The sequence below is a fragment of the Mycobacterium sp. 1081908.1 genome (assembly GCF_001673535.1).
GTDB lineage: Bacteria > Actinomycetota > Actinomycetes > Mycobacteriales > Mycobacteriaceae > Mycobacterium.
Genome location: NZ_LZLY01000127.1, coordinates 1 through 44,029, shown reverse-complemented (window position 1 = coordinate 44,029; position 44,029 = coordinate 1). Strand labels below are relative to the sequence as shown.

General features: G+C 70.1%; 41 protein-coding genes and 2 pseudogenes. 24 read left to right on the top strand and 19 right to left on the bottom strand.

The genetic code is table 11. From position 1 onward, the window contains the following. Window positions 1–1,383 (top strand): annotated as a pseudogene (locus A5655_RS28365) (PE family protein); the annotation flags it as partial. 8 nt (window positions 1,384–1,391) lie between these two features. Here A5655_RS28365 and A5655_RS20630 read toward each other — a convergent pair. After that, window positions 1,392–2,264, bottom strand: coding sequence for a MaoC family dehydratase (locus tag A5655_RS20630; RefSeq protein WP_067013199.1), 873 nt, complete (start codon window positions 2,262–2,264; stop codon window positions 1,392–1,394). Between the two features lie 83 nt (window positions 2,265–2,347). Between A5655_RS20630 and A5655_RS20625 the strand changes: the two genes are divergently transcribed. From A5655_RS20625 to A5655_RS20605, 5 genes are read left to right on the top strand one after another with little or no spacing between them, the layout of a single operon-like run. Next, window positions 2,348–3,052, top strand: coding sequence for a histidine phosphatase family protein (locus tag A5655_RS20625; protein WP_067013196.1), 705 nt, complete (start codon window positions 2,348–2,350; stop codon window positions 3,050–3,052). Window positions 3,053–3,068: 16 nt separating this feature from the next. Beyond that, window positions 3,069–5,030: an SDR family oxidoreductase gene (locus A5655_RS20620; RefSeq protein WP_067013194.1), complete on the top strand. Its 1,962-nt coding sequence runs from the start codon at window positions 3,069–3,071 to the stop codon at window positions 5,028–5,030. A 42-nt stretch (window positions 5,031–5,072) separates the two neighbouring features. After that, entirely contained in the window at window positions 5,073–5,810 is a 738-nt protein-coding gene (locus tag A5655_RS20615) for a 2OG-Fe dioxygenase family protein (RefSeq protein ID WP_067013192.1), read from the top strand. A 1-nt stretch (window position 5,811) separates the two neighbouring features. Next, on the top strand, window positions 5,812–6,771 hold the full coding sequence (locus tag A5655_RS20610; RefSeq protein ID WP_156764960.1) for a nucleoside hydrolase: 960 nt from the start codon (window positions 5,812–5,814) through the stop codon (window positions 6,769–6,771). A gap of 38 nt (window positions 6,772–6,809) precedes the next feature. After that, window positions 6,810–7,964 carry an alpha-hydroxy-acid oxidizing protein gene (locus A5655_RS20605; protein ID WP_067013190.1) on the top strand — a complete coding sequence of 385 codons (1,155 nt, stop codon included), beginning with the start codon at window positions 6,810–6,812 and terminating at the stop codon, window positions 7,962–7,964. A 6-nt stretch (window positions 7,965–7,970) separates the two neighbouring features. Here A5655_RS20605 and A5655_RS20600 read toward each other — a convergent pair whose 3' ends face one another. Together A5655_RS20600 and A5655_RS20595 are read right to left on the bottom strand one after the other, a co-directional pair. After that, entirely contained in the window at window positions 7,971–9,500 is a 1,530-nt protein-coding gene (locus A5655_RS20600; protein WP_067013202.1) for a DNA polymerase Y family protein, read from the bottom strand. Window positions 9,501–9,535: 35 nt separating this feature from the next. Beyond that, window positions 9,536–10,192 (bottom strand): hypothetical protein, encoded by a 657-nt coding sequence (locus A5655_RS20595; RefSeq protein ID WP_067013188.1) that lies wholly within the window; start codon window positions 10,190–10,192, stop codon window positions 9,536–9,538. 89 nt (window positions 10,193–10,281) lie between these two features. Here A5655_RS20595 and A5655_RS20590 point away from each other — a divergent pair, with 89 nt between their 5' ends. Next, window positions 10,282–10,869 (top strand): hypothetical protein, encoded by a 588-nt coding sequence (locus A5655_RS20590; RefSeq protein ID WP_231999217.1) that lies wholly within the window; start codon window positions 10,282–10,284, stop codon window positions 10,867–10,869. Window positions 10,870–10,951: 82 nt separating this feature from the next. Here the strand turns inward: A5655_RS20590 and guaA are convergent, their stop codons facing one another. The 4 genes from guaA to A5655_RS20570 are packed head-to-tail and all read right to left on the bottom strand — an operon-like array spanning window position 10,952 to window position 16,155. Further along, window positions 10,952–12,526, bottom strand: coding sequence for a glutamine-hydrolyzing GMP synthase (gene guaA / locus A5655_RS20585; protein ID WP_197508751.1), 1,575 nt, complete (start codon window positions 12,524–12,526; stop codon window positions 10,952–10,954). Window positions 12,527–12,530: 4 nt separating this feature from the next. Beyond that, the gene (locus tag A5655_RS20580; protein ID WP_067013184.1) at window positions 12,531–12,893 is read right to left on the bottom strand and encodes an SRPBCC domain-containing protein; all 363 of its coding nucleotides are present in this window, start codon (window positions 12,891–12,893) and stop codon (window positions 12,531–12,533) included. Next, window positions 12,890–15,748, bottom strand: a complete 2,859-nt coding sequence (locus A5655_RS20575; protein WP_197508750.1) for an MMPL family RND transporter — start codon at window positions 15,746–15,748, stop codon at window positions 12,890–12,892. Before A5655_RS20575 ends, A5655_RS20580 begins: the two co-directional genes overlap by 4 nt. Then, window positions 15,727–16,155, bottom strand: a complete 429-nt coding sequence (locus A5655_RS20570) for an MmpS family transport accessory protein (RefSeq protein ID WP_067013181.1) — start codon at window positions 16,153–16,155, stop codon at window positions 15,727–15,729. The genes A5655_RS20575 and A5655_RS20570 overlap by 22 nt, the downstream gene beginning before the upstream one ends. 194 nt (window positions 16,156–16,349) lie before the next feature. Here A5655_RS20570 and A5655_RS20565 point away from each other — a divergent pair, with 194 nt between their 5' ends. The 3 genes from A5655_RS20565 to A5655_RS20555 are packed head-to-tail and all read left to right on the top strand — an operon-like array spanning window position 16,350 to window position 18,585. Then, window positions 16,350–17,150 carry an SDR family oxidoreductase gene (locus tag A5655_RS20565; RefSeq protein WP_067013179.1) on the top strand — a complete coding sequence of 267 codons (801 nt, stop codon included), beginning with the start codon at window positions 16,350–16,352 and terminating at the stop codon, window positions 17,148–17,150. Next, window positions 17,143–17,979, top strand: a complete 837-nt coding sequence (locus A5655_RS20560; RefSeq protein WP_067013178.1) for an SDR family oxidoreductase — start codon at window positions 17,143–17,145, stop codon at window positions 17,977–17,979. The genes A5655_RS20565 and A5655_RS20560 overlap by 8 nt, the downstream gene beginning before the upstream one ends. A gap of 12 nt (window positions 17,980–17,991) precedes the next feature. After that, window positions 17,992–18,585 (top strand): TetR/AcrR family transcriptional regulator, encoded by a 594-nt coding sequence (locus A5655_RS20555; RefSeq protein WP_067013176.1) that lies wholly within the window; start codon window positions 17,992–17,994, stop codon window positions 18,583–18,585. Window positions 18,586–18,592: 7 nt separating this feature from the next. Here A5655_RS20555 and A5655_RS20550 read toward each other — a convergent pair whose 3' ends face one another. Beyond that, window positions 18,593–19,789 carry an acyl-CoA dehydrogenase family protein gene (locus A5655_RS20550; RefSeq protein ID WP_067013173.1) on the bottom strand — a complete coding sequence of 399 codons (1,197 nt, stop codon included), beginning with the start codon at window positions 19,787–19,789 and terminating at the stop codon, window positions 18,593–18,595. Between the two features lie 60 nt (window positions 19,790–19,849). Here A5655_RS20550 and A5655_RS20545 point away from each other — a divergent pair, with 60 nt between their 5' ends. Continuing rightward, window positions 19,850–20,494 (top strand): TetR/AcrR family transcriptional regulator, encoded by a 645-nt coding sequence (locus tag A5655_RS20545; RefSeq protein WP_067013171.1) that lies wholly within the window; start codon window positions 19,850–19,852, stop codon window positions 20,492–20,494. Here the strand turns inward: A5655_RS20545 and A5655_RS20540 are convergent. Then, window positions 20,491–21,063 (bottom strand): TetR/AcrR family transcriptional regulator, encoded by a 573-nt coding sequence (locus A5655_RS20540; protein ID WP_067013170.1) that lies wholly within the window; start codon window positions 21,061–21,063, stop codon window positions 20,491–20,493. The genes A5655_RS20545 and A5655_RS20540 overlap by 4 nt on opposite strands. Before the next feature lie 74 nt (window positions 21,064–21,137). Between A5655_RS20540 and A5655_RS20535 the strand changes: the two genes are divergently transcribed. Beyond that, window positions 21,138–22,241, top strand: coding sequence for a cytochrome P450 (locus A5655_RS20535; protein ID WP_067013168.1), 1,104 nt, complete (start codon window positions 21,138–21,140; stop codon window positions 22,239–22,241). Between the two features lie 285 nt (window positions 22,242–22,526). Here the strand turns inward: A5655_RS20535 and A5655_RS28885 are convergent. Together A5655_RS28885 and A5655_RS20525 are read right to left on the bottom strand one after the other, a co-directional pair. Further along, window positions 22,527–23,060 (bottom strand): annotated as a pseudogene (locus A5655_RS28885) (PPE family protein); the annotation flags it as partial. 149 nt (window positions 23,061–23,209) lie between these two features. Beyond that, window positions 23,210–23,854 carry a winged helix-turn-helix transcriptional regulator gene (locus A5655_RS20525; protein WP_067013164.1) on the bottom strand — a complete coding sequence of 215 codons (645 nt, stop codon included), beginning with the start codon at window positions 23,852–23,854 and terminating at the stop codon, window positions 23,210–23,212. 79 nt (window positions 23,855–23,933) lie between these two features. Here A5655_RS20525 and A5655_RS20520 point away from each other — a divergent pair, with 79 nt between their 5' ends. The 6 genes from A5655_RS20520 to A5655_RS20495 are packed head-to-tail and all read left to right on the top strand — an operon-like array spanning window position 23,934 to window position 29,102. After that, window positions 23,934–25,475, top strand: a complete 1,542-nt coding sequence (locus A5655_RS20520) for an MFS transporter (RefSeq protein WP_067013162.1) — start codon at window positions 23,934–23,936, stop codon at window positions 25,473–25,475. Between the two features lie 31 nt (window positions 25,476–25,506). Further along, the gene (locus A5655_RS20515) at window positions 25,507–26,331 is read left to right on the top strand and encodes a class I SAM-dependent methyltransferase (protein ID WP_067013160.1); all 825 of its coding nucleotides are present in this window, start codon (window positions 25,507–25,509) and stop codon (window positions 26,329–26,331) included. Next, on the top strand, window positions 26,328–27,131 hold the full coding sequence (locus A5655_RS20510) for a class I SAM-dependent methyltransferase (RefSeq protein WP_067013158.1): 804 nt from the start codon (window positions 26,328–26,330) through the stop codon (window positions 27,129–27,131). Before A5655_RS20515 ends, A5655_RS20510 begins: the two co-directional genes overlap by 4 nt. A gap of 4 nt (window positions 27,132–27,135) precedes the next feature. Next, window positions 27,136–28,017 carry an alpha/beta fold hydrolase gene (locus A5655_RS20505; RefSeq protein WP_067013156.1) on the top strand — a complete coding sequence of 294 codons (882 nt, stop codon included), beginning with the start codon at window positions 27,136–27,138 and terminating at the stop codon, window positions 28,015–28,017. After that, entirely contained in the window at window positions 28,014–28,433 is a 420-nt protein-coding gene (locus A5655_RS20500; protein ID WP_067013155.1) for a hypothetical protein, read from the top strand. Before A5655_RS20505 ends, A5655_RS20500 begins: the two co-directional genes overlap by 4 nt. 30 nt (window positions 28,434–28,463) lie before the next feature. Continuing rightward, window positions 28,464–29,102, top strand: coding sequence for an NAD(P)-dependent oxidoreductase (locus tag A5655_RS20495; protein WP_067013153.1), 639 nt, complete (start codon window positions 28,464–28,466; stop codon window positions 29,100–29,102). Here A5655_RS20495 and A5655_RS20490 read toward each other — a convergent pair. After that, window positions 29,086–30,180 (bottom strand): NmrA family NAD(P)-binding protein, encoded by a 1,095-nt coding sequence (locus tag A5655_RS20490; protein WP_067013151.1) that lies wholly within the window; start codon window positions 30,178–30,180, stop codon window positions 29,086–29,088. The genes A5655_RS20495 and A5655_RS20490 overlap by 17 nt on opposite strands. A gap of 109 nt (window positions 30,181–30,289) precedes the next feature. Here A5655_RS20490 and A5655_RS20485 point away from each other — a divergent pair, with 109 nt between their 5' ends. The 4 genes from A5655_RS20485 (at window position 30,290) to A5655_RS20470 (ending at window position 34,549) form a co-directional block, all read left to right on the top strand. Next, on the top strand, window positions 30,290–30,907 hold the full coding sequence (locus tag A5655_RS20485) for a TetR/AcrR family transcriptional regulator (protein WP_067013149.1): 618 nt from the start codon (window positions 30,290–30,292) through the stop codon (window positions 30,905–30,907). Window positions 30,908–30,941: 34 nt separating this feature from the next. Next, a complete protein-coding gene (locus tag A5655_RS20480; RefSeq protein WP_067013147.1) occupies window positions 30,942–31,361 on the top strand; it encodes a VOC family protein in 420 nt (139 codons plus the stop codon). Between the two features lie 84 nt (window positions 31,362–31,445). Continuing rightward, window positions 31,446–32,186 (top strand): beta-phosphoglucomutase family hydrolase, encoded by a 741-nt coding sequence (locus A5655_RS20475; protein ID WP_067013145.1) that lies wholly within the window; start codon window positions 31,446–31,448, stop codon window positions 32,184–32,186. Beyond that, window positions 32,183–34,549, top strand: a complete 2,367-nt coding sequence (locus A5655_RS20470; protein ID WP_067013143.1) for a glycoside hydrolase family 65 protein — start codon at window positions 32,183–32,185, stop codon at window positions 34,547–34,549. Before A5655_RS20475 ends, A5655_RS20470 begins: the two co-directional genes overlap by 4 nt. On the opposite strand, the gene A5655_RS20465 is transcribed toward A5655_RS20470, so the two are convergent. After that, complete coding sequence (locus tag A5655_RS20465; protein WP_067013141.1) at window positions 34,543–35,121, bottom strand: TetR/AcrR family transcriptional regulator; 579 nt, start codon at window positions 35,119–35,121, stop codon at window positions 34,543–34,545. The genes A5655_RS20470 and A5655_RS20465 overlap by 7 nt on opposite strands. 63 nt (window positions 35,122–35,184) lie before the next feature. On the opposite strand from A5655_RS20465, the gene A5655_RS20460 reads away from it, so the two are divergent. After that, window positions 35,185–36,102, top strand: a complete 918-nt coding sequence (locus tag A5655_RS20460) for a TauD/TfdA family dioxygenase (RefSeq protein WP_067013139.1) — start codon at window positions 35,185–35,187, stop codon at window positions 36,100–36,102. 8 nt (window positions 36,103–36,110) lie between these two features. Here the strand turns inward: A5655_RS20460 and A5655_RS20455 are convergent, their stop codons facing one another. From A5655_RS20455 to guaB, 5 genes are all read right to left on the bottom strand, one after another. Beyond that, entirely contained in the window at window positions 36,111–37,847 is a 1,737-nt protein-coding gene (locus A5655_RS20455) for a GMC oxidoreductase (protein WP_067013137.1), read from the bottom strand. Between the two features lie 55 nt (window positions 37,848–37,902). Then, on the bottom strand, window positions 37,903–38,721 hold the full coding sequence (locus A5655_RS20450) for a DedA family protein (RefSeq protein ID WP_067013135.1): 819 nt from the start codon (window positions 38,719–38,721) through the stop codon (window positions 37,903–37,905). Continuing rightward, on the bottom strand, window positions 38,718–39,611 hold the full coding sequence (locus A5655_RS20445) for a lysophospholipid acyltransferase family protein (RefSeq protein WP_067013133.1): 894 nt from the start codon (window positions 39,609–39,611) through the stop codon (window positions 38,718–38,720). Before A5655_RS20445 ends, A5655_RS20450 begins: the two co-directional genes overlap by 4 nt. A 174-nt stretch (window positions 39,612–39,785) precedes the next feature. Continuing rightward, window positions 39,786–40,913, bottom strand: a complete 1,128-nt coding sequence (locus A5655_RS20440) for a GuaB3 family IMP dehydrogenase-related protein (RefSeq protein ID WP_067013200.1) — start codon at window positions 40,911–40,913, stop codon at window positions 39,786–39,788. Between the two features lie 14 nt (window positions 40,914–40,927). After that, entirely contained in the window at window positions 40,928–42,541 is a 1,614-nt protein-coding gene (gene guaB / locus A5655_RS20435) for an IMP dehydrogenase (protein ID WP_067013131.1), read from the bottom strand. Window positions 42,542–42,692: 151 nt separating this feature from the next. Here guaB and A5655_RS20430 point away from each other — a divergent pair, with 151 nt between their 5' ends. Beyond that, window positions 42,693–43,103 (top strand): DUF5319 domain-containing protein, encoded by a 411-nt coding sequence (locus tag A5655_RS20430; RefSeq protein WP_066933952.1) that lies wholly within the window; start codon window positions 42,693–42,695, stop codon window positions 43,101–43,103. A gap of 306 nt (window positions 43,104–43,409) precedes the next feature. On the opposite strand, the gene A5655_RS20425 is transcribed toward A5655_RS20430, so the two are convergent. After that, on the bottom strand, window positions 43,410–44,029 hold a 620-nt coding region (locus A5655_RS20425; RefSeq protein ID WP_067005360.1), incomplete at its 5' end, for a transposase.

Here is a 44,029-nt window from a genome sequence, read left to right as displayed (position 1 = left end):
GGCAGGTTCACCCAAACGGCCAATGGCGGGGCCGGCGGAAACGGCGGCGGTGCCGGGCTGTTCGGCAACGGCGGGGACGCCGGCGACGGCGGGGCCGGCGGGTCCACCAACGCCCAGGGCACGGGCGGCATCGGCGGCATCGGCGGGAACGGCGGGGCGGGCGCGCGGGTGTACGGCAACGGCGGGAACGCTGGCACGGGCGGGGCCGGCGGGGTGAACAGTGCCAGCCAGGCCGGCGGGCACGGTGGCGCTGGCGGGACCGGTGGAGGCGCGGGCCTGATCGGCACCGGCGGGCACGGCGGCATCGGCGGGGCCGGCGGCAACCAAATCGGTGGCCAAGGTAACGGTGGCGCCGGCGCCAATGGCGGGGCCGGCGGCAGCGGTGGATGGCTGTCCGGCAACGGCGGGGACGCCGGGGACGGCGGGTCCGGCGGGAAAAATTCCGCCGGCGGAACGAACTCCGCCGGCGGCGCCGCCGGCGACGGCGGGGCCGGCGGGAGCGCCCGGCTGATCGGCGCCGGCGGTCACGGCGGCAACGGCGGAACCGGCGGGAACACCGCGGGCAGGCAGACAGGCGCGGTCGGCGGCGCCGGCGGCAACGGCGGGGCCGGCGGCAACGGCGGATCGCTGTTCGGCGACGCCGGGGCCGGTGGCGCCGGCGGGAATGGCGGGAGCAACACCGCGGCGCCCGGGGGCTCCCTGCATAACGGCGTGACGGGCGGCGCCGGGGGCCAAGGCGGTGCCGGCGGAAACGGCGGTAACGCCGGGTTGTTCGGCAACGGCGGCAGCGCCGGCAGCGGCGGCAACGGCGGCGGCGGTGGCGGTGCCCAGCTCGGCACTGACGGAAGCGCCTCCGCCGCGGGCGGCACCGGCGGCACCGGCGGCAGCGGCGGAGACGGCGGCGCCGGCGGCAACGGCGGCCACAGCGGGCTGCTGGCAGGCAACGGCGGAAGCGCCGGCAACGGCGGCAACGCCGGCGCCGGCGGCACGGGCGGCAAAGGCGGCAGTAACGGCGGCGCCGGTGGCGGCAACGGCGGCACCGGCGGCAACGGTGGGCTTGGCGGGACCGGCGGGGTCGGCGCCAGTGGCGGGATGCTCTACGGCAACGGCGGCAGCGGCGGCAACGGCGGGACCGGGGGCACCCGCGGCACCGGCGGGGCGGGCGTCAGTCCGGGCACCGCCGGCGCCAATGGCGGCGGCGGCGGCGGAGGTGCCGGCGGTGCCGGCGGAAATGCCCAGAGCATTGGCAATGGCGGCAACGGCGGTAATGGTGGCGACGGTGGATCCGGTACGCCCGTCGGAACCGGTGGGCTCGGCGCCGCCGCCGGCAGCGGCGGAACGCTATTCGGCACCCGCGGCGCCAACGGCACCGACGGGGCCTAGGCCGTCAGCTACCCCTGCACGTACTCCGCGGCGCCGTCGTCCAGAACGACGCGCGCGTCCGAACCGTCGGGCGCGGAAGCTTCGGTGCGGAACACGGCCTTGCCGGGCTCCGTGCGCCAGATCAGGGTGGTCAGCGTCTCGCCGGGAAACACCGGCGAGCTGAACCGCGCGTCGATCGCGGTGACGTTGGCGGCCACCCCCTTGCCCAGCTCGGCGACCAGCGCCCGGCCCGCCACCCCGTAGCTGCACAGCCCGTGCAGGATCGGCTTGGGGAACCCGGCCAGCTCCCGGGCGAACCACGGGTCGCTGTGCAGCGGATTGCGGTCACCGGACAGCCGGTAGATCAGCGTCTGATCCTCGCGGGTGGGCAGCGGGATCCGGGCGTCGGGCTCGCGATCGGGGAACTCCGGCGCGACGGGCCGCTGGCCCGGCTGCCCGCCGAAGCCGCCCTCGCCGCGGATGACCAGCGTCGTCAGCGTCTCGGCGATCAGCTCCCCGGAGTCCGGGTCCGTGCCGCGCCCGCGCAGCATCACGACGGCGTTCTTGCCCTCGCCCTTGTCCTGTATGTCGGTGACCTCGGTGACCACCGACAGCTTGCCCGCGGGCGGCAACGGCGCGTGCAACCGGACTCCCTGCGATCCGTGTAAAAGCATGGCCCAGTTGAAGGTTCCGATCTTGCCCGCCGCCCCGAACGCCGGGCAGCAGATCACCGCGTACGTGGGCAGCACCTGCTGGGCGATGTCGTGGCTGTTCTCGGTGGTGAACGACAGGTCCTCGGTCCCGCACCCGACGCCGAGCGCGTAAAGCAGCGTCTCCCGGTCCGTCCATTCGAACAGCATCGGGTCGGTCACCGCGCCGACCGCGCTCGGGTCAATCGCCATAGCAGTCTCCTCTCGAGGATTTTTCGCCACCTAACCATCGCAAACCCTTCCCCCCGGCACCGTCGGCAGGGCAGGCTATCGACATGCGCAAGGGGAGCATGATCGCAAAAGCACTAGCCGTGCTCGCCGCGGCGATGATCGTCGGCGCATGCGGCGGGTCACCGCAGGTGCGCAGCATCACGATCACGTTCATCCGGCACGCCCAGTCGGAGGCCAACGCCAGCGGAGTCATCGACACCAGCGTGCCGGGCCCCGGCCTGAGCCCGGAGGGCAAGTCCCAGGCCGAGCAGGTCGCGCACCAGCTCGGCCGCGAGCACTACGACGCCGTCTACGCCTCGACCATGGCGAGGGCCCAGCAGACCGCCGCGCCGTTGGCCGCCGAACTCGGCAAGCAGGTCGAGGTGCTGCAGGGCATTCAAGAGATCAACGCCGGCTGGTTCGAGGGCAAGCCGATCTCGATGGATCCCACCACCTACCTGCTGGCGCCGGCGGACTGGCTTGCCGGCGACACCCAGAACAGCATCCCCGGGTCGATCTCCGGCAAGGAGTTCAACAACCGGTTCACCGCGGCGATTCAGAAGGTCTACGACAGCGGCCACAGCAAACCGGTGGTGTTCGCGCACCTCTACTCCATCGAGTACTGGGTGCTGATGAACGTGACGAACGCCAAGGACAGCCTGCGCACCAGCCACCCGCTGCCCAACACCGGCCGCGTGGTGATCAGCGGCAACCCGGCGACGGGCTGGACGCTCGAGGACTGGGACGGCATCCGCAACTTCGGCGGCTGACGGCTACCATGACCGAATGCGATATGTCGTTACCGGCGGTACCGGGTTTATCGGTCGACGCGTCGTATCTCGTCTGCTAGCCACCGAGCCCGACGCCCAGGTGTGGGTGCTGGTTCGCCGCCCGTCGCTGGGACGGTTCGAACGCCTCGCCGCGGACTGGGGCGAACGGGCCAAACCGCTGGTCGGGGAGCTGCCGGAGCTCGGCCTGACCGACGAGACCCTGGCCGAGCTGGGCCACGTCGATCACGTCGTGCATTGCGCGGCGGTCGACTCGGAGGGAACGCGCGCGGTCATCGAGCTGGCGCGGCGGCTGGACGCCACGCTGCACCACGTGTCGTCGATCGCCGTGGCCGGCGACTTCCGCGGCGAGTACACCGAGGACGACTTCGACGTCGGCCAGCAGCTGCCGAGCCCCTATCACCGGACGAAGTTCGAGGCCGAGTCGCTGGTCCGGTCGACGCCCGGGCTGCGCTACCGCGTCTACCGCCCGGCGGTGGTGGTGGGCGACTCGGTCACCGGGGAGATGGACAAGGTCGACGGGCCGTACTACTTCTTCGGCGTGCTGGCCAAGCTGGCGGTGCTGCCCAAACTCACCCCGATCCTGCTGCCCGACACCGGGCGCACCAACATCGTCCCGGTCGACTACGTCGTCGACGCGCTCGTGGCCCTCATGCACGCCGACGGGTGCGACGGCCGGACGTTCCATCTGACCGCACCGAAAACCGTTGGGCTGCGCGGCATTTACCGCGGCGTCGCCAAGGCGGCCGGCCTGCCGCCGATGCGCGGGTCGCTGCCCCGCTCGGTGGGCGCGCCGGTGCTCAAGGTGCGCGGGCGGGCCAGGGTGCTGCGCAACATGGCGGCCACCCAGCTGGGCATCCCCGCCGAGGTTTTCGACGTCGTCGACCTGAAGCCGACGTTCGTCAGCGACGAGACCCGAAAAGCCTTGCGGGGCACCGGAATCGAAGTCCCCGAGTTCGCCGGCTACGCGCCGAACCTGTGGCGGTACTGGGCCGAGCACCTGGACCCCGACCGGGCGCGACGCGACGACCCAAAGGGCCCCCTGCAGGGCCGGCACGTCATCATCACCGGCGCGTCCAGCGGCATCGGTCGGGCCTCGGCGATCGCCGTCGCCGAACGGGGCGCAACGGTGTTCGCGCTCGCCCGCAACGCCGACGCGCTCGATTCGCTGGTCGCCGAGATTCGCGCGGCCGGCGGCCAGGCGCACGCGTTCGCCTGCGACGTCACCGACTCCGCGTCGGTCGAGCACACCATCAAGGACATCCTGGGCCGCTTCGACCACGTCGACTACCTGGTCAACAACGCCGGCCGGTCAATCCGCCGCTCGGTGGTCAACTCCACCGACCGGCTGCACGACTACGAGCGGGTGATGGCGGTCAACTACTTCGGCGCGGTGCGGATGGTGCTGGCGCTGCTGCCGCACTGGCGCGAGCGCCGCTTCGGCCACGTGGTCAACGTCTCCAGCGCGGGCGTGCAGGCCCGCAACCCCAAGTACAGCTCGTACCTGCCGACCAAGGCGGCGTTGGACGCGTTCGCCGACGTCGTCGGGTCAGAGACGCTGTCGGACCACATCACCTTCACCAACATCCACATGCCGCTGGTTCGCACGCCCATGATCGCGCCGTCGCACCGGCTCAACCCGGTGCCCGCGATCAGCCCCGAGCGCGCGGCGGCGATGGTGGTACGCGGCCTCGTCGACAAGCCGGCCCGCATCGACACCCCGCTGGGCACGCTGGCCGAGGCCGGCAACTACTTCGCTCCGCGGACGTCGCGGCGCATCCTGCATCAGCTGTACCTGGGCTACCCCGATTCCGCCGCGGCGCGCGGGCTGGCCACCGAGGCGCCGACGTCGACCTCGGACCGCCGGCCGAAGCGCCCGGCCCGCGCCGTCACCGCCGGGATCCGAACGCCGCGACCGGTCAAGCGGCTGGTGCGATTGGTGCCCGGAGTGCACTGGTAAACGCGGGGGTTTAGCCCGACGGGATTGCGGTATCCCGGCGCGATGGTCCTTTGCGAAAAGCGGACGAGCGCCGACGCGGTGGCCGCCGCGGCCCGGCAGGTCGCCGCGACCGGCGTCGCCGTGCTGCCCTCGTTCGACGTCACGCACAGCCTCGAGGTGGGCCGCGACGCATGGACCCGGTTCGCCCGGCATTGGCGCCAGTTGGCGCCCGACCCCTACGCGGCGGAGGTGGGGGTGCGGCGGCTGCGCCGCTACGGCCAGTACTCGTTTCGCGGCGGGGTGCTGCGCCCGATGCCCAAGCTCGCGTTCGTGCAGCCGCAGGACTCCAACCCCCTCTACGTCGGCAGGGACCGCGAGTTCGAGCCGCTCACCGACGCGTTCGCCGCGGATCCGCTGCTGCACAAGGTGATCGGGCTGCTGGCCCGGGTGGCCGCCGCCCTGGACGACGTGGCCGACTGGAACGTCAAGGTGCACCCGTTTCGCATCCAGTGCAACGGGGAGGAGGACGGCACTCCGACGCCCGAGGGCATGCACCGCGACGGCGTCACCCTGGTCACCTCGCTGCTGATCGGGCGGCGCAACGCCATCGGCGGCGAGAGCACGGTGTGCGACCTCGAGGGTCGGCGGTTGCTGGCGACGACGCTGGCCGAGCCCGGGACGCTGATGCTGGGCGACGACCGTCGCACCCTGCACGGCGTCTCGCCGATCCGGCCGATCGACGCTTCCGGCCCGGCACAGCGCGACGTCCTGGTGATCACGTTCGCGTCGGCCTGGCCCTAGAATCGCCGGGGTGACCGCCCTCTTCGTCGATGTCGACACCGGCATCGACGACGCGATGGCGCTGATCTACCTGCTGGCCAGCGCCGACGCCGAGGTGGTGGGCATCGCCTCGACCGGCGGCAACATCCACGTGGAGCAGGTCTGCGCCAACAACCTGAGTTTGCTCGAATTGTGCCGCGCCCCTGCCATACCCGTGTCCAGGGGCGCCGACGAGCCGCTGTGCGGCCACTGGCCCCACCACTCGAAGTTCCACGGCCCCAAGGGGTTGGGCTATGCCGAGCTCCCCCGCACCGACCGGCGGCTCACCCGCCACGACGCCACCGCGGCGTGGGTGGCCGCGGCGCGCGCCCGCCCGGGGGAACTAGTCGGCCTGGTCACCGGCCCGCTGACCAACCTGGCGCTGGCGTTGCGCGCCGAACCCGCGCTGCCGACGCTGCTGCGCCGGCTGGTGATCATGGGCGGCTCGTTCGGCGGTGACGCCAACCCGATGGCCGAATGGAACATCCGGGTGGATCCCGAGGCGGCCGGCGAGGTCTTCGCCGGCTGGGCTGGGCAACAACGGCTTCCGATCGTCTGCGGCCTGGACCTCACCCGCCGCGTCGCGATGACGCCGGAGATCCTGGCCCGGCTGGCCTCCGCCTCGGGCCCGTCCCCGCTGATCCCGGTGATCGAGGACGCGATGCGGTTCTACTTCGAATCCCACGACGACCGCGGACACGGCTACGTCGCGTACATGCACGACCCGCTGGCCGCCGCGGCGGCGCTGGACCCGCAGCTGATCACCACCCGGGCGGCGACGGTGGACATCGAATTGGCGGACACCCCGACCCGGGGCGTGACGACCCCCGATTGGTCGGGCGACCGAAAAGCCAACGCCCTGATCGGCGTTGACGTGGACGCCGCGGCGTTCTTCGAGGAGTTCATCGAGCGGGTCGCGCCGTTCGCGCGCGGGCTCGGCTGACGCCGTTTGGCCGACCGAACGCCGGGTATGCGCGAGCCATGCCCTTCGCCGACTATCAGACCGAGCTATACGACCAGGGGCAGGCCGGCCGTCAACCGCCCTACCCCATCAAGTTCTCCGACCTGGAGGCCAAGGCCGCCGCGGCGATGCCGCCGAAAGTGCTGGGGTACGTCGCAGGGGGTGCCGGCGACGAACACACCCAGCGGGCCAACTGCGACGCCTTCAAACGCTGGGGCCTGTACCCGCGCATGGGGATCGCCCCCGAACAGCGCGACATGTCCATCGAGCTGTTCGGCATCACCCTGCCGTCGCCGATCTTCATGGCGCCCATCGGCGTCATCGGCGTGTGCGCCCAGGACGGCCACGGCGACCTGGCCGCGGCGCGGGCCTCCGCGCGCACCGGGGTGCCGTTCTTCGTGGGCACGCTCACGTCCGACCCGATGGAAGAGGTCGCCCCGGAACTCAGCGACACTCCCGGGTTTTTCCAGCTGTACACGCCCCCGGACCGCGAGATGGCGGCCAGCCTGGTGCACCGCGCCGAGGCGTGCGGTTTCAAGGCCATCGCGGTCACCCTCGACACCTGGGTCACCGGCTGGCGGCCCCGCGACCTGAGCGCCGGGAACTACCCGCAGGTGCCCAGCGGGTGCCTGAGCAACTACACCTCCGACCCCGTCTTCCGCGCGAGCCTGCAGCCCGGCCAGGACGCCACCGAGGAGGCGGTGCGCAGGCTGCCGATCTTCGGCGGCCCCTTCCGGTGGAGCGACCTGGAGTGGCTCCGGGCGGAAACCAGCCTGCCGCTGATGGTCAAGGGCATCTGCCATCCCGACGACGTGCGCCGCGCCAAAGACATTGGCGTGGACGGCATTTACTGCTCCAACCACGGCGGCCGGCAGGCCAACGGTGGGCTGCCCTGCCTGGAGTGCCTGCCCGGGGTGCTCGAGGCCGCCGACGGGATGCCGGTGCTGTTCGACTCGGGCATCCGCAGCGGCGCCGACATCATCAAGGCGCTGGCGATGGGCGCGACCGCGGTGGGGATCGGCCGCCCCTACGCCTACGGCCTGGCGCTCGGCGGCGTCGAGGGCATCGTGCACGTGCTGCGTTCGCTGCTGGCCGAGGCGGACCTGATCATGGCCGTCGACGGCTACCCCTCGCTCAAGGATCTGACGCCAGACGCGTTGCGGCCCACCGGGTAAGCGCGCTCACTCGTAGCTCCCCTCGAGATACCAGCGCCGCTGGCGGTAGCACAGCAGAAACGCCCGCTCGTCCTCCAGCAGGACCTGGGCGCGCGCGGCGCGCCCCTTGGCTTCGGGATCCCACCACCGCTCGTCGACCGGCCACGGCCCGGCCCACCAGCGCAGCCCCTGGTCCCGGCCGCGCACGGTCAGATGGGCGGGGTCGGCCGAGAACATCCCCCGGGCGGTAACGCGTATCGGATTGCCTTGAGCGTCAAGCAGATCCACCGGATCGTCCAGCAGCACCGCCGGCGACGGCTCGGGCAGTTGACCGGGCCACGGCGGACCCGGGTCGGCCTGCGGCACCGGCTCGTCGCCCAGCGGGGTCAGCGTGATGCGTTCGGCCGGCCCGCGGCCGCCGGACAGCACCGGCACCCGCACCGCCTCCGGCCCGAGCAGGCCCTGCACCCGCACCAGCGCCCGGCGGGCCCGCAGCCTGTCCTCCTCGCCGAGACCACCCCACAGCGGCAACTGCAGCGCCTCGGCGGACACCACCTCCACCGCCTGCAGCCGCAACAGCGTCACCGGCGCGGTCGGGCGCGGGGTGCGGGCGGTCCGGCTGCTCAGCCACCCGTCCAGCTGCCAACGCACCCGGTCGGCGGTGGCGTCCTCGGTCAACGGCTCGGCGCACCGCCATACCCGTTGCAGCTCTTCGCCGTTGGCGGTGACGGCGTGGATGGCCAGCCGGGTGCAGCCCACCCCCGCGGCCATCAGCGCCTGGTGCAGCGTGCCGGCCAGCGAGCGGCCGGCGAAGGCCGCGGCGTCGACCCGGTCGATCGGCGGGTCGCAATCCAGCACGGCCTCGAGTTCCGGCGGCGGCTCGCGCCCGGACGGCCCCCGCTCGGGTTCGCCGCGGGCGAACCGGTGCGCGGCCACCCCGTCGGCGCCGAACCGGGAGGCCACGTCGGTGCGGGACAGCGCGGCGAACTGCCCGATGGTGCGAATTCCCATCCGCCACAACAGATCCGTCAGCTCCTCTCGCCCCGGACCGGACAGGCTCGGCTCGGTGGCGAGCTGCCGGATCGACAGCACCGACAGAAACCTCGCGTCGCCCCCCGGCTCGACGATCCGGCCCGCGCGCGCGGCGAAGACCGCGGTGGACAACTGGTCGGCGATACCGGCCTGGCACTCGGCGCCGGCCACGGCGACCGCGTCGATCAGCTTTTCGGCGGCCTGCTCCTCGGACCCGAAGTAGCGGGCCGCCCCGCGCACCGGCAGCACCAGGAGCCCGGGCCGCAGCACCTCGGCGCGGGGCACCAGGTCGTCCACCGCGGCGATCACCGGTTCGAAAAAGCGGGCGTCGCGGTCGGCGTCGGCCGGCGCGACGTGCAGTTGCGGGCACCGCGCCGCCGCCTCCCGTCGCCGCAGCCCGCGCCGCACCCCCGCCGCGCGGGCGGCCGACGAGCAGGCGATCACCCGGTTGGCCAGCGTGACCGCGATCGGGGCCGTCGCGGGCAGGTCCGCCGCCGCCGACGCCGCGACCGCGGGCCAGTCCATGCACCAGATCGCCAGGGCCCGGGATGCCACGGGAGTCACCCCGCCCGCGCCCGGCCGATCACCCGCCTGCCCGCGCACACCCCGCTGATCTGCAGCCGCACCCTGCTGATCCGGCCGAAGCCCGGCCGGCCGTTCGCCGTGATCTCGTAGCCGCAGACCCGCGCCGCGAGCCGCGTCGGCGCCCCCTGCCAGTCGCCGTCGGTGACCAGCAGGGTGCACCCCTTGTTGCGGGCCCGCGCCACCACCGCCCGCGCCCGGGTCTGCGGCACCTGGCGCCCGCCCAGCCCGAGCACCACCAGGTCCATGCCGTCGATGAGCACCGCGGCCACCTCGACCGGATCGGTTCCGGGATCCGGGATCACCGCGAGCCGGCTCAGGTCCGCCCCCATCTCGGCGGCGGCCAGCAGCCCGATGTCCGGCTGGCCGACGATGGCGACGTTGCCCCCGGCCGCCGTCACCGCGGCCACCATGCTCAACAGCAGCGACCGGGCCCCCGACAGCACCGCCACCGTTCCGCGCGGCAACGGCACGGGCAGCGACTCCGCCAGCCACCGCGGGAGCGGCACCAGGGCTTCCGAATCCGGCAGCATGTCATCGGCGGGAGTGACAGCCCGCCCGGAGATCCCAGCCATCCGCCGTCGCAGCGATTCCAGCTGCTCAACGCGATTTTCGGAGGCGAAAGCCGCGGTCATGACCAGCCTCCTTTCGAACTTATGTTCGATACATTGGCGAGTAAACACCCACCCTCCGACAACCGTCAAGAAACGTGAGAGGCTGCTTTATGCGCTCGGTGCTGGTGGGGCTGATGGTGCCTTTTTGCATCACTTTTCCCGCGCCGGCCCACGCCGCGCCCTGCCAACCCGCGGAGCTGTTCGCCGCCGACACCACCGATCCCCTGTTCGAGGCGCAGGCCGACGTGACGCTCGCGCTACACGGCGCGGCGGTGACGGGATCGACCCCGCTCGACGGGGTGTATTGGTCGAGCGCGCTGCAGCGAACCACCCGGGAGCGCTCGCGCGAATTTCACCTGTGCGGCGCCGACGGCTCGGTGCACACCGCCGCCGAGGCGCTGCGCCGCCAGTTCGCCCAGGAAGCGGTGCTGACCTTCGACTACGAACCCACGCCGGACCAGGACGCGATCCTGATCGCCGTGCCGGGCGTCGACGTCGTCCGCTTCGGCGACGCGCTGGCGGCCGACCCGATCGCCCGCGACCGCATCCGCGGCGGATCCGTCACCACGACCGACCACACCCTGATCCTGGTCGCCGAAGACGACGATCGCGATATCGCCCGCAAGCTCGTCACCGCGGCCGGCGGGAACTGGGATGGGGCCATGATCGCCTATGGCAGGCGCGAATTCGTCCAGTAGCCGGCCGCCTCGACTGTGCGGCTGGCCGCACGTTCGGCCTCGAGTGTGCGCCTGGCCGCACGTTCGCGTCAGGCTGACGCGGCTACTCCCACTCGATGGTGCCCGGCGGCTTGCTGGTGATGTCCAGCACCACGCGGTTGACCTCGGCCACCTCGTTGGTGATCCGGGTCGAGATGCGCTCGAGCACCTCGTAGGGCACCCGGGTCCAGTCGGCGGTCATGGCGTCCTCGCTGGACACCGGCCGCAGCACGATCGGGTGTCCGTAGGTACGCCCGTCACCCTGCACGCCGACCGAGCGGACGTCGCCCAGCAGCACCACCGGGCACTGCCAGATCTGCTTGTCCAGTCCGGCGGCGGTCAGCTCCTCACGCACTATCGAGTCGGCGCGCCGCAGCGTGTCCAGCCGCTGCGCGGTGACCTCGCCGACGATCCGGATGCCCAGCCCCGGCCCCGGAAACGGTTGGCGCGCAACGATTTCCTCGGGCAGCCCCAGCTCGCGCCCGACCGCGCGCACCTCGTCCTTGAAAAGCAGCCGCAGCGGCTCGACGAGTTTGAACTTCAGGTCGTCCGGCAGGCCGCCGACGTTGTGGTGGCTCTTGATGTTCGCGGTGCCGCTGCCCCCGCCGGACTCCACCACGTCGGGATACAGCGTGCCCTGCACCAGGAAGTCGACTTGGGAATCCGTGTCCCCCACGATGTCTCGCACCGCGCCCTCGAACGCCCGGATGAACTGGCGGCCGATGATCTTGCGCTTGCCTTCGGGGTTGGTCACGCCCGACAGCGCCTGCAGGAAGGTGTCCGCGGCGTCGACGGTGACCAGGTTGGCGCCGGTGGCCGCGACGAAGTCGCGCTGCACCTGGTCGCGCTCGCCGGCGCGCAACAGCCCGTGGTCGACGAAGACGCACGTCAGCCGGTCACCGATGGCGCGCTGCACCAGCGCGGCGGCCACCGCCGAGTCCACCCCACCGGACAGCCCGCAGATGGCGCGGCCATCACCGATCTGGGCGCGCACCTGTTCGACGAGCGCGTCGGCGATGTTGGCCGGCGTCCACTCGGCGCCGAGCCCGGCGAAGTCGTGCAGGAAGCGGCTGAGCACCTGTTGCCCGTGCGGGGTGTGCATCACCTCCGGGTGGTACTGCACGCCGGCCAGGCGACGGGCCCGATCCTCGAAGGCGGCCACCGCGGCGCCCGCGCTGCTGGCCACCACGTCGAACCCGTCGGGCGCGGCGGTGACGGCGTCGCCGTGGCTCATCCAGACCGGCTGGACGTCGGGCAGGCCCGAATGCAGGTCGCCGCCAAGGACTTTCAGCTCGGTTCGGCCGTATTCGCTGGTGCCGGTGTGCGCGACGGTGCCGCCCAGGGCCTGCGCCATGGCCTGAAACCCGTAGCAGATGCCGAACACCGGCAGGCCGAGGTCGAACAGCGCCGGGTCGAGCTGCGGGGCGCCGTCGGCGTAGACACTGGCCGGTCCCCCGGAGAGCACGACCGCCACCGGGTCCCGGGCCTTGATCTCCTCGACCGTGGCGGTGTGCGGGATGACCTCGGAAAACACCCGTGCCTCGCGAACCCGGCGGGCGATCAGCTGCGCGTACTGCGCGCCGAAATCGACCACCAGCACGGGCCGGGACGGGGGGGTTTCCACGGCAGCCAGCTTAATGGCATCAGTGCTCGCCCGGCTCGAGCCAGCTCCGGGTGTGGCTGAGCAGGGTGCCGTCGGTTTCGGCAGCCAACCGGAACTCGACCGACATCGCGGGCAGCCGGGGGGCGTACTGCACCCAGCACAATCGCGTGCGCGGTTGCACCGAGGTCACGCGGCACAGCGCGGTGTCGTCGCGGCCGCGACGGTGACGGATCAGCCGAAACGACGTGCCGACCTGCAGTCGTTCGTCGCCGGCGGAGTGTTCCACCGCGTCCCAGGTGTCGTACCACTGGGTGATGCCGGCGACGGCGGTGATCAGGTCCCACACCTCGTCGGGCGGCGCGGCGACGCGTATCGACTCGGACAGCGTCTGGCGGCGGGTCACGGGTGCACGCTTTCGGTGACGGTCCGGACCAAAAGACGGTCGGGCAGCCGGGCCCGCTGCGGGCGGCCGGGAATGCCCACCCGCCGGGGCCACCAGAACCACCGTCCGAGCAGCGCGGCGATCGAGGGCGTCATCAGCGACCGCACTATCAGCGTGTCGAAGAGCAGCCCGATGCCGACGGTGGTCCCGAACTGACCGATCATCTTCAGGTCGCTGAACACGAAGGAAGACATGGTGAACGCGAACACCAGGCCCGCGGAGGTCACCACCGCGCCGGTTCCGCCCATCGCGCGGATGATTCCGGTCTTGATTCCGGCGCCGATTTCCTCTTTGAACCGCGAGACGAGCAACAGGTTGTAATCCGATCCCACGGCCAGCAGGACGATCAGCGCCATCGCAATGACCAGCCAGTGCAACGGAATTCCGAGGATGTCCTGCCACACCAGCACCGACAGCCCGAACGACGATCCCAGCGACAGCACCACGGTGCCGATGATGACCAGGGCGGCGACGACGCTGCTGGTGAGGACCAGCATGATGATGAAGATCAGGCACGCCGCGGCGATTCCCGCGATCAGCAGATCGTACTTGGCCGCGTCGCTCATGTCCTTGTAGGTCGCGGCGGTGCCCCCCAGGTAGATCTTGGCCTCTTCCAAGGGGGTTCCCTTGAGGGCGTGGCGCGCGGCCTTCTTGATCGCGTCGACGCGCGAGACGCCTTCGGGCGTCGCGGGATCCCCGTCGTGGGTGATGATCAGGCGCGCCGCCTTGCCGTCGGGCGAGAGGAACATCGCCAGGCCGCGTTTGAAGTCCGGGTTGTCGAATACCTCCGGCGGCAAGTAGAAGGAGTCGTCGTTCTTCGCCGCGTCGAAGGCCTGCCCCATCGCGGCGGCGTTCTGCTGCGCGGCGTCCATCTGGTCCAGCAGGCCCGCGAACGTGCTGTACATCGTCATGGTCATCGCGCGCATGGTCGTCGTGGCGTCGATGATCGGCGGCAGCATCGAGATCAGCTGCGGCATCAGCTCATCCAGCCGGTCGGTGTCCTTGACCAGACCGCCCAGGTCGTCGGTGAGCGTGTCGACGCCGTCGAGTGCGTCGAATACCGATCGCAGCGCCCAGCAGACGGGGATGTCGAAACAGTGCCGCTCCCAGTGGAAGTAGCCACGCAGCGGCCGGAAGAAGTCGTCGAAATCGCCGATGCGGTCGCGAACTTCGGTGGTGTCGTCGACGATCCGCTTCGTCTGGCCGGCCACGTCGTGTGTGGTGGCGGCGAGCTGACGCATCAGGGCGAGCATGCGTTGCATGGTGTCGATGACGCCCGTCATTTGGTCGGCGACGGCGCGCATGTCGGCCATCCGGTCGTGCAGGTACTTCATGTTCTCGGTCAGCGTGGTGCCCTGCATGCTGATCTGAAATGGGATGGACGTGTGCGTGATTGGGCCGCCCAGCGGCCTGGTGATGGACTGGACGCGCGCGACGCCGTCGGCCCCGAACACGCCCTTGGCCAACCGGTCCAGGACGAGCATGTCGGCGGGATTGCGCATGTCGTGGTCGGCCTCCACCAACAGCAGGTCGGGGTTCAACCGTGCGGGTGAAAAGTGCCGGTCGGCCGCGGCGTAGCCGATGTTGGACGGCGTGGTCCGGGGAAGGTAATTGCGGTCGTTGTAACTCGTCGTGAACGACGGCAGGGCGAGCAGCCCGACGAGCGCGGTCGCGGACGTCGCCGCGAGGATCGGCGCGGGCCACCGGACGACGGCGGTTCCCACCCGCCGCCATCCCCTCGTCTTGATTTTGCGTTTGGGGTCGAACAGCCCGAATCGGCTGCCCAACGTGATGACGGCGGGACCGAGCGTGAGTGCGCCCGCCACCATCGTGAACATCCCGATCGCGCACGGGGCGCCCAGCGTCTGGAAATAGGGCAGCCTGGTGAAGCTGAGGCAGAACATCGCGCCGGCGATGGTAAGGCCCGAGCCGAGCACCACATGGGCGCTGCCGCCAAACATGGTGTAGTAGGCGGACTCCCGGTCCTGCCCGGCCTGCCGGGCCTCCTGATATCGGCCCACGATGAATATCGCGTAATCGGTGCCCGCGGCGATGGCGAGGATCGGCAGGATCTGCACCGCGAACGTGGATAGCCCGATGACCCCGTGGCTTCCGAGGAACGCGATCACCCCCTGCACGGCGGGCAGTTCGATGAACACCATCAGCAGGGTCAGCAGGACGGTGACCAACGAGCGGTACACGATCAGCAGCATCAGCACGATGACCGCGACCGTCACGCCCATCACCTTGCGGGCGCTCTTGTTGCCGAACTCGAGCTGATCGGTGGTGACGGCCGCGGGGCCGGCCACGTACGCCCGAACCCCGTTGGGCGCCACCGCGCTCGACACGATTGCCCGGACGGCGTCGACGGACTCGTTGGCCAGCGTCTCGCCCTGGTGGCCCGCGAGATAAACCTGGACGTAGGCGGCCTTGCCGTCGGCGCTCTGCGAACCGGCGGCGGTGAGCGGATCGCCCCAGAAGTCCTGAATGTGCTCGACGTGTTTGCGGTCGCGCGCGAGCCTGCGCATCAGGTCGTCGTAGAACCGGTGCGCCGCGTCGCCCAGCGGCGCCTGTCCTTCCAGCACGACCATGACCGCGCTGTCCGAGTCGAATTCTCCGAACACCTGGCCGACGCGCTTCATCGCCCGTATCGCCGGGGCGTCCTCGGGGCTCATCGACACGGCGTGCGCCTCACCGACCGCTTCCAGTTGTGGCACAACGATATTGGTGACCGCGGCCAGCCCGAGCCAGAAAAGGAGGATGGGCAACGACAGCCGGCGTACCGTTCGCGCGATCACGCGGACTTCACCAAGCAGAAGGTTTGGGGGTGGATCCCCGCCACCGTCCGCTGGGCCTTGACGTCGCCGTTCACCGTGATTCGGCAGCCGATGACCGCACCGTCGCCCTGCGCCACGACGTTCACGCTGACCGCCGGGGCCGTCGTGGCCACGCTGTACGTCCACGGCAGCCGCATGCCGTCAACGCGCTGCGGTGCGGCTTCGACGTCCAGATAGTTGATGTCCGCCACGGTCCCCTCCGGGCCGAAGACCTGCAGGGTCACGTGCTTGGGGTTGAAGGGCTTGATGTCATCGGGGCGGCCGCCGACGGCCGACGTGGCGCCGCGCGCGCCGAAGGCGCCATGCAATCGGTAGACCGCGAAACCCGCGATGGCGACCAGGACCACCACGACCAGCGGAATCCACGCGCGTTTGACGACAGTCATCCTCGCCCCTTTTGATAGGTATAAGTTAGTTACCTAACCAATACGCTAGCGCTCGCGGAGGAAATCGCGCAAGACAAAATCAGTCCTGACAGACGGTTTCCCGGCCTCATCTCCCCCGCGTGGCCCGCAGTCTTGCCGTCCGGCCGCGACCAGTGCTAAGTTACCTAACTAACTTGATTCGGAGGTTCAACGCCATGAGCATCAGTGCAGATTGGTTCGGCCCGTGGGCCGTCGTGACGGGCGCGTCGTCGGGGATCGGGCGCGAATTCGCCCACCAGCTCGCCGATTCCGGCATCAACGTGATCCTCGTCGCGCGCCGCCTCGCCGCGCTGCAGGACCTGGGCGCGGCGCTGAGCCGCGACTACGGCGTCGAGTACCGCGCCGTCGGCGTCGACCTGTCCGACCCGGGCTCGCTGACCCCGATCGCCGAGGCCACCAACGACATCGACGTCGGGCTGCTGATCTCCAACGCCGGCGTGGCCCTGCCCGGCGCCTTCGTGGACTCCGACCTGCAGGCGCAGCGGGCGATCCTGCGGCTGAACACCGCCGCACACCTGGGCTTGACGCACCACTTCGGTGAACGGCTGGCGCGGCGCGGCCGCGGCGGCATCATCCTGGTCTCCGCCCTCGGGGCAGTGCACGGCGTGCCGTACATGGCGCATACCGCGGCGACCAAGGCCTACATCACCAGCCTCGGCGCGGGCCTGCACGGCGAGCTGGCCAAGCGGGGGGTGCACGTGACGGTGCTGCACCCCGGGCCCACCCGCACGCCGGCGCTGGCCGACCTGGGCCTGGACCCCGACAAGATGCCGATATCGCCCATGGCGCCGGACGTTTGCGCCCGCGAGGCGCTGCGCGCGCTCGAGCGCAATCGCGCCAGCTGCATACCGGGACGAATCAACCGGGTGACCGCCGCGCTCGTGCCGGCCGCCGTCACCCGCTCGGTGATGTCGCGCATGCTGTTGCGGCCCACCCGGGTCGAGGCCCATGGATAGGCCCATCTGCCTCATCACGGGGGCCACCGACGGCATCGGCAGGGTCACCGCGACCGAGCTCGCCCGCTCGGGCTACTCCGTGGTGCTGGCCGCGCGCAACGAGGCCAAGGCGGCCAGTGTCACCAGCGAGATCGTCGCGTCCACCGGCAATCGCGACGTCGCTTACCTCACCACCGATCTCAGGTCGCTGGCGCAGCTGCGCGGGCTCGCCGAGGCGTTCCTGGCGCGCTACCCGCGGCTGGACGTGCTCGTCAACAACGCCGGGGTGGTCATGCCGCAACGCGTGCTGACCGCCGACGGATACGAGACGACGTTTCAGGTCAACTACCTGGCGCAGTTCTATCTGACCCAATTGCTGCTCCACGCATTGGAGAAAAGCGCGCAGGGCCGGGTCGTCAACCTGAGCTCGAGCGTCTACCGCGCCGGCAAGTTCGACCCGGACAACCTGCAGAGCGAACGCCGTTTCTCGACGATCCGCACGTACGCCGCGTCCAAACTTTGCGTGCTGCTGTTCACCATCGAACTGGCGCAGCGTCTCCGCCCGACCCGCGTCACCGCCAACGCGGCGCATCCCGGAATCGTCAGGACTCCGATGATGCGGGGAACGGAAGGGGTCTTCCGCGCGATCTCCGTTGCGGCGCTGCCGTTTTCCCGCTCTCCGGAGAAGGGCGCCGCCACGTCGCTGTTCCTCGCCGGGTCACCGGATGCGGCGCAGGCCTCCGGGCAGTACTTCGTCAACAACGCGCCGAAGACGGTCAGGAGCGCGTACAACACGCCGCAGAACAGGGACCTGCTGTGGAACCTGAGCATGGACGCGTGCCGTCTATAGTCCGTGAGTGATATGGCTGACTCAACCGACGCCGACGAGGCGGCCTCGCCGCCACCCCCCGGCAAGCGCGAGCGACTGATCGCAGCCGCGTGCGACCTGTTCTACCGGCAGGGCATCGCGGGCACCACGCTCGCGCACATCGCCGAGGCCGCCGGGGTGCCGCTGGGCAACATGTACTACTACTTCAAGACCAAAGACGACATCGTGGCCGCCGTCGTGGAGGCGCGCACCGAGGAAATCCGGGCCGCGACCGCGGGACTGCAGCGCCGGTACGGAAGCCCGAAGGCCCGGCTCAAGGCGCTCGTCGGGATGCTGGCCGAATCGGGCGACGCCATCGCCGACCACGGCTGTCCGCTGGGAACCCTGTGCACCGAGCTGGCGAACCAATCGGGCCGGTCGCCCGCGCTGACCGCCCCGATCATGCAGACCCTGCTGGACTGGGCCGAGCAGCAATTCCACGCGATGGGCCGCCGCGACGCGCGCGACCTGGCGCGCGACCTCGTCATCGCCTACGAGGGCAGCGCCGTGTTGACCAACGCGCTGGCGCAACCCGAGCTGATGGCGCACGAGGCCCGGCGCATCGAAAGGTGGATCAACGCCCTGTAGGCCGGCGTCACATCAGGTGGGTCGGCTGGGTGATGCCGAAGCGGGTGTTGGCGTAGCGCTGCAGGGCGGCCGGGCTGAAGTACACGTGCTGGCCGACGGTGTGCAGATCCCGGAAGCACCGTTGCAGCGGGTGGGCGGCGTGCACCGCACCCGCGCCGGTCAGGCCGAACGCCGTGTCGACGGCTTGGCGCGCCGCGCGCATCGCCTGCTGGGCGGCGAGCTGGAAACGCGCGCGCTGCTCCAGAGTCGGTGCGTCGCCGGCGAGCGCGGTGTCCCACAGGGCGCCGGCCTCGCCGAGAACGAAGGCCCGCGCGGACCGCAAACCCGCTTCGGCACCGGCGAATTCGACCTGGGCGACCGGGTCCCCGGCGAGCGGCTCGAACGCGCCGGCCCGCGTCTTCGTGGTCGCGAGGTCGGCGAATTCGTCGAGCGCGCGCCGCGCGATCCCGAGCGGGACGCCGACGAGCGCCGCACCCACCATCGTGAAGAACGGCAGCCGCCACAGCGGCCCGTCGGCGCGGGCCGGCCGGAAGAACGGGCTGATGGTGTGTTCCTCGGCGACGCGCAGACCGCGGCCGACCACGTCGTTGCTGCCGGTGGCGCGCAGCCCCAAAACGTCCCAGTTGTCCACGATTTCGGCGTCGGCGCGCGGGAAGAAGCCGAGGCGCCAATCCGGTCCCTGCCCGGCAATCATCCGCGGCGAGTCGCCGTCGAACACGAACATCCCGGTCAGTAACCATTCGGCGTGCCGGCAACCGCTGGCGAACGGCCATCGGCCGTCGACGGCGAACCGGCCCCCGCCGTCGGGGACGGCCCGCCCGGTGGGGGCGAACACGGTGGCGGCCAAGAAGTCTGCGTTCGAGCCGAACAAATCCTGGGCGACGGCCGGCTCGAGCCAAGCGGTGAACGTGGGTGCGCCGGCACCGATGGCCGCAACCCAGCCGGTCGAGCCGTCGGCGCGCGCCAATTCCTCGATCATCTCGATGAACTCGACGGGGGCGATCTCGAATCCGCCGAGCCCGCGCGGCTGCAGGGCCTGGAAGACGCCGGCCGCGCGCAGCCGCCCGACGAGATCGATCGGCAGCGTCCCGAGCGCCTCGGCTTCGTCGGCGCGCCGCGTGATTTCGGGTGCCAGGGCGCGCGCTACCGCCGTGGGATGGTCTCCGTCCGCCAATGCGGCGACGACACGTGTCGCGGTTGTCATGTCGGCTCCCTAGCTTTTGGTACAGTAACCAGTAATCGATACAGGAGCATCTACTCAATTATGGGATCTGTCAAGGGCCCGGCCCCGCGCCGCTACGACTCGAGCCGTCGTCGTCAACAGGCCCAACAGAATCGGCAGGCGGTGCTCGCGTCCGCCCGCCAGCGCTTCTTGGCGCGGGGCTACGCCGCGACCACCATCGCGGAGATCGCGCGGGACGCCGGCGTGTCGGTCGAGACCGTGTACAAGGCCTTCGCGACCAAGGCGGGCGTGCTCAAGGCGCTCTTCGACGTGTCGGTGGCCGGCGACGACGAACCGATCCCAATGGCCGATCGAGACGTCATCCAGAAGGTGCGCGACGCCCCCGACGCCGCCCGCAAGCTCGAGCTCTACGCCAAGCACCTGGCCGCCACCATGCCGCGCAGCGCCCCGGTCCAGCTGCTGGCTCGCGACGGCGCCGCGTCGTCGCCCGACGCCGCGGAGGTCTGGAAGCAGATCCGGCACGAAACCCTCACGGCCATGACGATGTTCGCCTCGGGCCTGGCCGGCACGGGGCAGCTTCGGGTCGGCGCCACCCAGGCGCGCGACATCCTGTGGACGTACCACGCGCCCGAGCTTTACGAACTTCTCGTCCTCGAACGCGGGTGGTCGGCGGCCCGCTACGGCAAGTTCATCGCCCAAGCCTGGATCGACGCCCTGCTCGGCTAGCCCGACGCCGCGTGGATCACGGCGTCGACGACGCTGCGGATTCGCGCGGCGGCTTGGTCGGGGTCGGGCTGGCCGGCATCGAGCCAGGCGATGACGGCGTCGATCGTCATGGTGGGCAGGAGTCGCGCCGCCCAGTTGCGCCACCGGTCGTCGCCGACGCCCGCGAGGTGGCGGCGGGTGATGTCGGCTGAGCCCTCGATGAGGGTGTCGATGACGTCGCGGAACTCCGCTTCGCGCGCGGCATGCCGGTAGAGCAGCCGGAAGGTGTCCGGATCCGCTGAGGCGGCGCGGATCAGCGCGGGGATGCTGGCGTCGTCGAAGTCGTCGGGGCCGGTGGCTTCGCGAAGCCTGCCGTGACCGCCCTCGATGACCTCCCGATACAACTCGGCCTTCGAGGCGAAGTGCCGGTACAGGATCACCGGGGTGACACCGGCCTCCGCGGCGATCGCGTCGAGCCCGGTGTTCGCGAAGCCGCCGCGGGCGAAGGCGCGCGTGGCGGCCTCGAGGATCTGTTCGCGCCGCTGCGCGCGGGGCATCCGCCGGGTCGGCTCCGATCGGACCGCCGTCATCGCACCCTCCTCTTGTCTAGAGAAGAGTGTACAAGTACTCTTGTAAATGCGTATCTATACAAGGCGGGGCTTCGATGACTGAAATTCATCGGGTGCGAACACCGGTCGGCGACGAGGCCTGGCTGGTCACCGACTACGTCCAGGTACGCCGCCTCCTCGACGACGATCGCCTCGGTCGCTCCCACCGAAACCCCGAAACCGCTTCGCGCACCGGGGAATCCGCGCTGTTCGGCGGCCCGATGGGCGACTTCGACACCGAGGATGCCGACCACGCGCGGATGCGCGCACTGCTGCAGCCCCATTTCTCGCCGAGGCACCTGCGGTCGCTGGAGCCCAGGGTGGCCGCGCTCACCACCGAACTGCTGGACGACCTTGCGGCCCAGGGCCCCCCGGCCGACCTGCACGCGCGGCTGGCGCTGCCGCTGCCCATCCTGGTGATCTGCGAGCTACTCGGGGTGCCCTACTCCGACCGCGACCAGTTCCGCGCCTGGGCGGAGGACGCCGGCAACGTGCGCGATCACGCCCGCTCCGAGCGCGGGCTGGCCGAGCTGTTCGATTACGGCCGCGGGTTGGTCGAGCGCAAGCGCGCCCACCCCGGCGACGACGTGACGTCGCGGCTCTGCGCGACCGACGGCGTCTCCGACGAGGAGGCCGCGATGATGTCGATGTTCCTGCTGTTCGCCGGGCACGAGACCACGGTGGTCCAGATCGGGCTGAGCGCAATGCTATTGCTGTCGAATCGTGACCAGTGGCAGGCGCTGGTCGATGACCCCGGGCTGATCCCCAACGCGGTCGAGGAGCTGCTGCGGGCGACGGCCGGCGGCGACGCGGTGGGCGGTATCCCCCGCTACGCGCGCACGGACTTCGACATCGACGACGTCGCCATCCACGCCGGGGACCTGGTGCTGCTGGACGTGGGCTCGGCCAACCACGACCCCGCGACGTTCGAAGACCCGCAGCGCGTCGACGTCGCACGCAAGCAGGCAGCACACCTCACGTTCGGGCACGGCGCGCGCTACTGCATCGGGGCCCCGCTGGCGCGCATCGAGCTGAAAACGGTTTTCGGGCAATTGATTCCGCGGTTCCCGTCGATGCGCCTGACCGTCGATCCCGCGACGTTATCGACGCGCGCCGACACGCTCACCGGCGGCCTCGTCGAACTTCCGGTGTCCTGGTGAGGCTCGCTACGGCGGCAGCGTGGGGTTGACGGGCGGCGGCGGTGAGGCTTGCTCAGCGATGACCGCACCGGCGTCCGCGACTGCCCCCGCAGGAAACTCAATGATGCGAGTGGCCATTCGCGCCACCGCTGCCGTGTCCGTCCTGACCGCTTGCACGACGCGCCTGGGGATCTGAACGGGGTGAGCGTTGAGCACGGCCGCGTTGGCGACTTGGATGGCACCGACCTCGGAGTCGACATATAGCCCCAGGTCACGCGCGTCCGCCGCGACAGTTGTAGCGACCTTCGCGGCCGTTTGCGGGGTGAAAACAGCGCCTAAGTTCGTCGCCGGGGTTGCCTGGGCCGACGGCAGCTGCTGCCACGGTGCCAGTTGGGCGGCCACCGCCGAGGCCGCGCCGTGATAGCCGGCCAGCGCGGCGACGTTCTGGGCCCACATCTCCTCGTACGCGCCCTCCGCGGCCGCGATCGCCGGGGCGTTGAACCCGAACAGGTTGGAACGCACCAGCGACAGCAGCTGCAGGCGATTGCCGGTGACGGCCGCCGGATGCGTGATCGCCGCCTTGGCCGCCTCGAAGATCGCGGCCGTCGCATTGGCGTGTGAGGCCGCGCCGGCGGCCTGAGCCGCCGATGCGTTGAGCCACTGCGCGTATTGAGTGGCCACGGCCGCCATGGCCGCCGACGCCGGCCCCTGCCAGGGCCCACCCGCCAGGCCGGAAGTCAGGGAGGCAAACGAGTCCGCCGCCGATCCCAGCTCGTCGCCCAGCCCGGACCAGCCCGCCGCGGCGGCCAGCATCGGCCCCGAGCCCGCACCGGTATACATCTGCGCGGACGTCACCTCTGGTGGCAGCACCGCAAAATTCGTCACAGCCGTCCCTTCGTATGGACATGCGTGCCAGCGAAAACAGCTCGAAGACGATACGACTGTATTGCAACGTGGCCCGAAAATCCACGGTTCCGGGAAAGGTCGATCTAGCGGAGCGCGAACGCCCGGCGCACGGCGTCGACGGTCTCGGGGTCGCCTTCGACCTCGACGCGCCGCAGCGCCGCCCTGCGCTTGGCCTCGGTCGACCCCAGACGCGCGTTCACCAGGTCCGCCGCGCTGGCGGTGAGGGTCACCGAGGGCTCGCCGCGAGCGGCGGCCAGGCGACCCTGCGTGATCGCGAAATCGAAACGGCGGCCGTCGATCTCGGCGCGACACGTCGCCTCCAGGCCGGCGCCGGCAGCCGGGTCGAAACCCAGCAGGATCCCGGCCAGGAACCCGTTCAGCGGCGTCGCCGGGCCGTCCCCGATCGGGTCGATCCGGTCCAGCCCGAACCACGCGATGCTCTGCAGGATCGGCAGCGCCCGCTGCCAGCCGAGGTCGCTGAGGCTGTATACGGTGCGCCCGATCGGCGCCGGCAGGTCGGCGCGCTCGACGAGCCCCGCCTCTTGCAGCTCCTTGAGCCGCTCGGCCAGGAGATTGGTCGCGATGCCGGGAAGCTGGTCGCGCAGGTCGCCGTAACGGCGAGCGCCGCCGACCAGCTCGCGCAGGATCAGCAGTGTCCAGCGCTCGCCCACGACGTCGAGTCCGCGGGCGATCGGACAGTTCTGGTTGTAGTTCCTGCGGGACGCCACCAGGCCACTCTACCGCCGGCGGACATCTTTTTCAACTTACTACTTGATTTATTTGTCTATTGGCTTTAGCGTCTTGTCCATGAACACCGAACCCACCTACCCGATCTTCAAAAACCGCCCCATCGCGGCACTCGCCGTGATCTGCCTCGGCGTCTTCGTCATCAGCGTCGACGCCACCATCGTCAACGTCGCGCTGCCCACCCTGTCGCGCGAGCTCGGCGCCGACACCGCCCAGCTGCAATGGATCGTCGATGCCTACACGCTGGTCATGGCGGGACTGCTGCTGTCGGCCGGCAGCCTGTCCGACCGCTACGGCCGGCGGGGCTGGCTCAGCTCCGGACTCGCACTCTTCGCGCTCACCTCAGCCGTTGCCGCGCAAGTGAATTCGGCCGACGCGCTGATCGCCGCCCGCGCCGCGATGGGCGTCGGCGCCGCGGTGATCTTCCCCACCACGCTAGGCCTGATCACCAACATCTTCACCGACCCGGTGCCGCGAGCCAAGGCGATCGGGCTGTGGGCGGCCATGGTCGGCGTCGGGGTGGCCGTGGGACCGATCAGCGGCGGCTGGCTGCTCGAACACTTCTGGTGGGGCTCGATCTTCATGGTCAACATCCCGATCGCGGCGCTGGCCATCATCGGCGGCGTCCTGTTCGTCCCGACCTCTCGCGACCCGGCGGCGCCGCGCGTCGACGTCCCCGGCCTGATCCTGTCCGCGGTCGGAATCACGACGCTGGTCTACACCGTGATCGAGGCGCCCACCTGGGGATGGACCAACGCCCGGACCGCCGCCGGATTCGCCCTCGCCGCGGCCGTTCTCGCCGGGTTCGCGGCGTGGGAGCGGCGCAGCACCCACCCGATGCTGGACGTCTCGGTGTTCGGTAACCGCCGGTTCTCCGGCGGCAGCCTCGCCGTGACCGCCGGCTTTCTGACCCTCTTCGGCTTCATCTTCGTCATCACCCAGTACTTCCAATTCATCAAGGACTACACGGCGTTTCAGAGCGGCGTGCGCCTGCTTCCGGTCGCCGCCTCCATCGCGCTGGCCAGCATCCTGGGACCCCGGGCGGTGGAGCGAATCGGCACCACTGCCGTCGTCGCCGGCGGGCTGGCCGTGTTCGCCGCCGGGCTGGCGTGGGCATCCACCGCGGACGCCGCCACGCCCTACAACCAGATCGCGGCGCAGATGCTGCTGCTCGGCGGCGGCCTCGGGCTAACCTTTTCGCCGGCCACCGAGGCCATCATGGGATCGCTGTCGGTCGACAAGGCCGGCGTCGGCTCCGCCGTCAACGACACGACGCGCGAGCTCGGCGGCACCCTCGGGGTCGCGATCGCGGGCAGCATCTTCGCGTCGGTGTACTCGGGACATCTCTCGGGAAACGCCTTGACCGGGCTGCCCGCCGACGCGATGCGGAACTCGATGGCCTTCGCGCACACGGTGATCGGACGCCTGCCCGTGCAACAGGCCGGCCACGTCCGCGCCGTCGTGGATCGCGCCTTCCTCGACGGCCTGCAGGTGAGCTCCCTGGTGTGCGCGGGCATCGCGCTGGGCGCCGCGATCCTCGTGGCCTGGCTCCTGCCGGCGCGGGCCGCGCGACCGACATCCCCCGAACTGGCGAACGCCTAGAACCGCTCCCACACAGAAAGGTACGAAACCAATGGGTACATCAGAAAGCACGTACGTCCTCGGCCACGCCGACGCGGAGGTGCAGCGGCTGCTCCTGCAGGGACGGCTGTACGACGGCTACACCGAGCACGCGCTGCGGCTCGCCGGGCTGCGCCCGGGCATGCGGGTGCTCGACATCGGCAGCGGCCCCGGCGACGTGTCGTTCGTCGCCGCCCGGCTGGTCGGGCCGACGGGAAGCGTGCTCGGCGTCGACGCCGCACCCGCCATGGTCGAACTGGCCCGCGCCCGCGCCGCCGAAAAAGGCTTGTCCACAGTGCATTTCACACAAGCGGTCATCGACGCGATCACCCTGGACGAACCGGTCGACGCGGTCATCGGCCGATTGATCCTGATGCACCTGCCCGACCCGGCCGCCACCCTGCGGCACCTCAGCTCGTTGCTGCGCCCCGGCGGCGTGATCGCGTTCGCCGAGATCGACATCACTCGGGCGCGCAGCGTCCCGGAGCTGCCACTGTTCAGCCAGGTGATCGCGGGCATCGTCCGCGCCTTCGAGGCCATGGGCATCAGCCCGCGGTTCGGCACCACGCTGCACGCGGTCTTCGCCGACGCAGGCCTGGGCGCGCCGCGGCTGGCCATCGGCGCGCCGATCGGCACCGCCGCCGACGCCGACATCCTCGACTACGGCGCGGAAGTCTGGCGGCTCGTCTCGCCCATCGCAGAACAAGGGGGCTTCGGCCTCGACGATCTCGACGACATGAGCGAATTCGTGCCGCGTTTCCGCGAGGAAGCGCTGGCGGCCAACGCCCTCATCACCATGCCCTCCATCATCACCGCATGGTCAGAGGTGCAGAAATGAACGCCACGATCATCGAGCAGTATTCGACCGGCCTGTCGCGCAACAACATCGAGCGGGCGCTGCGCTCCGCCGGGATGGACCTCGACCGCCTGGCGCCCGCCGACCTGGCCATGCTGGAGGACTTCCACACCATGGGCCGCATCGCCACCGGGCAGCTCGTCGACCTGGCGCGCATCACCGGTGACAGCGACGTCCTCGACGCGGGCAGTGGCGTCGGCGGCACCGCCCGCTACGTCGCCGACCGCTACGGCTGCCGAGTCACCGCCGTGGACCTCACCGACGAATACTGCGAAACCAACCGCTGGCTCAATCGACTCGTCGGGCTAGACGCCCTCATCGAGGTTGGCCAGGCCGACGTCACCGAACTGCCCTTTCCCGACGGCGCTTTCGAGGTCGCCATCAGCCAGCACGTCCAGATGAACGTGGCGGACAAGGCGCGGCTGTACTCCGAGGCGCACCGGGTGCTCAAGGACGGCGGTCGGCTTGCCCTGTGGGACATCGTGATTGGTGACACCGGCCAACTCGACTACCCCCTGCCCTGGGCCGACCACCCCGACCGCAGCCACCTGGTCACGCCCGATGAATTGCGCGGCGCGGTCGAGTCCGCGGGGTTCACGGTCCGACAGTGGAACGACCTCACCGACCAGGCGGCCGCGCTGATGCAGGCCATCCTGGCCCAGCCCGACGGCCCGTTGGGACTGCACGCCTTCGTCACCAACTTCCGCCGAAAAGCCGAAAACCTGACCCACGCGCTGGCGGACGGACGCGTCCGCGCCGTCCAGGCGATTGTCGAACGGTAATGTCATGCCGCCCAACGGGATTCCTGACCAGCGCTACACGATGACGTGGAGCGGCGGCCGCGGCGAGGTCAAATTCCTCCGCCGCTCCGACGGCTCGCGATTGCGCTACTTCACGACGGGCACCGGCCCACCGCTCGTTTTGCTGCACACCGTCCGCACGCAGCTGGACTACTTCCAGCGGGTCATGCCCGCGCTGTGGGACGAATTCACCGTGTACGCGCTGGATCTGCCCGGGATGGGATGGTCCGACATCGCACCCGGCGCCCGCTACGGCGAGCCCGAATTGCGGGGCTCCGTCGTCGAATTCATCACGTCTCTGAGCCTGCGCGGCGTCACGCTGGCCGGCGAATCGATGGGTGGCGCGCTCGCGCTGTCGGCCTCGATCGAGCTGGCCGACCGGGTGAGCGGCGTGGTCGCCTTCAATCCGTATGACTACCCGGGCGGCCTGGAGCGCGGCAATTGGTTCGCCCGCGTGATCGGCACGGGCATGCGCCTGCCGGGATCGGGACCGGTCTTCGCCCGGCTGGAAAACCGCCTCATCCTCGAAGGCGTCCTGGCCGGCGGCTTCGCCGACCGCCACGCGCTGCCGAGGGACTTCCTCACCGAGCTACGACGCAGCGGCCGCCGGCCCGGCTACCCCAGGGTGAACCGGGCGATCATGCGCAGCCTCTCCGGGCTCATCGACGCGAAAGGCCGCTACGCGCAGGTGAATACGCCGGTCACGTTGGTCTACAGCGAGCGCGACTGGTCGCGCCCGGTGGATCGGGAGCAGGTCGCCCGCCTGCTCGGTGTCCGGGCCGTCACGGTGCCAGGCGTCGGCCACTTCTCGGCCCTCGAGCGCCCCACCGAGATGGTCCGCATCATCCGGCAGAGCGCCGGTTCATGACGCAAACCCCGCTTCGGATCATGATCCGGCTGACCGCGGTCGGGTATCTGCTGTTCTTCGTGCCCGACCTGGTGTTCGCGATCACTCATCGGGCCAACGCGCTCTTCGACTGGGGCTCCGGGGGCGACGCGATCGCCGTCATGTTCGCCACGGTCTACATCGTCTGGGCGCTGTTCCTGTTCGCGTCGGCGCGCGACCCGCTCGCCAACCGGCTCTTCCTGGACTTCAACCTCACCGCGAACGCCGCGCACTTCGGCGCCATGCTCGTAATGGCGGCCACCATGCGCGAGGAGCACCGGCACCTGGCGGGCGTGATCGCGCTCGGAGCGCTCACCACGGTCCCGTTGGCCGCATGCTGGCTTCCGGTCCGGCGCTGGTATCCCCGCCTGTCGGAATCGCGCCGCGATATGCGATGAGTCTCCGCGCCTCGTCGCCTCCATATCAACATGACAACAATCGCCATTTTCGGGGCTACCGGCTACTCCGGCGGGAACATCGCCGACGAGGCGCTGTCCCGCGGCCACCGGGTGATCGCCGTGGCCCGCAACACCGGCCCATTGGCCGGCCGCACCGACATGGACGTCCGGCAGGGCTCGTTGTTCGACGAGCAGTTCGTCCGCGATATCGCGGTCGACGCGGACGTCGTCGTGGTTGCCTTGCCGGCGCACGGCACCGGCCTGGCCGACTACCTAGCGACACTGGGCCGAATCGCCGCCCACAACGCGGTGCGTATCGGCGTGGTGGGCGGCGCCGGTAACCTGCGCGTTTCGCCCGACGGGCCGCGCGCGCTGGACACGCCGATCTTCCCCGAGGAATTCCGGGAGGATGGCATCGCGCACGCCGAGGTGCTGGCGGGGCTGCGCGCATTACCCGAGGGGGTGGACTGGTTCAGCCTTTCGCCACCGGCGCTGTACAACTCGGAGAACCGCGGCGAGCGCACCGGGATTTTCCGCGTCGGCGAGGACGTGCTCCTCATCGACGCGGAAGGCAACTCCCACATCGGTGGCGCGGACTATGCCATCGCCTTTGTCGACGAGATCGACAACCCGAGGCATCACCGAGCCCTCTTCACCGTCGCGTACTGATCGCGGATGCGCCCGACGGCGCGTGCTCGCGGTGCCAGACGGCCGACTCGCCCGAATACCGCGGCCGGGCGGGCTGGGGATGCTGCTGGCGCCGGTCGAAGCGGTCGAGCCGGGGCGCCGGTACCAGCCCGGTGAGCATGAGATTGCCGATCTCGCGCAACATCTTGGCCGGCTTGCGGCGGGTGTCCGCCGCTTCGACGTAGCGGCGCGCGATGGTGAGAAAGTCTTCGGGCTCGACCCCGGCGACATCACGCACGTCGGTGGTCGGGCCGCCCACCTCCCAGGTCCCCAGCCCGGTCTCGGGCAGGTAGTGGCGCAAACCGGACTCGAAGAACATGTCGACCCCCAGCCGCCTGGCGTCCACGCGCACCGCCCGCAGGAACATCCACGACGGAATTTCCATCAGGCGCACCGGTCGGCCCAGCGCCTCGCCGACCGCGTCCGCGATATCTTTGCCCGACAACAGCTTTGGCCCAGTCGGACGGTAGGCCCTACCGTCGTGGCGGTGCGGGTCGAGCAATGCGCCCACCGCGACGCGGGCGATGTCTTCGTTGGACGGGGGCGCGTTGCGCCGGCCCCCCGTGCTCGGCATCGGCAACACGCCGAGTTGGGCGGCAACCGGCAGCACCTGGAAATAGTTTTCCGCGAAGAACCCGGGATCGACCGCGACGTGGGCGGTGTCGGGCAGCAGCGCAAACAGCTTGTCGGACAACCACTGCTGGCGCGTCATGAGCGACGGATGCTCGGGGCTGGCCAGCCACTGGCCCAGCGCGACCACCGCCTCGACGCCGGCGTCGCGCGCGGCCACGGCGAAGCTGACCGCGCTGTCGAGCGCGTGCGGGTGGTACGGCGGGTTGAAGAACAATCGGTCCACGCCGTCGACCGCGGCCCGAACCTGTTGAATGTCAAACATATCCGCCGCGACGACCTCGGCGCCCAAGTCCCGCAACCGGGCGCTGCGCCCGTCGTCGCGATGGACCAGTGCCCTCGTCGCCACGCCCTTTTCCAGCAATTGGGCCGCCACCGCGCCGCCTATCTTTCCCGTCGCGCCGGTGACCAGCACACGTGTGTTCGTCATTGGAGTTCCCTTTCCGATTCGCTCGAATGTGACCGATGGTTACATCCGCCAGTATGAGCCCCCGATGTGACCGTTGTCAACATTTGGCCTGGCGTGAGATCGTGTGGGCATGAGTTCCGACGGGGCCGTCCCCCCGGGCAAGAAGGGCTACCACCACGGCGCGTTGCACTCGGCCCTGACCGAGGCGAGCATCGCGCTGGCCCGCGAGGGCGGACCCGAGCGGGTGATCCTGCGCGAGGCGGCCCGGGCCGCCGGGGTGTCGCACTCGGCCGCCTACCGGCACTTCGCCGACCGCGAGGCCCTGTTGGCCGAGGTGTCAAGCTATGCGCGCGGCGAGCTCGCCGCGCAGATGCGCCGGCGCGTCAACCGCACCCACGACCCCCGCAAGCGGCTGCGCGCGGTCGGCACCGCCTATGTCGACTTCGCGATATCCGAGCCGGGCCTGTTTCGCACCGCGTTCACCTCGCATCCCGCGACGTCCGCCGAACCCGCGGACACCAGCGCCGAGCCCTACGAGGTCCTCGCCCAAGTGCTCGACGAGGCCCAGGCCGCCGGCCTGCTGGACGCTCGCCGCAGACCGGGAGCCGAGATCGCCGTTTGGTCAGCCGTGCACGGGCTGGCCGTCCTGCTGCTCGACGGACCGCTCCCCGCCAGCCCTGCCGCCATCAGATTCGCGCGGGGGCAGGTCTTCGACCTCATCGAGCGAGGACTTTTGAACGACGCATGATGGGCTGTCGGTGGCTGGTCGTAGGTTGCGCCGTATGGACATAGACTTCATCGCGAGCATTGCGGTCATACCCGCCGATCCGTCACAGAGCCGCAGGCTGTTCATCGATGCCCTCGGCCTCCCCCTGGAAGGTGAGGCCGACGGTTACTACTCCAGCGCCGCGATCCCCGGCAGCAAGCACTTCGGCATCTGGCCGCTTTCGCAGGCGGCAGAGGCGTGCTTCGGCACGCCGAAGTGGCCCGCCGACCGAGTGGTTCCCCAGGTGTCGATCGAGTTCGAGGTGCGGGATGCGGAAGCCGTCGCAGCGGCGGCGGGCGAGCTGCAACGCAAGGGCTTTGAGATATTGCACCCGGCCCGCACCGAGCCATGGGGACAAACGGTGACCCGGCTTCTCACGCAGGACGGCGTCATCGTCGGCATCTCCTACGCGCCCGCCCTGCACGACGAGGGCTGAGCGCCCCCGAAACCCTGGCGGCGCACGGCCAAGCATGGTGGAGTGGATAACGCCCGACCCCGATACCGAGAGTGAGGTCCAGCCGTGCTGGGTCTGCCGGAGAAGGTGCGCGCCTGCCTGTTCGACCTCGACGGCGTGCTCACCGATACCGCGAGCGTGCACACCAAGGCCTGGAAGGCCATGTTCGACGCCTACCTGTCCGACCGGGCGAAACGAACCGGGGACAAATTCGTGCCCTTCGACGCGGCCGACGACTACCGCAAGTACGTGGACGGCAAGAAGCGTGAGGACGGCGTCCGGTCGTTCCTGGAAAGCCGCGGAATCGAGCTGCCCGACGGCGAGCCGGACGACCCCGGCGACGCCGAGACGATATCCGGCCTGGGCAACCGCAAGAACGACATGTTCCAGAAGGTGCTGCGCGACGACGGCGTCGAGGTGTTCGAGGGATCGCGCCGCTACCTGGAGGCGGTCTCGGCCGCCGGCCTCGGCATCGCCGTGGTGTCCTCGAGCGCCAACACCCGCGACGTCCTCGAGATCACCGGCCTGGACCGGTTCGTCCAGCAGCGGGTGGACGGCGTCACGCTGCGCGACGAGCACATCGCCGGCAAGCCGGCCCCCGACTCCTACCTGCGCGGGGCCGAGCTGCTGGGCGTCGGCGCCGACGCCGCCGCCGTCTTCGAGGACGCGCTCTCGGGCGTGCAGGCCGGCCGCGCCGGTAACTTCGGCTACGTGGTGGGCGTCGACCGGGTGGGCCAGGCCGAGGACCTGCGCCGCAACGGCGCCGACGTGGTGGTGACCGACCTCGCCGACCTGCTGAAGTCATGATCACCGAGGAGTGCTACCCCGTCGAACCCTGGCAGATCCGCGAGACCAGGCTCGACTTGAACCTGCTGGCCCAGTCCGAATCGCTGTTCGCCCTGTCCAACGGCCACATCGGGTTGCGCGGCAACCTCGACGAGGGCGAGCCGCACGGCCTGCCGGGCACCTACCTGAACTCCTTCTACGAGATCCGGCCGCTGCCCTACGCCGAGGCCGGTTTCGGCTACCCGGAGGCCGGCCAGACGCTCGTCGACGTCACCAACGGCAAGATCATCCGGCTCTTGGTCGAGGACGAGCCGTTCGACGTGCGCTACGGCGAGCTGCTCTCCCACGAGCGGGTGCTCGACCTGCGCGCCGGGACCCTGACCCGCCTCGCGGACTGGCGCTCGCCCAACGGCAAGCAGATCCGGGTCGTGTCCACCCGGCTGGTCTCGCTGGCCCAGCGCGGGGTCGCCGCCATCGAGTACGTCGTCGAAGCGGTCGAGGAGTTCGTCCGCGTGACCGTGCAGTCCGAGCTGGTCACCAACGAGGACCAGCCCGAGACCTCCGACGACCCGCGGGTGTCGGCGATCCTGGAGAACCCGCTCGAGGCCGTCGACCACGAAAACACCGACACCGGAGCGCTTCTCATGCACCGGACGCGGGCCAGCGCGCTGATGATGGCCGCGGCGATGGACCACGAGATCGACGTCCCCGGCCGCGTCGAGTTCAGCACCGACGCCCGCCCCGACCTGGCGCGCACGACGGTGATCTGCGGGCTGCGCCCGGGCCAGAAGCTGCGCATCGTCAAGTACCTGGCATATGGCTGGTCGAGCATGCGGTCCCGCCCGGCGCTGCGCGACCAGGCCGCCGCCGCGATCCACAGCGCCCGCTACACCGGCTGGCAGGGGCTGCTGGACGCGCAGCGGTCCTACCTCGACGACTTCTGGCAGAACGCGGACGTCGAGGTGGAGGGCGACCCCGAATCCCAGCAGGCCGTCCGGTTCGGGATGTTTCACCTGCTGCAGGCCAGCGCGCGCGCCGAGCGCCGCGCCATCGCCGCCAAGGGGCTCACCGGAACCGGCTACGACGGCCACGCCTTTTGGGACACAGAGGGTTACGTGCTGCCGGTGCTGACCTACACCGCCCCGCACACCGTCGCCGACGCGCTGCGGTGGCGGGCGTCGACGCTGGACCTCGCCAAGGAGCGCGCGGCCGAGCTCGGCCTCGAGGGCGCCAGCTTCCCCTGGCGAACCATCCGCGGGCAGGAATGCTCGGCCTACTGGCCGGCCGGCACGGCGGCCTGGCACATCAACGCCGACATCGCGATGGCGTTCGAGCGGTACCGCACCGTCACCGGCGACCACGACCTGGAGCGGGACTGCGGGCTGCGGGTGCTGGTCGAGACCGCCCGGCTGTGGATGTCGCTGGGGCACCACGACCGGCACGGCGTCTGGCACCTGGACGGCGTCACCGGCCCCGACGAGTACACGGCGATCGTCCGCGACAACGTCTTCACCAACCTGATGGCGGCCCACAACCTGGTCACCGCCGCGGACGCGTGCAACCGCCACCCCGAGGAGGCGGAGGCGCTGGACGTCACCACCGAGGAGGCGGCCGCCTGGCGCGACGCCGCCGGCGCGGTCAACATTCCCTATGACGCGGAGCTCGGCGTCCACCAGCAGTGCGAGGGCTTCACCACCTTTGCCGAATGGGACTTCGAGAAGAACACCACCTATCCCCTGCTGTTGCACGAGGCCTACGTGCGGCTCTACCCCGCGCAGGTGATCAAGCAGGCCGACCTGGTGCTGGCGATGCAGTGGCAGAGTCACGCGTTCACGCCCGAACAGAAGGCGCGCAACGTCGACTACTACGAGCGGCGCATGGTCCGCGACTCGTCGCTGTCGGCCTGCACGCAGGCCGTGATGTGCGCCGAGGTCGGGCATCTGGAGCTGGCCCACGACTACGCCTACGAGGCCGCGCTGATCGACCTGCGCGACCTGCACCACAACACCCGCGACGGGTTGCACATGGCCTCGCTGGCCGGGGCCTGGATGACCCTGGTCGTCGGGTTCGGCGGCCTGCGCGACGACGAGGGCATCCTGTCACTGGATCCCGCGCTGCCCGACGGCATTTCGCGGCTACGGTTCCGGCTGCGCTGGCGGGACTTCCGGCTGACGGTCGACGTCAACCACTCCGAGGTCACCTACACGGTGCACGACGGGCCCGACCACGAGCTGGACATCCGGCACGCCGGCGAACAGCTCACCCTGAGCACCGATGCGCCGACGATCGTCGCGGTGCACATCCGCAAGCCGCTGCTGCCGGCGCCGCAGCAGCCGCCGGGCTGCGAGCCACTGCACCGGCGCGCGCTGGCCCGCACTCAGTGAGGTTGCAGGACGCGGGAGATTTCGGTGGCGATCGCCTGGCGCAGCTCGGCGTCCGGCAGATCATCGATGCCGACCGCCGAGCGTAAAAAAGGGGCAAACAGCCGCCAACCGAACTGCAGGGCAAAGGCATTCGCCACGGCCAGGCGCGCGCTGCGGTCGCCGTCGGGACCGGGGCCGTGCATCGGCCGGATGTCGTCGTACATCTGCGAGGCGCCGGGGAACCGCGACTGCAACTTTCCCGCCGGGTAGCCGTCGAGCAGCGTGCGCGCCATGACCCGCAGATGCCGGTCCAGCGCCCGCTCCGCCTCCTCCGCGGTCGGGTCGCTCTGCAGCAACGCGGTCGTGGTCGCGCCCAGGTGGTCGAGCACGGCGCCGACGAGCTGGTCCTTCGTGCCGAAGTGCCGAAACACCAACCCGTGGTTGACGTTCGATCGCGCGGCGATGTCGCGGATAGACGTCGCGGCCGGGCCGCGCTCGGCGAACAGCTCGGTGGCGGCGTCCAGGACCGCGGCCCCCACCTCCTCGCGCCCGGTGGGATTTTTGCGGCCGGCCCTTGCCGAACTTGTAGTCATGTGACTACACTAGCCCATGTAGTCAGTTGACTACAGCCGATCTTCGCAAAAGGACGAAAGAAAATGACCCACTCCATCACCGTCACCAAGCTGGGCAGCCGGATCGGCGCCCGGGTCGACGGAGTCAAACTGGGCGGCGACCTCGACCAGGCCAGCGTCGACGAGATCCGCGAAGCCCTGCTGGCCCACAAGGTGATCTTCTTTCGCGGGCAGGACCACCTCGACGACGAGGGGCAGCTCGAGTTCGCGCGGCTGCTGGGCACCCCGATCGGCCACCCCGCGGCGTCGTTCCTGTCGGCCGGCAACGCGCCGATCATCACGCCCATCAACTCCGAGTACGGCAAGGCCACGCAGTGGCACACCGACGTCACCTTCGCCGCGAACTACCCCGCGGCCTCGATCCTGCGCGCGGTCACGCTGCCCAGCTATGGCGGGTCGACGCTGTGGGCCTCCACCGCCGCGGCCTACGACAACCTGCCCGAGCCGCTCAAATGGCTGGTCGACAACATGTGGGCGCTGCACACCAACCGCCACGACTACGTGACCGCCGAAGCGATCGACGCGATGAGCGACGCCCAGAAGGCCTTCCGCCAGGCGTTCGAGAAAAAGGAGTTCCAAACCGAACACCCCGTGGTGCGGGTGCACCCGGAGACCGGTGAGCGCACGCTGGTGCTCGGCAACTTCGTGCGCGGGTTCGTCGGGCTGGACAGCTACGAGTCGACGGTGCTGCTCGAGCTGCTGCAACGGCGAATCACCATGCCCGAGAACACCATTCGCTGGAGTTGGGGGTACGGCGACGTCGCCATCTGGGACAACCGGGCGACGCAGCACCGCGCCATCGACGACTACGACGGCCAGCATCGGCTCATGCACCGGGTCACGTTGATGGGCGATGTGCCGGTCAACGTGCACGGGCAACGCAGCCGGGTCGTCAGCGGCGCCCCGCTCGATGCCACTACGCCCGAGGGAATCGCAAGCTGAGTGAGGGGTCAGCCTGCGGTGCTGACGGGATCGCTCGGTAGCCAGCGCAACGCACCCGGCGCATGCGCTGGCACCACCGGGTGATCCGGCGGAATCGGGGACAGCCTCCGGTAGGTGTCGCCCTGCAACGGGCGCAGGTCGTTCTCGCCCTTGTTCGGCCACAGCGACGCGGCCCGCTCGGCCTGCGCGGTGATGGACAGCGACGGGTTGACGCCCAGGTTCGCCGAGATCGCCGCCCCGTCCACCACGAACAGCGTCGGGTAGCCGTAGACCCGGTGATACGGGTCGATGACGCCGTTTTCGGGGCTGTCGCCGATCACGGCGCCGCCGAGGAAGTGCGCCGTCAGCGGGATGTTGAACAGCTCGCCCCAGGTGCCGCCGGCCACGCCGTCGATCTTGGCGGCGATGCGGCGGGTGACCTCGTTGCCGACCGGGATCCACGAGGGGTTCGGCTCGCCGTGCCCCTGTTTGCTTGAATACCAACGGATTCCGAGCTTGCCCCGCTTGGTGAACGTGGTGATCGAGTTGTCCAGGTGCTGCATCACCAGCGCGATCACCGTGCGCTCGCTCCACTGCCGGGGGTTGAGCAGCCGCAACATCAGCTTCGGATTCTCACCGGCCTGGTCCAGCAACTGCTTCCAGCGCGGCGTATCGGTGCCGCCGGGGCCGTGCCCGTCGGTCATCAGCGTCTGCAGCAGCCCCATCGCGTTGGAACCCTTGCCGTAGCGGACGGGCTCGACGTGGGTGTCCGACGTCGGGTGAATCGACGACGTGATCGCCACCCCGTGCGTCAGGTCCAGATCGGGCTTCACCTCCAGCGTCGCGGCGCCGACGATCGACTCGGAGTTGGTGCGGGTCAGCACGCCGAGGCGATCGGACAGGCGCGGCAGCTTTCCCCTGTCGCGCATCTTGAACAGCAGGTGCTGCGTGCCCCAGGTGCCCGCGGCCAGGATCAGGTGAGACGCGGTGTAGGTGCGCCGGTCGCGGCGCAGCCAGCTTCCGGTGCGAACCGTTCGGACCTCCCACAGCCCGTCGGAACGCTGCTCGAACCCCTTCACCGTCGTCATCGGAATGACTTGTGCGCCATTGGCTTCCGCGAGGCCGAGGTAGTTCTTCAGGAGCGTGTTCTTGGCGCCGTAGCGGCAGCCGGTCATGCAGCAGCCGCATTCCAGGCAGCCGGTCCGGTCCGGGCCCGCGCCGCCGAAGAACGGGTCCGGCACCGTCTTGCCGGGCGCCTTGGTGCCGTCCGGGCCGAAGAACACCCCGACCGGGGTCGGCACGAAGGTGTCGCCGCAGCCCATCTCGTCGGCGACTTCCTTCACCAGGCGGTCGGCGTCGGTGAACGTCGGGTTCTCCACCACGCCCAGCATCCGTTGCGCCTGTTCGTAGTGCGGCATCAACTCGTCGCGCCAGTCGGTGATGTGCGACCACTGCCGGTCCTTGAAGAACGGCTCCGGCGGCACGTACAGGGTGTTGGCGTAGTTGAGCGAACCGCCGCCCACCCCGGCGCCGGCCAGGATCATCACGTTGCGCAGCGGGTGGATCCGCTGGATGCCGTAGCAACCGAGCCTGGGCGCCCAGAGGAACTTGCGCAGGTCCCAGGAGGTCTCGGCGAACTCCTGGTCCGAGAAGCGGCGTCCGGCCTCCAGCACGCCCACCCGGTAGCCCTTTTCCGTCAGCCGCAACGCGCTGACGCTGCCCCCAAACCCCGACCCGATGATCAGGACGTCGTAATCCGGCTTCATGGCACCAGTATGGCCTTACCGGCCGGTAGCAAACCAGGGGGCGCCGAGGCCCTAGTCAGGCGCCGCGCAGCTGGCTTCGCCGAGTGCGCCTTGCTACGACCAGGCGGCGGATCCCGCCCAGCGCCGGCGCCGCCAGCATCACCGCCGGCATCGCAAGCAACAGGACAGGACCGCCGCCAGGGCCACCCGCCATCATGACGAGTCCCCCTATCGCAACGGCTACGACTGGAAGCGCCTCCCACTTGCGGAAGGGCTTGTCGACCCTCAGCCGCGTCGGCCGGCTTTGGCGCTTGCGTAACACGGTGCGACGCGCCGCGGCCACAGCCGGTGCGAGGACGACTACCGCCGGCATCGCGAGCATCAGTTCGGGACCGGCGACCCAGCTGCCGATCACGATGACGGTCGCCCAGACGGCGGCGGCCAGGGCCGACAGGGCCACGAATTCGCCAAGGGGCTTTTTAGCGGCGCCCAGCACGGCGGGAACCAGACCTCTTGTGGGGGGAATCCAGCGCTGGATGAAGAGTGCACTCATCGTTCCTTGGCGTTGAACACGCTGCTGCGCGTTCATAATGCGGCGGCGCGATCGCCGAAAGATGTGCAGCCGCAGCAATTTCTGGCCGAACCATCGGCCAAGCCAGTAACTGAGCACGTCCCCCAGCACCGATCCCGCCACCGCGACCGCCACGAGCGGCACGATCGAGACGCGACCGCCGCCCGCGAGCACGATTACCGTCATCAGGATTGGTTCGGCGACAATCACCAGCCCAAGCAGGGGAACACCCGAGGCAACGACGACCGCCGCAAGCAAGGCATACAGCCAGGGGCCGGTCAGCAGTTCGGGCAAAGTACCGAACGGAGGCATGTCGCCGGTCATCCGGCGTCGGCGCAGCTTCGGTCGGCTGCGCTGGCAGGCGGTTGCGCGGCGCGACGCCGTGCCAACGGGTTCAGCCTGCGGTAGGGGTCCTCCGCGCGGATCTTGAGCAGATCGGCAAGCACGGTTTCCAAGGACGTTTGGGTCGCCTCCTTCACAAGGGCGACCCATCCGTCGTCGGACGCGCCGGCGGGCTTGGTCGTGTCGACTTGCGTGCCGAAGCGCAGATACATCCGTTGCGGGCGGGGGATCAGCGTGGGGCCGATGCCATGCATGAGCGGCATCGGCATGTCTTTGCGGCCGGTGATCTTTTCGCTCAGGGCCAGACTGAGCCGTCCCCATCGGCTGTCGCGGGACAAGAAGCTTCGATACATGTCGTCGCTGCCGACCAGGCCGACGGGCACGATCGGGTAGTCGTTGGCAATGGCCACCCGGGCGAACCCGGCCCGTCCGCGCCAGTCCAGGGTGTGCTCCTCGCCCTTGAATTTGGCGATCTCGCGCCCGCCGCCCGGAAAGACGAGGATGGTTTCGTTGTTCCGCATCAATTCATGAGCGTTTTCGGGCGCACCGACGACGGCGCCGTAAGCGGCGGCCAAGTCAGCGATGGGCCCGCGCATATTGCCCATTCCCCGCTCGGCCAGCGGCCGCACCCGGGTTCCAATGGCTCGCCGGACGAAGTGGGAGATCAAGAACACCTCCATCCCTCCTTGGGTATGGTTGCCCACCAGCAGGAAGCGGCCATCCCGCGGCAGGCCTTCGAGGCCCTCGACATACGGGCGGCAGAAATCGACGACAGGTTCGCCCCTGCTGCTGACCGAATCGAGAACGCGCCGCAGCGTCTGCACCCGCGCAGGCTGGTCGATGATCTGTTCGGGTCTTACGGGAATGGCCATGGCCCTCGCATACTCCAATCGTTAGTGAGTTCGCCCCAAGTCGGCCGACGTGACGTCCTCAAGCTACCAAACGAATTAGTTCGTTTGCCTGAATTCATCCTGAAGAAACGCCACCGCACGCGGCGGGTGACCGGTCGCTGTCCGGTCCGCGATCTGTGTCGCCGATGGCGAGAATCAGCCCCCGACGGTCAGGCCGACCTTCTGGAACTCCTTGAGGTCGCAGTAGCCGGCCTTGGCCATCGACCGGCGCAGGCCGCCGACCAGGTTCAGGCTGCCGAACGGGTCGTCGGACGGCCCGCCCAGCACCCGCTCCAGCGGGGGCCGCTCACCCACGGCGATCTGCAGCAGCGCCCCGCGCGGCAGCGACGGGTGCGCCGCCGCGGCCGGCCAGAACCACCCGCCCCCGAGCGCCTCGGCGGCCTCGGACAGCGGCGTGCCCAGCATCACCGCGTCGGCGCCGCAGGCGATGGCCTTGGCCAGCTCGCCCGAGGTGTGGATGTCGCCGTCGGCCAGCACGTGCACGTACCGGCCGCCGGTCTCGTCGAGGTATTCGCGGCGCGCGGCGGCGGCGTCGGCGATCGCGGTGGCCATCGGCACGCTGATGCCCAGCACCTCGTCGCTGGTGGTCACGCCCCGGGTGGAGCCGTAGCCGACGATGACGCCGGCGGCGCCGGTGCGCATCAGGTGCAGCGCGGTGCGGTGGTCGAGCACCCCGCCGGCGACCACCGGCACGTCGAGCTCGGAGATGAAGGTCTTCAGGTTCAGCGGCTCACCGTCGCTGGCCACCCGTTCGGCGGACACGATCGTGCCCTGGATGACCAGCAGGTCGATGCCCGCCTGCACCAGCACCGGCGTCAGCGCCTGGGCGTTTTGCGGGCTGACCCGCACCGCGGTGATCACTCCGGCCTCGCGGATGCGCGCCACCGCCGACCCCAGCAGTTCGGGGTCCAGCGGCGCCGCGTGCAGTTCCTGCAGCAGCCGGATCGCCGCGGAGGGCTCCGGCTCCTTCTCGGCGGCCTCGAGGAGCTGGGCGATCTTGGCCTCGACGTCGGCGTGCCGGCCGATCAGCCCCTCGCCGTTGAGCACGCCCAGCCCGCCGAGCCGGCCCAGCTCGATCGCGAACTCCGGCGACACCAAAGCGTCGGTGGGATGGGCGATCACCGGGATCTCGAACCGGTAGGCGTCCAGCTGCCACGCCGTCGACACGTCCTTGGACGAGCGGGTGCGCCGGGACGGCACGATGCTGATCTCGCTCAGTTCATACGTGCGACGGGCGACGCGGCCCATGCCGATCTCGACCATTGCCAGTTCGCTGTTCACCGCGCGAAGTAGTTGGGCGCTTCGACGGTCATGGCGACGTCGTGCGGATGGCTCTCGCGCAGCCCGGCCGCCGTGATCCGGACGAACTGCGCCTGCTGCAGCACCTCGATGGTGGGCGAGCCGGTGTAGCCCATCGCGGCGCGCAGGCCCCCGGTCAGCTGGTGGATCACCGAACCCAGCGGGCCGCGGAACGGCACCCGGCCCTCGATGCCCTCGGGCACCAGCTTGTCCTCGGAGAGCGCGTCGTCGGCGAAGTAGCGGTCCTTGGAGTACGACTTGCCCCCGCCCGAACCGCCGGAGCCCCGGCCCGCCATGGCACCCAGCGACCCCATGCCCCGGTAGCTCTTGAACTGCTTGCCGTTGACGAAGATCAGCTCGCCGGGCGCCTCGGCGGTGCCGGCCAGCAGCGAGCCGAGCATGGCCGTCGACGCGCCGGCGGCCAGCGCCTTGGCGATGTCGCCGGAGTACTGCAGTCCCCCGTCGGCGATGACCGGAACCCCGGCCGGGCGGCACGCCGCGACGGCCTCCAGGATCGCGGTGATCTGCGGCGCGCCGACGCCGGCCACCACCCGCGTCGTGCAGATCGATCCCGGGCCCACCCCGACCTTGACCGCGTCGGCCCCGGCGTCGACGAGCGCGGCGGCCGCGGCGCGGGTGGCCACGTTGCCGCCGATCACCTCGACGCGGTCGCCGATCTCGGCCTTGAGTTTGCCGACCATGTCGAGCACCAGCCGGTTGTGCGCGTGCGCGGTGTCCACGATCAGCACGTCGACGCCTGCGTCGACCAGCATCATCGCGCGGACCCACGCGTCACCGCCGACGCCGACGGCGGCGCCGACCAGCAGCCGCCCGTCGCTGTCCTTGGTGGCCAGCGGGTGCTGCTCGGTCTTGACGAAGTCCTTGACCGTGATCAGCCCGGTCAGCCGGCCGTGGCCGTCGACGATGGGCAGCTTCTCGATCTTGTTGCGGCGCAACAACCCCAGCGCCGCGTCGGCGCTGACGCCCTCCTGGGCGGTGATCAGGGGGGCCTTGGTCATCACCTCGGCGACCTTCTTGGTCTGGTCCACCTCGAAGCGCATGTCGCGGTTGGTGATGATGCCGACCAGCGCGCCGTCGTCGTCGACGACGGGCAGCCCCGAGATCCGGAACCGGGCGCACAGCGCGTCGACCTGAGCCAGCGTGTTGTCCGGGCGGCAGGTGACCGGATCGGTGACCATGCCGGCCTCGGAGCGCTTGACCATCTCGACCTGGCCGGCCTGCTCGGCGACCGGCAGGTTGCGGTGCAGCACACCCATGCCGCCGGCCCGGGCCATCGCGATCGCCATCCGCGCCTCGGTGACGGTGTCCATCGCCGAGCTGACCAGCGGCACCTTGAGCCTGATCTTCTTGGTCAGCTGGCTGGAGGTGTCCGCGGTGGGCGGGACTACGTCGGAGGCCGCGGGCAGCAGCAACACGTCGTCGAAAGTCAATCCGAGCATCGCGATTTTGTACGGGTTGTCGCCGCCGGTCGGCAGCGGGTCGTCGGCCAGTCCGGGGATGTGGGGGTCGCGCAGATACGGGCTGGCAACCAGGTCGGAGCTGTCTTCTAAGTGGGACGTGCCACTGGACATCGGTGGGGCCCTCCATGCGCGCGCGGAGTGAGAAGCCCATCCTATCGGCTCGCGCCGACACCGGACCCGCTTGGCCACGCGCGCCGCTCGCGGCGCGCGGCGCGAGTCCGCCTGCTGGCGCGATGACGGCCCGCCTGCGTAGTCTAGAGGCGTGCGTGACCACCTCCCGCCGGGTTTGCCACCCGACCCGTTCGCCGACGACCCCTGCGATCCGTCGGCTGCGCTCGAAGCCGTCGAGCCGGGGCAACCCCTGGATCAGCAAGAGCGGATGGCGGTCGAGGCGGACCTGGCCGATCTCGCCGTGTACGAGGCCCTGCTGGCGCACAAGGGAATTCGCGGACTCGTGGTGTGCTGCGACGAATGCCAGCAGGACCACTACCACGACTGGGACATGTTGCGGGCCAACCTGTTACAACTGCTCATCGACGGCACTGTCCGCCCGCACGAGCCCGCCTACGATCCCGAACCGGACTCCTACGTCACCTGGGATTACTGCCGGGGATACGCCGACGCCTCGCTCAACGAAGCGACGTCAGACGCGGACGGGTTTCACCGCCGCTGAGCTGATATGTAAGCGGTTCTGTCAAGTGGGCAGGGAAAAGCGGCGGTCGCGGTGTGTTGCGGCCGCCGCTTTTCGTTGGCCGGATGAGGTCGTTGTCGAGGTCGAGCGTGTCTTTCGACGCGTGTCAGTCTGATATGCGCGGGTTGGTTACCGCAGGACGGGAGTTTCGAGTTGGAGCGGCTTGCTGTGTCTAGGAGCGAGCGTAATCGCCTGTGTTGCAAGCAGATTGCTCATAGCTCAGTCGCGGGTCACTCCAAGGCGCTTGCCGGCCTGTTCATCGACCTCATCCGGGGCCTGTGGGGCGATCTATCCGTCGAGTACGGCCAGTGACCAGCACCATCCGGCCAGCTCGCGGGCGATCGCGGTGTTGGCGACCACGGCGCGTTTCTTGCGTGCATCGAACGAGCGCCACCGAGTATGCAGGCGTTGGTTGGCCAGCTGGGCGCGCGCACGGGCCGCGGGATCAGCAGCAGCCCAGCGCCGCTGCAGCTTGGCGCTCACACGGTAGCGGGGCCGGTGATGCCAGGCTGCTTCGATCAGCAGTCGTCGGGCATGACTGTTGCCGGTCTTGGTGACCCCGCCCTGAATCCGGCTGGGCCCCGAGGAATACTCGCTGGGCACCAGCCCGAGATAGGCGCCGATCGCGCGGCCGGTCAGCCGATGCCAGTCGCCGATCTCGACGGCCAACCCGAACGCGGTCAACGTCGCGATTCCGCGCAGGCAGCACAGCCTGCTCACCACCGGGGTGAACTCAGAATCAGCAGCCATCTGTTCGATAGCGCGATCGAGGCGCTCGCGGCGATTGAGGGTGACCAGCATCGCCTCAAAGCTACTGTCGTAGGCCAACTGCAGGGCGGGATTGTCGAACCGCTGAGCGCGCAGCCACAGCTCATGTTTGCCGGTCCAGGCTCTGCCACCGCTGTAGA

Coding starts and splice junctions, on each gene's coding strand:
- A5655_RS20535 (WP_067013168.1), top strand. CDS start 21,138: ATGACTGAAATTCATCGGGTGCGAACACCGGTCGGCGACGAGGCCTGG.
- A5655_RS20625 (WP_067013196.1), top strand. CDS start 2,348: ATGCGCAAGGGGAGCATGATCGCAAAAGCACTAGCCGTGCTCGCCGCG.
- A5655_RS20620 (WP_067013194.1), top strand. CDS start 3,069: ATGCGATATGTCGTTACCGGCGGTACCGGGTTTATCGGTCGACGCGTC.
- A5655_RS20500 (WP_067013155.1), top strand. CDS start 28,014: ATGACGCAAACCCCGCTTCGGATCATGATCCGGCTGACCGCGGTCGGG.
- A5655_RS20440 (WP_067013200.1), bottom strand. CDS start 40,913: ATGGTCGAGATCGGCATGGGCCGCGTCGCCCGTCGCACGTATGAACTG.
- A5655_RS20545 (WP_067013171.1), top strand. CDS start 19,850: ATGGGATCTGTCAAGGGCCCGGCCCCGCGCCGCTACGACTCGAGCCGT.
- A5655_RS20595 (WP_067013188.1), bottom strand. CDS start 10,192: ATGACCGCGGCTTTCGCCTCCGAAAATCGCGTTGAGCAGCTGGAATCG.
- A5655_RS20505 (WP_067013156.1), top strand. CDS start 27,136: ATGCCGCCCAACGGGATTCCTGACCAGCGCTACACGATGACGTGGAGC.
- A5655_RS20590 (WP_231999217.1), top strand. CDS start 10,282: ATGCGCTCGGTGCTGGTGGGGCTGATGGTGCCTTTTTGCATCACTTTT.
- A5655_RS20515 (WP_067013160.1), top strand. CDS start 25,507: ATGGGTACATCAGAAAGCACGTACGTCCTCGGCCACGCCGACGCGGAG.
- A5655_RS20570 (WP_067013181.1), bottom strand. CDS start 16,155: ATGACTGTCGTCAAACGCGCGTGGATTCCGCTGGTCGTGGTGGTCCTG.
- A5655_RS20540 (WP_067013170.1), bottom strand. CDS start 21,063: ATGACGGCGGTCCGATCGGAGCCGACCCGGCGGATGCCCCGCGCGCAG.
- A5655_RS20615 (WP_067013192.1), top strand. CDS start 5,073: ATGGTCCTTTGCGAAAAGCGGACGAGCGCCGACGCGGTGGCCGCCGCG.
- A5655_RS20560 (WP_067013178.1), top strand. CDS start 17,143: ATGGATAGGCCCATCTGCCTCATCACGGGGGCCACCGACGGCATCGGC.
- A5655_RS20480 (WP_067013147.1), top strand. CDS start 30,942: ATGGACATAGACTTCATCGCGAGCATTGCGGTCATACCCGCCGATCCG.
- A5655_RS20495 (WP_067013153.1), top strand. CDS start 28,464: ATGACAACAATCGCCATTTTCGGGGCTACCGGCTACTCCGGCGGGAAC.
- guaB (WP_067013131.1), bottom strand. CDS start 42,541: ATGTCCAGTGGCACGTCCCACTTAGAAGACAGCTCCGACCTGGTTGCC.
- A5655_RS20465 (WP_067013141.1), bottom strand. CDS start 35,121: ATGACTACAAGTTCGGCAAGGGCCGGCCGCAAAAATCCCACCGGGCGC.
- A5655_RS20605 (WP_067013190.1), top strand. CDS start 6,810: ATGCCCTTCGCCGACTATCAGACCGAGCTATACGACCAGGGGCAGGCC.
- A5655_RS20510 (WP_067013158.1), top strand. CDS start 26,328: ATGAACGCCACGATCATCGAGCAGTATTCGACCGGCCTGTCGCGCAAC.
- A5655_RS20445 (WP_067013133.1), bottom strand. CDS start 39,611: ATGGCCATTCCCGTAAGACCCGAACAGATCATCGACCAGCCTGCGCGG.
- A5655_RS20555 (WP_067013176.1), top strand. CDS start 17,992: ATGGCTGACTCAACCGACGCCGACGAGGCGGCCTCGCCGCCACCCCCC.
- A5655_RS20565 (WP_067013179.1), top strand. CDS start 16,350: ATGAGCATCAGTGCAGATTGGTTCGGCCCGTGGGCCGTCGTGACGGGC.
- A5655_RS20485 (WP_067013149.1), top strand. CDS start 30,290: ATGAGTTCCGACGGGGCCGTCCCCCCGGGCAAGAAGGGCTACCACCAC.
- A5655_RS20520 (WP_067013162.1), top strand. CDS start 23,934: ATGAACACCGAACCCACCTACCCGATCTTCAAAAACCGCCCCATCGCG.
- A5655_RS20450 (WP_067013135.1), bottom strand. CDS start 38,721: ATGACCGGCGACATGCCTCCGTTCGGTACTTTGCCCGAACTGCTGACC.
- A5655_RS20490 (WP_067013151.1), bottom strand. CDS start 30,180: ATGACGAACACACGTGTGCTGGTCACCGGCGCGACGGGAAAGATAGGC.
- A5655_RS20460 (WP_067013139.1), top strand. CDS start 35,185: ATGACCCACTCCATCACCGTCACCAAGCTGGGCAGCCGGATCGGCGCC.
- A5655_RS20455 (WP_067013137.1), bottom strand. CDS start 37,847: ATGAAGCCGGATTACGACGTCCTGATCATCGGGTCGGGGTTTGGGGGC.
- A5655_RS20600 (WP_067013202.1), bottom strand. CDS start 9,500: ATGGACTGGCCCGCGGTCGCGGCGTCGGCGGCGGCGGACCTGCCCGCG.
- A5655_RS20630 (WP_067013199.1), bottom strand. CDS start 2,264: ATGGCGATTGACCCGAGCGCGGTCGGCGCGGTGACCGACCCGATGCTG.
- A5655_RS20550 (WP_067013173.1), bottom strand. CDS start 19,789: ATGACAACCGCGACACGTGTCGTCGCCGCATTGGCGGACGGAGACCAT.
- A5655_RS20470 (WP_067013143.1), top strand. CDS start 32,183: ATGATCACCGAGGAGTGCTACCCCGTCGAACCCTGGCAGATCCGCGAG.